General features: G+C 41.7%; 45 protein-coding genes and 1 riboswitch (1 of these 46 cut by a window edge). Of the genes, 40 read left to right on the forward strand and 5 right to left on the reverse strand.

Going from position 1 to position 57,671, the window contains the following annotated elements:
* Nucleotides 1-6 precede the first annotated feature (6 nt).
* The 12 genes from IE056_RS02550 to IE056_RS02605 all read left to right on the forward strand — a co-directional run bounded on the left by IE056_RS02550 (nt 7) and on the right by IE056_RS02605 (nt 13,650).
* Nucleotides 7-258: a DUF2061 domain-containing protein gene (locus tag IE056_RS02550; protein WP_189603042.1), complete on the forward strand. Its 252-nt coding sequence runs from the start codon at nt 7-9 to the stop codon at nt 256-258.
* 1 nt (nt 259) lies between these two features.
* Nucleotides 260-889: a phosphoadenosine phosphosulfate reductase domain-containing protein gene (locus IE056_RS02555; RefSeq protein ID WP_189603043.1), complete on the forward strand. Its 630-nt coding sequence runs from the start codon at nt 260-262 to the stop codon at nt 887-889.
* A gap of 192 nt (nt 890-1,081) precedes the next feature.
* Nucleotides 1,082-3,175: a ferredoxin-like domain-containing protein gene (locus IE056_RS02560; RefSeq protein ID WP_189603044.1), complete on the forward strand. Its 2,094-nt coding sequence runs from the start codon at nt 1,082-1,084 to the stop codon at nt 3,173-3,175.
* Nucleotides 3,141-3,947, forward strand: coding sequence for a uroporphyrinogen-III C-methyltransferase (gene cobA, locus IE056_RS02565; RefSeq protein ID WP_229793630.1), 807 nt, complete (start codon nt 3,141-3,143; stop codon nt 3,945-3,947). Before IE056_RS02560 ends, cobA begins: the two co-directional genes overlap by 35 nt.
* A 113-nt stretch (nt 3,948-4,060) precedes the next feature.
* A complete protein-coding gene (locus IE056_RS02570; protein WP_189603045.1) occupies nt 4,061-4,654 on the forward strand; it encodes a precorrin-2 dehydrogenase/sirohydrochlorin ferrochelatase family protein in 594 nt (197 codons plus the stop codon).
* Nucleotides 4,647-5,708 (forward strand): NAD(P)/FAD-dependent oxidoreductase, encoded by a 1,062-nt coding sequence (locus IE056_RS02575; RefSeq protein ID WP_189603046.1) that lies wholly within the window; start codon nt 4,647-4,649, stop codon nt 5,706-5,708. Before IE056_RS02570 ends, IE056_RS02575 begins: the two co-directional genes overlap by 8 nt.
* 190 nt (nt 5,709-5,898) lie before the next feature.
* Nucleotides 5,899-6,321 (forward strand): OsmC family protein, encoded by a 423-nt coding sequence (locus tag IE056_RS02580; protein WP_189603047.1) that lies wholly within the window; start codon nt 5,899-5,901, stop codon nt 6,319-6,321.
* Nucleotides 6,322-6,518: 197 nt separating this feature from the next.
* Nucleotides 6,519-6,621: riboswitch (SAM riboswitch) on the forward strand.
* 50 nt (nt 6,622-6,671) lie between these two features.
* Nucleotides 6,672-7,691, forward strand: coding sequence for a homocysteine S-methyltransferase family protein (locus tag IE056_RS02585; RefSeq protein WP_189603048.1), 1,020 nt, complete (start codon nt 6,672-6,674; stop codon nt 7,689-7,691).
* 2 nt (nt 7,692-7,693) lie between these two features.
* Nucleotides 7,694-10,426 (forward strand): methionine synthase, encoded by a 2,733-nt coding sequence (metH, locus tag IE056_RS02590; protein ID WP_189603049.1) that lies wholly within the window; start codon nt 7,694-7,696, stop codon nt 10,424-10,426.
* Nucleotides 10,427-10,564: 138 nt separating this feature from the next.
* Entirely contained in the window at nt 10,565-11,521 is a 957-nt protein-coding gene (gene metF / locus IE056_RS02595) for a methylenetetrahydrofolate reductase [NAD(P)H] (RefSeq protein WP_189603050.1), read from the forward strand.
* Between the two features lie 23 nt (nt 11,522-11,544).
* The gene (locus IE056_RS02600; protein WP_189603051.1) at nt 11,545-12,639 is read left to right on the forward strand and encodes an acyloxyacyl hydrolase; all 1,095 of its coding nucleotides are present in this window, start codon (nt 11,545-11,547) and stop codon (nt 12,637-12,639) included.
* A 252-nt stretch (nt 12,640-12,891) separates the two neighbouring features.
* Nucleotides 12,892-13,650 carry a head GIN domain-containing protein gene (locus tag IE056_RS02605; RefSeq protein WP_189603052.1) on the forward strand — a complete coding sequence of 253 codons (759 nt, stop codon included), beginning with the start codon at nt 12,892-12,894 and terminating at the stop codon, nt 13,648-13,650.
* A gap of 241 nt (nt 13,651-13,891) precedes the next feature.
* Here the strand turns inward: IE056_RS02605 and gldA are convergent, their stop codons facing one another.
* Nucleotides 13,892-14,809 carry a gliding motility-associated ABC transporter ATP-binding subunit GldA gene (gene gldA, locus IE056_RS02610; RefSeq protein WP_189603053.1) on the reverse strand — a complete coding sequence of 306 codons (918 nt, stop codon included), beginning with the start codon at nt 14,807-14,809 and terminating at the stop codon, nt 13,892-13,894.
* A gap of 342 nt (nt 14,810-15,151) precedes the next feature.
* Between gldA and IE056_RS02615 the strand changes: the two genes are divergently transcribed.
* From IE056_RS02615 to bglX, 23 genes are all read left to right on the forward strand, one after another.
* Nucleotides 15,152-15,979 carry a prephenate dehydratase gene (locus IE056_RS02615; RefSeq protein ID WP_189603054.1) on the forward strand — a complete coding sequence of 276 codons (828 nt, stop codon included), beginning with the start codon at nt 15,152-15,154 and terminating at the stop codon, nt 15,977-15,979.
* Nucleotides 15,976-17,124 (forward strand): pyridoxal phosphate-dependent aminotransferase, encoded by a 1,149-nt coding sequence (locus IE056_RS02620; protein ID WP_189603055.1) that lies wholly within the window; start codon nt 15,976-15,978, stop codon nt 17,122-17,124. Before IE056_RS02615 ends, IE056_RS02620 begins: the two co-directional genes overlap by 4 nt.
* On the forward strand, nt 17,121-17,969 hold the full coding sequence (locus IE056_RS02625) for a prephenate dehydrogenase (protein ID WP_189603056.1): 849 nt from the start codon (nt 17,121-17,123) through the stop codon (nt 17,967-17,969). Before IE056_RS02620 ends, IE056_RS02625 begins: the two co-directional genes overlap by 4 nt.
* 20 nt (nt 17,970-17,989) lie before the next feature.
* Nucleotides 17,990-19,072 (forward strand): bifunctional 3-deoxy-7-phosphoheptulonate synthase/chorismate mutase type II, encoded by a 1,083-nt coding sequence (locus IE056_RS02630; protein WP_189603057.1) that lies wholly within the window; start codon nt 17,990-17,992, stop codon nt 19,070-19,072.
* 153 nt (nt 19,073-19,225) lie between these two features.
* Nucleotides 19,226-20,179, forward strand: coding sequence for a ribosome small subunit-dependent GTPase A (rsgA, locus tag IE056_RS02635; RefSeq protein ID WP_189603407.1), 954 nt, complete (start codon nt 19,226-19,228; stop codon nt 20,177-20,179).
* Nucleotides 20,176-20,628, forward strand: a complete 453-nt coding sequence (gene dtd / locus IE056_RS02640) for a D-aminoacyl-tRNA deacylase (RefSeq protein ID WP_189603058.1) — start codon at nt 20,176-20,178, stop codon at nt 20,626-20,628. Before rsgA ends, dtd begins: the two co-directional genes overlap by 4 nt.
* Nucleotides 20,629-20,732: 104 nt before the next feature.
* The gene (locus IE056_RS02645; RefSeq protein WP_189603059.1) at nt 20,733-22,697 is read left to right on the forward strand and encodes a DUF3858 domain-containing protein; all 1,965 of its coding nucleotides are present in this window, start codon (nt 20,733-20,735) and stop codon (nt 22,695-22,697) included.
* A 10-nt stretch (nt 22,698-22,707) separates the two neighbouring features.
* Entirely contained in the window at nt 22,708-24,678 is a 1,971-nt protein-coding gene (locus tag IE056_RS02650; RefSeq protein WP_189603060.1) for a DUF3858 domain-containing protein, read from the forward strand.
* A gap of 6 nt (nt 24,679-24,684) precedes the next feature.
* Nucleotides 24,685-25,011, forward strand: a complete 327-nt coding sequence (locus tag IE056_RS02655) for a nucleotide pyrophosphohydrolase (RefSeq protein WP_189603061.1) — start codon at nt 24,685-24,687, stop codon at nt 25,009-25,011.
* Nucleotides 25,011-25,277, forward strand: coding sequence for a hypothetical protein (locus tag IE056_RS02660; RefSeq protein ID WP_189603062.1), 267 nt, complete (start codon nt 25,011-25,013; stop codon nt 25,275-25,277). The genes IE056_RS02655 and IE056_RS02660 overlap by 1 nt, the downstream gene beginning before the upstream one ends.
* A gap of 16 nt (nt 25,278-25,293) precedes the next feature.
* Entirely contained in the window at nt 25,294-26,517 is a 1,224-nt protein-coding gene (locus IE056_RS02665; protein WP_189603063.1) for a 3-phosphoshikimate 1-carboxyvinyltransferase, read from the forward strand.
* A gap of 89 nt (nt 26,518-26,606) precedes the next feature.
* Nucleotides 26,607-27,656 carry a tRNA preQ1(34) S-adenosylmethionine ribosyltransferase-isomerase QueA gene (queA, locus tag IE056_RS02670; protein WP_189603064.1) on the forward strand — a complete coding sequence of 350 codons (1,050 nt, stop codon included), beginning with the start codon at nt 26,607-26,609 and terminating at the stop codon, nt 27,654-27,656.
* A 316-nt stretch (nt 27,657-27,972) separates the two neighbouring features.
* The gene (gene rlmN, locus IE056_RS02675; protein WP_189603065.1) at nt 27,973-29,025 is read left to right on the forward strand and encodes a dual-specificity RNA methyltransferase RlmN; all 1,053 of its coding nucleotides are present in this window, start codon (nt 27,973-27,975) and stop codon (nt 29,023-29,025) included.
* A 98-nt stretch (nt 29,026-29,123) separates the two neighbouring features.
* Nucleotides 29,124-30,101 carry a polyprenyl synthetase family protein gene (locus IE056_RS02680; RefSeq protein WP_189603066.1) on the forward strand — a complete coding sequence of 326 codons (978 nt, stop codon included), beginning with the start codon at nt 29,124-29,126 and terminating at the stop codon, nt 30,099-30,101.
* A gap of 170 nt (nt 30,102-30,271) precedes the next feature.
* The gene (locus IE056_RS02685) at nt 30,272-33,016 is read left to right on the forward strand and encodes a helix-turn-helix and ligand-binding sensor domain-containing protein (protein ID WP_189603067.1); all 2,745 of its coding nucleotides are present in this window, start codon (nt 30,272-30,274) and stop codon (nt 33,014-33,016) included.
* A gap of 221 nt (nt 33,017-33,237) precedes the next feature.
* On the forward strand, nt 33,238-36,240 hold the full coding sequence (locus IE056_RS02690; protein WP_189603068.1) for a SusC/RagA family TonB-linked outer membrane protein: 3,003 nt from the start codon (nt 33,238-33,240) through the stop codon (nt 36,238-36,240).
* 13 nt (nt 36,241-36,253) lie between these two features.
* Nucleotides 36,254-37,834, forward strand: a complete 1,581-nt coding sequence (locus IE056_RS02695) for a RagB/SusD family nutrient uptake outer membrane protein (protein ID WP_189603069.1) — start codon at nt 36,254-36,256, stop codon at nt 37,832-37,834.
* Nucleotides 37,835-37,840: 6 nt separating this feature from the next.
* The gene (locus IE056_RS02700) at nt 37,841-39,547 is read left to right on the forward strand and encodes a LamG-like jellyroll fold domain-containing protein (RefSeq protein WP_189603070.1); all 1,707 of its coding nucleotides are present in this window, start codon (nt 37,841-37,843) and stop codon (nt 39,545-39,547) included.
* A 156-nt stretch (nt 39,548-39,703) separates the two neighbouring features.
* Entirely contained in the window at nt 39,704-41,056 is a 1,353-nt protein-coding gene (locus tag IE056_RS02705; RefSeq protein ID WP_189603071.1) for a glucoamylase family protein, read from the forward strand.
* 31 nt (nt 41,057-41,087) lie between these two features.
* Nucleotides 41,088-42,455, forward strand: coding sequence for a glucoamylase family protein (locus tag IE056_RS02710; RefSeq protein WP_189603072.1), 1,368 nt, complete (start codon nt 41,088-41,090; stop codon nt 42,453-42,455).
* A 67-nt stretch (nt 42,456-42,522) separates the two neighbouring features.
* A complete protein-coding gene (locus IE056_RS02715) occupies nt 42,523-43,317 on the forward strand; it encodes a carboxylesterase family protein (RefSeq protein ID WP_189603073.1) in 795 nt (264 codons plus the stop codon).
* Nucleotides 43,317-45,125, forward strand: a complete 1,809-nt coding sequence (locus tag IE056_RS02720) for a family 43 glycosylhydrolase (protein ID WP_189603074.1) — start codon at nt 43,317-43,319, stop codon at nt 45,123-45,125. The genes IE056_RS02715 and IE056_RS02720 overlap by 1 nt, the downstream gene beginning before the upstream one ends.
* Before the next feature lie 34 nt (nt 45,126-45,159).
* Complete coding sequence (bglX, locus tag IE056_RS02725) at nt 45,160-47,430, forward strand: beta-glucosidase BglX (RefSeq protein ID WP_189603075.1); 2,271 nt, start codon at nt 45,160-45,162, stop codon at nt 47,428-47,430.
* A 179-nt stretch (nt 47,431-47,609) separates the two neighbouring features.
* On the opposite strand, the gene IE056_RS02730 is transcribed toward bglX, so the two are convergent.
* Together IE056_RS02730 and IE056_RS02735 are read right to left on the reverse strand one after the other, a co-directional pair.
* Complete coding sequence (locus IE056_RS02730; RefSeq protein WP_189603076.1) at nt 47,610-50,201, reverse strand: glycoside hydrolase family 2 TIM barrel-domain containing protein; 2,592 nt, start codon at nt 50,199-50,201, stop codon at nt 47,610-47,612.
* 58 nt (nt 50,202-50,259) lie between these two features.
* Nucleotides 50,260-51,159, reverse strand: a complete 900-nt coding sequence (locus IE056_RS02735; protein ID WP_189603077.1) for an alpha/beta hydrolase — start codon at nt 51,157-51,159, stop codon at nt 50,260-50,262.
* Between the two features lie 268 nt (nt 51,160-51,427).
* Here IE056_RS02735 and IE056_RS02740 point away from each other — a divergent pair, with 268 nt between their 5' ends.
* The 4 genes from IE056_RS02740 (at nt 51,428) to dnaG (ending at nt 55,980) form a co-directional block, all read left to right on the forward strand.
* Nucleotides 51,428-51,985 carry an RNA polymerase sigma factor gene (locus IE056_RS02740; protein WP_189603078.1) on the forward strand — a complete coding sequence of 186 codons (558 nt, stop codon included), beginning with the start codon at nt 51,428-51,430 and terminating at the stop codon, nt 51,983-51,985.
* Entirely contained in the window at nt 51,972-52,724 is a 753-nt protein-coding gene (locus IE056_RS02745) for a hypothetical protein (RefSeq protein WP_189603082.1), read from the forward strand. The genes IE056_RS02740 and IE056_RS02745 overlap by 14 nt, the downstream gene beginning before the upstream one ends.
* 147 nt (nt 52,725-52,871) lie before the next feature.
* On the forward strand, nt 52,872-53,897 hold the full coding sequence (locus tag IE056_RS02750) for a porin family protein (protein ID WP_189603083.1): 1,026 nt from the start codon (nt 52,872-52,874) through the stop codon (nt 53,895-53,897).
* A 130-nt stretch (nt 53,898-54,027) separates the two neighbouring features.
* Entirely contained in the window at nt 54,028-55,980 is a 1,953-nt protein-coding gene (gene dnaG, locus IE056_RS02755; RefSeq protein WP_189603084.1) for a DNA primase, read from the forward strand.
* Here dnaG and IE056_RS02760 read toward each other — a convergent pair.
* Nucleotides 55,973-56,611, reverse strand: a complete 639-nt coding sequence (locus IE056_RS02760; protein ID WP_189603085.1) for a response regulator transcription factor — start codon at nt 56,609-56,611, stop codon at nt 55,973-55,975. The genes dnaG and IE056_RS02760 overlap by 8 nt on opposite strands.
* 142 nt (nt 56,612-56,753) lie before the next feature.
* Entirely contained in the window at nt 56,754-57,542 is a 789-nt protein-coding gene (gene nadE, locus IE056_RS02765) for an NAD(+) synthase (protein WP_189603086.1), read from the reverse strand.
* Nucleotides 57,543-57,647: 105 nt separating this feature from the next.
* Between nadE and gldB the strand changes: the two genes are divergently transcribed.
* Nucleotides 57,648-57,671 carry the start of a gliding motility lipoprotein GldB gene (gene gldB / locus IE056_RS02770; RefSeq protein ID WP_189603088.1) on the forward strand. It continues 936 nt past the right edge of the window, so only the first 24 of its 960 coding nucleotides appear in the window; it begins with the start codon at nt 57,648-57,650; the stop codon falls past the right edge of the window.

Raw genomic sequence — 57,671 nt, forward strand, 5'->3', positions numbered from 1 at the left:
TTGACTATGATATTAGACCAGGCCAAAACAAAAACAAATTATAATCAGGACAGTACTTCCGAGAAACCTCTTAGGAGTATAGCCAAGACAATAAGTTGGCGAATAGTGGGTACGTTGGATACAATAGGGATTTCCTGGTTGTTGACAGGAGAAGTAGAAACAGCTTTAGCCATAGGATCTGTTGAGCTGGTGACGAAGATGATCCTGTATTTTGGTCATGAACGTTTATGGAATAAAATAAAATTTGGGAGGAAATAATATGAAAAGGTACACAGAACAAGAATTACAGGTACTAAACCGGCAGCTACAGGGAATACCACCTGCAGAAATTATTCAGTGGTTGATCTACAAAAGTGAAAGTCCGGTGGTGACTACCAATTTCAGACCTTATGAAGCAGCAATTCTACATGCCTGTGCGAAAGTGGAGCCAAATATCAAGGTAATCTGGTGTGATACCGGTTATAATACGCCGCAAACATACCGCCACGCTAAAGAAGTGATAGAAAAGCTAAGCCTTAATGTGAAGCTTTATGTTCCCAAAGAAACGGCAGCATTTAGAGATGCTATTTTTGGCGGAATTCCGCAGGTTGATAATCCGCAGCACGAAGAATTCACCCGGCAGGTAAAACTGGAGCCATTCCAGAGAGCTATGAAACAGGAAAAACCCGATGTGTGGTTCACTAATCTAAGAAAAGGTCAAACCACTTTCAGGGATAGTATCGGGGTGCTGAGTTACAGTAAAGACGGCATTTTGAAGGTGAGTCCGTTTTATCACTGGAGTGATGAAAAACTGGATGAGTACCTGAAAAAAAATGAGCTCCCCAATGAATTTAAATATTTTGATCCCACAAAAGTCCTTGAAAACAGGGAATGTGGATTACACGCTTAATCAACAAGAATTCATCAAAAATGAGATTGTTTAAAAAGTCCTTTTTATGTTAATATGAATTTGTTTCAGGTTCCAATAAACACAGAGGAATAGGATTCTGAAATGAATTCAGAATGACGTTTAAAAAATTTCCATAAAAATATATTTCTGGCAAGGTGATAGCCTCAAGGAAACCAAATAACAAGAAGAAGTATGCAAAGTTTCAGAACCGAATTAGAAAATCCTGTTGTTGAAAAAGACATCATTGATTTAGAGAAAAAGATACGGTTGTTTCGTGAAGGAAAGGCCGATGAAGAAAAATTCCGAAGCTTAAGACTTGCCCGCGGGATTTACGGTCAGCGCCAGCCGGGCGTTCAGATGGTGCGAATAAAACTGCCTTTTGGAAAGGTAACGTCAGAGCAGCTGAAAAGGATTTCCGATGTTTCTGATGAATATTCTACCGGAAGATTACACATTACCACAAGACAGGACATCCAGATCCACCACGTGAGCCTGGACAGGACTCCTGAACTTTGGTCACAACTTGAAAAGGATGATATCACCCTTCGCGAAGCCTGTGGAAACACCGTGCGGAATGTCACAGCTTCCGAAACAGCGGGGATCGATGAGAATGAACCTTTTGATGTATCACCCTATGCGCATGCTACTTTTCAGTTTTTCCTTCGGAATCCTATCTGCCAGGAAATGGGTAGAAAATTTAAAATTTCATTCTCTTCTTCAGAGGAGGATACGGCACTGAGTTATATTCATGATTTAGGATTCATAGCTAAACTGAAGGAAGGGAAACGCGGATTCAAAGTGATGCTCGGCGGCGGACTTGGTTCCCAGCCCAGACATGCCGATGAATTGTATGACTTCATTGAAGCCGAAAAAATCATCCCTCTTATAGAAGGAGTTTTGAGGGTTTTTGACCGTCACGGCGAAAGAGCCAAAAGGATGAAAGCTAGAATGAAATACCTGATAAAAGATATCGGAAAAGATGCTTTTATGGACCTTGTTGCCGAGCAGCAAACCGCTCTTTCAAAGAAGGAACCCGATTTTGAGATCGAAAGATTCCAAGCCGCTCCTCCTTTGCAGGAGGTTGAAGTTCCTGCAGTACAAATTGAGGATGAGAAAGAGTATGAAATCTGGAAAAACACGAATGTAATTCCGCAGAAACAGGAAGGATTATATGCGATTGGAATAAGGGTAAAACTTGGGGATTTTTATACCCCCGAAGCACGAAAACTGGCAGACCTTATTAAAAAATATGCCGGAAACGAGCTGAGGTTTACCCTTAGGCAGGATATTTTGCTGCGTCACGTGCGAGAGGATTTGCTTCCGTTCTTTTACTCTGAATTGAAGAAAATCGGTTTTGCCGAAACAGGATATAACAAAACCGTAGATATCACTGCCTGCCCGGGAACAGATACCTGTAACCTTGGGATTGCCAGCAGCATGGGCGCTGCAGATGTATTAGAAGATGTTTTGAAAGCAGAATATCCGCAGTTTGTAAATGGGCGCGATATCACGATAAAAATCAGTGGGTGTATGAATGCCTGTGGACAGCACAATATGGCTGAAATTGGTTTCCAGGGAATGTCTATTAAAGTCGGGAAGACGGTGGCTCCTGCACTTCAGGTGTTGCTGGGCGGCGGAACTTTAGGCAACGGAGAAGGCCGATTTGCAGATAAAGTGGTGAAAGTGCCAAGTAAACGTGGGCCTGAAGCCTTGAGGTTTTTGCTGAACGATTTTGAAGCGAACGCTGCTTCCGAAGAAAAATTCATTCATTATTATGACCGGCAGGGAAAAACCTATTTCTACGATCTGCTGAAAGACCTTACAGATATTACAAATCTTTCAGAAAGTGATTTTATTGACTGGGGCCATGAGAAACCTTACATCAAAGCAGTTGGGGTGGGGGAATGCGCCGGAGTGGTGATAGACCTTATTGCGACCTTGCTTTTTGAAAGTGAAGAAAAAATTGATAATGCAAAAGATGCGCTGGAACAGGGAGCATGGGCAGATAGTATTTATCATTCCTATACGTCAATTGTAAATTCTGCCAAGGCGTTATTGCTGGCAGATGATGTGAAAACAAATACCCAGGCTGGAATCATAGCCCAGTTTGATGAACTTTTTGTAGACACTCATAAAATTGAACTTTCAACTTCCTTCAAAGATTTTGCATATCAGTTGAACGAGAATGAGCCTACAGAAGCTTTTGCAAAAAAATATTTAGAAGATGCGCAATTATTCCTGAAAAGGGTTGATGCATTTAGAACGAAGGAGGTACAACATGTATAATTCACCAAAATTAAGCGTAGTAGGAGCAGGGCCGGGCGATCCCGAGTTGATCACGATCAAAGCTGTGAATACGTTGAAGTCGGCCAATGTGGTGCTATACGATGCCCTTATCAACAGGGAATTACTGGATCATGCACCGCAGGCAGAGCATATCTATGTTGGAAAAAGGAAAGATAAACATCGGTATTCCCAGGATGAGATTAATGAGCTGATCGTGAAATATGCCAGTGAACGCGGACATGTTGTCCGTTTAAAAGGCGGCGACCCTTTTATCTTCGGGCGTGGTTCTGAAGAAATTGATTATGCCAGGAGCGAAGGATTGGAAACAGCAGTGGTATCAGGGATTACCTCGTCTATTGCAGTGCCGGCCAATGCTGGAATTCCATTGACAAAAAGAGGGATTTCTGAAAGTTTCTGGGTCATCACCGGAACTACGACAGAACGAAAACTTTCTGAAGACGTTCGGTTAGCAGCACAATCTACCGCAACAGTTGTGATCCTGATGGGAATGGGAAAACTGAATGAGATAGTGGATATTTTCAGTCACTTCGGAAAAGAAGATACACCGGTTGGTATCATCCAGAATGGTACTACAGTCAATGAAAAATCAGGTTTTGGAACTATCCGGAATATTGAAAATGTTGTTTCCGAACAAAAACTTACTTCTCCGGCAATTATCGTAATCGGGGAGGTGGTAAATGAAAGGAATAAATTCGAGGCGGTCTTTAGTGAAGTGCAGGCTCTTTCCCGGGTGGAAATTCCGAAGTTTTGAATTTTTATTCCGAAATTCGGTTAACGTCGAGCGGAGTCAGGACGTAATTTAGCACCAGAATCTCAATTTTAAAACCTTTAGGATTCCGCAGAAGGTAAGAGCAAATATTAAAAATGGAAGAAAGAAACGAATTATACCCTGTTTTTCTGAAGGTCAACAAACTTAACATCCTCGTGGTTGGTGGCGGTGCCGTAGGACATGAAAAACTACATTTCCTGTTCAAATCGAGTCCGAACGCCAATGTGGAGATAGTAGCAAAATGGTTTCTTCCGGAAACCGAGGAGCTGGCTAAAAAACACGGAGCAAAATTGATCAAAGGAAGGTACAGGAGGAAATATTTAAAGAAAAAGCATTTTGTAATTGCTGCCACCAATGATCCAAAACTGAATAAACGGGTACACAGAGATGCCAAAAAAAGGTATTTGCTGGCCAATATCGCCGACACGCCCGATTTGTGTGACTTCTATATGGGAGGCATTGTTAACAAAGGGCACGTGAAAATTGCCATTTCCACCAACGGAAAATCACCTACCGCCGCAAAAAGGCTCCGTCAGTTTTTTGAAGAAGTAATACCCGAAAATATCAACCAGATGGTTGAAAATCTCAATGAATACCGCTCCACCATAAAAGGGGATTTTGATGAGAAAGTGAACCAGATGAATAAAATAACCGAATCCTTAAAAGCAAAAAAAGAAAGTAATGATTAAGACAGACATCCTCATCATAGGAGCCGGGCCAACCGGGTTATTTACCGTATTCGAAGCCGGACTTTTAAAGCTGAAAACGCACTTAATAGATGCCTTGCCGCAGCCGGGTGGCCAGTGTTCGGAAATTTATCCTAAAAAACCTATTTATGATATTCCGGCTTTCCCCGAGATTCTTGCGGGAGACCTGGTAGGAAATCTAATGGAACAGATCAAGCCTTTCGAACCAGGATTCACTTTGGGGGAGCGGGCAGAAACGCTGGAAAGACTGGAGGACGGCACCTTCATCGTGACTACCAATAAAGGAACGCAGCACCATGCTCTGGTAGTAGCGATTGCCGGTGGATTAGGTTCTTTTGAGCCTAGAAAACCACCTATTGAAAATATTGCAGATTATGAGGATAAAGGAGTTTCCTATTTCATTAAAGATCCTGAAGTCTACCGCGACAGGAAAGTAGTGATCGCAGGAGGTGGGGATTCCGCCCTAGACTGGGCAATTTATCTTGCAGAGGTAGCTTCTGAAGTAGCACTTGTTCACAGAAGAAATGAATTCCGTGGAGCTTTGGATTCTGTGGAGCGCGTTTCTGAACTTGCCAAACTCGGAAAAATAGAAATGATCACCAATGCCGAAGTTGTAGGTCTTCGGGGAGAAGACACCCTGGAGCAGGTGGTCATCCGTCATAAGGATACCGCTCGTGGGGAAGAGTTTAAAGATGCGGATGATTTTATTCCATTATTCGGACTTTCACCTAAACTTGGACCCATCGGAAGCTGGGGACTTGAAATTGAGAAAAATGCCATTAAAGTAGACAACTCTTACGATTATCAGACCAATATTCCTGGTGTATACGCCATTGGAGATGTGAACACGTACAGGGGGAAATTGAAATTAATCCTTTCCGGATTCCACGAAGCTGCGATCATGTGCCAGAGTGCTTATCAAAGGATCTTCCCGGATAAGAAATATGTACTGAAATATACGACTGTTGGTGGAGTGCAGGGATTTGACGGAAGTAAAAAAGAAGCGAAGCGGGAAGTGGTGCAGAGTATTGGGTAACAATGCCTGACCACCCCGTCCTGCGGACACCCCTTGAAAAAAGGACGGGAGCTTAGGAGATTTATGAAATAAAACCTTAGAATCGAAATCAAAAGCACCTTCCCTTAAGAGGGAAGGTGGATCTGCCAAAGGCAGAGACGGAAGGGTTGAACCACTGGAATTTTCCTAACTTTGCTGAAAACACTTTCAAATGAAAATAAGATTAAAACGCCTGAACAACGACTATCATTTTGAAACAAAAAATAAGCGTGGGGATGTTGTTCATTTAGATAATAAATCGGTTGAGAATCCGCAGGGCGCGAGTCCGATGGAGTTGTTGTTAATGGGAATTGCAGGATGCAGCAGCATTGATATTGTAATGATCCTTAAAAAACAACATCTGGAACTGACAGATCTTCAGATGGAGGTGGAAGGTTTCAGGCAGGAAGGGGCGGTGCCAAATGTATTTACAGGAATTCATTTAAAAGTGATCCTGGAAGGAGAAGTTTCTCCGGCGAAAGCACAGCGTGCGGTTAGTCTTTCCATGGAAAAATATTGTTCTGTAGCAAAAATACTGGAAAAAACAGCAGAGATTACCTACGAGATCCGTTTAAACGGAGAGCTGGTAGAGTAGTTTATATATAAATTTTTTAGTATGAAAATTTTCTGGCACTAAAATCATGAGTGATTTTGATTATAAAAACTGATTAGTATAACAATTCCTGATCATTGTTTCAGGCATTGAAGAGATCTAAATTCTTTTTTAACAACTTCCTTGCATTTTAAAGGCTTAGCCTTATATTTGCTTTTCAAGTTCATTTATATAATGCGTCGTTATCAAGAAAGGTTGAGGGATTAGACCCGTTGAAACCTTGGCAACCCTCCTTTTGGAGAAGGTGCTACATTCTACCACTTTATTGTGGATAGATAACTGAAGAAAAGCTTTCCCTGCTTCTTTTTTTGATAATGGTTTAATTACAAATTATGTCAAAATTAGAAGAGATCCTCTCTAAAAAAATATTGATCCTCGATGGTGCCATGGGTACCATGCTGCAGGAATATAAATTTACTGAAAAAGATTTTCGCGGAGACCGCTTTGCCGATTGGCCGGTGCCGGTACAGGGAAACAATGACCTCCTGTCTATCACCCAGCCGCAGGCAATTGCCGATATTCACCGGAAATATTTCCAGGCAGGGGCAGATATTGTTGAAACCAACACTTTTTCTGGCACCACCATTGCCATGGCCGATTACCAGATGGAGGAGCTGGTGTATGAACTGAATTTCGAATCTGCCAGGATCGCTAAAAAAGTAGCAACAGAACTCACTGCAGAAAATCCGGAAAAGCCGAGGTTTGTGGCCGGTGCCATTGGGCCTACCAACAAAACCGCGAGCATGTCGCCCGATGTGAATGATCCAGGGTACAGGGCTATTTCTTTTTCCGATCTTCATAAAGCTTATAAGCAGCAGGCAGGTGCTCTCATCGATGGCGGAGTGGATATTTTACTGGTAGAAACCGTGTTTGATACCCTGAACGCAAAAGCAGCTTTGTTTGCGATAGATGAACTCAAGGAAGAACGAAATCTTGATATTCCGGTAATGATCAGCGGAACGATTACCGATGCTTCCGGAAGGACTTTATCGGGGCAAACCGCCGAGGCTTTTTTAATTTCAGTTTCACATATTCCACTTTTGAGTATCGGATTCAATTGTGCCCTGGGCGCAAAACAACTTACTCCACACCTGGAGGTGCTTTCCCAAAAATCAGATTTCGGAGTATCGGCGTATCCCAATGCGGGGCTGCCAAATGCTTTCGGAGAATACGATCAGTCACCGCGGGAAATGGCACAGCAAACCCGGGAATACCTTGAAAAAGGTCTGGTGAATATCCTAGGCGGTTGCTGCGGAACTACTCCGGAGCATATTAAAGCCATTGCAGAAGTGGCCAAAGATTATAAACCGAGAAAGTTAGGGTTGAAGCAATCTTCAAAAATTTCAGTTTAAAAATGAATAGTTCTACAACAAATCCAGATATAGACGATACCTCTTCAGAAGAGATAAAAAAAGAGATTCGTCCGTTACGATTATCCGGACTCGAACCTTTGGTGATCACACCCGACAGTCTATTTGTGAATGTGGGAGAACGAACCAATGTGGCGGGTTCTAAAAAATTCCTTCGTCTCATAAAGGATGAAAAATTTGAAGAAGCGCTTACAGTGGCTCGTGATCAGGTGGATGGCGGTGCCCAGATCATAGATATTAATATGGACGACGGCCTTATTGAGGGGAAGGAGGCCATGGTTAAATTCCTGAACCTTATTGTCGCCGAACCTGATATTGCACGTGTCCCGATTATGATCGATAGTTCGAAATGGGAAATTATCGAAGCAGGACTTCAGGTGGTGCAGGGAAAATGCGTGGTAAATTCCATCAGCTTAAAAGAAGGGGAGGAAGAATTCCTCGAACACGCCAAAAAGATCAAAAGATATGGTGCAGCTGTAATTGTAATGGCTTTTGATGAAGTGGGCCAGGCAGATAATTATGAACGGCGGATAGAAATAGCCAAGCGCTCCTATGAACTTCTGACTCAAAAAGCAGGTCTCCCACCTGAAGATATCATTTTTGACTTAAATATTTTCCCGGTAGGAACGGGAATGGAAGAACACCGCAGAAATGCCATAGATTTCATAGAAGCCACAAAATGGGTGAGGGCAAATCTGCCGCATGTTAGCCTTAGTGGAGGGGTGAGTAATGTTTCTTTTTCTTTCCGCGGAAATAATCCGGTGCGAGAGGCGATGCATTCGGTTTTCCTGTATCACGCCATCAAAGCAGGAATGAACATGGGAATTGTGAATCCGGCCCTATTGGACGTATATGACAATATTCCGAAGGACCTGCTGGAGCACGTGGAAGACGTGATCCTTGACCGCCGTGACGATGCCACCGAACGCCTGCTTTCCCTTGCAGATAATGTGGTGGGAACAACCCGGGAGAACAAAGTTGATCTTTCCTGGAGAGAAAAACCATTGCAGGATCGTATTACTCACGCCCTGGTCAAAGGAATTGACGCCTATATCATTGAAGATATTGCGCAGGCAAGGCAGGAAGCGCAAAAGCCGATTGAAGTGATAGAAGGACCATTGATGATAGGAATGAATGTGGTTGGAGATCTCTTCGGAAGCGGAAAAATGTTCCTGCCACAGGTAGTGAAATCTGCCCGGGTGATGAAAAAAGCTGTTGCCTATTTATTACCATTTATTGAAGCCGGGAAAACTGGTCCGCGTCAGCAGGCTGGCCGCATATTAATGGCCACCGTAAAAGGTGATGTGCACGATATTGGAAAAAACATCGTGAGCGTGGTTTTAGGCTGTAATAATTACGAGATCATAGATCTTGGGGTGATGGTGCCGCCGGAAAAGATCATTGAAACAGCTAAAGAGAAAAATGTAGATGCTATCGGGTTGAGTGGTTTAATCACGCCATCCCTCGATGAAATGGTGTATCTGGCAAAAGAAATGGAACGACAGAATTTCAGCGTTCCATTGTTGATTGGAGGTGCCACGACTTCAAAAGCCCATACTGCAGTAAAAATAGATCCGCAATACAAAAATGCGGTGGTCCATGTGAACGATGCCTCCAGGGCAGTGACCGTGGTGGGAGATCTTTTAAAAGAGAATACCCGAAGGAAGTACATGGACGACCTGAAAGTGGAATATGATACTTTCAGGAACAATTTTAAGAAGAGAAGTAAGGTGAAATCTTTTCTGCCTATTTCTGAAGCAAGGGAGAACAAGTTTAAAATTGACTGGGATACAACAAATATTACCAGACCGAACAAATTAGGAATTCAGGTGATAGAGGATTTTGATCTGAAAATATTAGAGGATTATATTGACTGGTCCCCGTTTTTCAGAAGCTGGGATCTGCATGGAAAATATCCGGCGATCCTGGAAGATGAGGTGGTTGGCGAGCAGGCAACGATCCTATTCAAAGACGCCCGGGCTCTTCTGAAAAGAATTCTTGAAGAAAAGCTTTTGAAAGCAAAAGCTGTTTTCGGATTATTTTCGGCAAATACAGTGAATGATGATGATATAGAAATCAAATTCGAAGAAGATTCCGAAGAAAAAACGATGCTTTTCAGGACCCTTCGTCAGCAATTGGATAAACATAAAGGAAAGCCAAATTTTGCGTTATCAGATTTTGTGGCACCGAAAAAAAGCGGAATTCAGGATTATATGGGTGCTTTTTGTGTATCCACCGGCTTCGGAACGGCAGAATTGGCGAAGAAATTTGAAGCAGATCACGACGACTATAATTCGATCATGATAAAAGCCCTGGCCGATCGATTAGCGGAAGCTTTTGCGGAATATTTGCATAAAAAGATCCGAAGGGAAGACTGGGGATATGCGCCGGAAGAAAACTTGAGCAACGAAGAATTAATTAAAGAAACTTATAAAGGGATTCGGCCCGCACCGGGTTATCCTGCCTGTCCCGATCACCTGGAAAAATTGAGTATCTGGGAAGTATTGAAAGTGAAAGAGCGGATAGGAGTGGAATTAACCGAAAGTCTGGCAATGTGGCCCGCAGCAAGCGTTAGCGGCTATTATTTTGCAAATCCAGAAGCTAAATACTTCGGACTCGGAAAAATAAAGGAAGACCAGGTGAAGGATTTCGCCGAACGCAAAGGAATTTCATTCAAAAAGGCCGAAAAGTGGCTGAACCCAAATATTGCTGATTAATAAAAGCTGAACCAAATGATCTTCATCCTGAATTTATTTCAGGATCTCATCATGAGAAGCTGAAATACGTTCTATTTGAAAAATTTAAACCTCACCGGTTTCAAAAAACTGTGAGGTCTCATTTAACTGACAGACCCAATGAAAATAACTAAACATATAGAAACCGCAAAAGACAAAACTTTATTTTCTTTTGAAATTTTACCACCTTTAAAAGGGCAGAATATAGATTCTATTTACAGCGGCATTGATCCCTTGATGGAATTTAATCCGCCTTTTATTGACGTTACCTATCATCGGGAAGAGTATGTTTATATTGAACAGGCCGGCGGACTTTTAGAGAAACGCATTGTAAGAAAACGTCCCGGTACTGTGGGAATTTGTGCTGCCATTCAGAGTAAATACGGGATTGACGCAGTACCTCATATTTTATGCGGCGGGTTTACCAAAGAAGACACCGAGAACTTTTTGATCGATCTTGATTTCCTCGGAATCAAAAATGTTATGGCACTGCGCGGAGATGCGGTAAAAAGCGAGATCTATTTTAAACCTGAACTGGGAGGAAACTGTTATGCGAATGATTTGGTGAAACAGATCATCAATATGAACGAAGGGAAGTTTCTGGATGAAGCCCTGGAAAACAGCCATAAAACCGACTTTTGTGTAGGGGTGGCCGGTTATCCCGAAAAACACATGGAGGCTCCCAGCCTTGACAATGATATAGAACGTTTAAAAATCAAACAGGCCGCGGGTGCCGAGTATGTGGTGACCCAGATGTTTTTTGACAATCAGAAATATTTCGAATTTGTGGAAAAGTGCAGGGAAAAAGGAATCACTATTCCTATTATCCCCGGTCTGAAACCAATTGCAACCAAAAAACAACTAACAATCATTCCGCACAGGTTCCATATCGATATGCCCGATGTTTTGACACGGGAAGTTGAAAAATGTAAGGATAATCAGGAAGTGCGCCAGGTGGGGATTGACTGGTGTATTCAGCAAAGCAAGGAGCTGGTGGCAGCAGGTGTACCTGTACTGCATTATTATTCAATGGGAAAAAGCTCAAATATTCAGAAAATTGCCTCGGCAGTTTTTTAAATTAATAGGTACATTTGCGGCCTATGAAGAAAATGGTCCCTTTTCTTTTGTTCTTTTGTGCATATATGCTCACAGCGCAGGAGGATAAGAATTATTCCATTGATGCCAGTTATTTCTACGGAAGTATTCTGGAGCATAATCCGCATATTTCCCATCTTATCACCGGCCATCCCGAAGGATTGATCCTGAGTTTTAATCAGAAAACTTACGGATTGGAGGCTTGGGAAAGCCGTTATAATTATCCCGATGTAGGTTTTTCCTTCACGTATCAGGATATGAAGAATACCTACCTGGGCGAAAACTACGGACTTTACGCGCACCTGGGATTCTATTTTCTGAACCGTCATTTGCAGTTAAAAGTAGGTCAGGGTTTGGCTGTGACAACTAATCCGTACCATCCCGATAATAATTATATCAATAATGCTTACGGATCCAGGATCATGAGCTCCACCTATTTCAGCGGAAATTTTTCTGCGGAAAACATCTACCACGGAATCGGATTTCAGGCTGGAATCTCCCTGATCCATTATTCGAATGCCGATTTTAAATCTCCGAATAACAGCACCAACACCATTGCTATAAGTGCAGGCCTGAATTATTTACTGGATCATGAGGAACCTGTGACGTATATTCCGAGGCAATCTGAAGGTAGATATACAGAGCCCATTCATTATAACTTTGTGCTGCGAAGCGGTGCCAATACCATTGGGATCATTGGATCAAAATCATATCCGTTTTTGACCCTGTCAGCCTATGCAGATAAAAGGGTCAGCAGAAAAAGCACCCTCCAGGCCGGCGCAGAATTCTTTATTTCCCGGGCTATGGAAGAATATATTCATTACCAGTCGGTGACCTTTCCGTATGGAGATACCAGCGGAGATGAAGACGCAAAACGCGCGGGAGTATTTCTAGGCCATCAGCTAACCTTCAGGAAACTTTCTCTAATCACTCAGGCAGGATATTACGTATATTATCCATACGAAAATTATGTGGACAGGCTCTATTTAAGAGCAGGGTTACAGCGTCCTATTTATAAAGACCTTTTTGGTTCTGTTACTGTCCGGGCACATGGTGCCAATGCCGAAGCGGTTGAATTTTCAATTGGATACACGTTGTGAAAGATTGTAGATCTGAGATGTTAGATTTGTAATATGAGAAGTTGGAGTTTAGAAATAGGAAGGTAGAAGTAGAAAGGAAACAAGAACAAAGAGCCAAGAAATAAGACAAAGGTTATTTCTCTTTGCGTTCTTTGCGAAAATTTCTGCGTTCTTGCGAGAAAAGAAGAGGATCAATTTTACTTTTACCTGTGAATGAAGAATTGTAGTGGAGAAAAATTCAAAATTGGAATTAAATTAAAGAAAGGGAAAAATTTGAAAAAGATCTTATACATATTCCTTACGCTATCTGTAATCACAGCTTGTAACAAAGAAGACGCACCAGATTGCTTCCAGACTGCCGGGGATATGGTTTTGCAGGAAATTCCTGTTTCTGAATTTGAAGAGCTTATTGTTCACGGCCGGATAAAGTTATTTATAAAGCAGGGAGAAGATCATAAAGTCACTATAGAATCGGGTGAAAATCTGATCAATGAAGTTAGCGCTGAGGTGGAAAACGGAAGGTTAAGCCTTAGGAATGAAAATGATTGCAATTTATTTCGGGATTATGAACTGACTACGGCTTATGTTACTGTTCCTAATCTCACCTGGCTACAGAATGCAGGGAACAGGACGATTGAGAGTGTAGGAGAACTGAATTTTCCGGGGATTTGGCTACGCTCTTTTAATCAGGAGAAAGATTCGGAGATCTATACAAACGGAGATTTCAGGATGAATTTGATTTCAGATAATATTCGTATCACTACAGACGGATATTCCAACTTCTTCCTGAGTGGGGAAGTCGGTTATTTTGATGTATATATCGCAGATGACGACAGCAGGGTAGAAGCAGCGGAACTTGTCGCACAAACAGTGGAAATTCAGCATCGGGGAACGAACAAGATCATTGTGAATCCGCAACAGGTTTTAAAAGGAGAGATAAGAAGTACAGGAGACGTGATTTCTGTGAATCGGCCAGTAACGGTAGATGTGGAAACTTTTTATACCGGAAATTTGATTTTTCAGAACCCTTAGTTCCCAATCACTGTCACGCTGAGCCACTTTTTTAAGCGATTAGTCGAAGCGCTTCTGAAAAACAATTTTTGCTAATACTTAATTCCGAAGAAAGCCAGCTGTTGCCAGAAGATTGAATGACGGAGAGGAATATAGATTGGGCTAAAGCCCTCCTTCTGCGAAATTTTCATCCCCGACTTAAAAGTCGGGGCAATTCATAAATTTAAATAGAATTTTATTGCCATCATACTACGCCCGGATGCTAAACTCCCCCTTCCGGTGCGGGGACTGCTGTCAATTCTGCAAACAAACTTTCCAGATTTTTGTTTTTCCGGTTGAGCTGCAGGGTTTTTAATCCGTTGTCGTGTGCGAAATCAAAAACGACAGGTCTCATGTCTTTTGGATTGTCGAAGCTTAGTTCATACACAAAATCATATACATTCCTAACCGAAACGATATAAGGCAACCGGTGTAGCGCCTCTTCTTCAATGCGGTAATCAAACTCTACTTCAATCACCTGCCTGTTCTCATCCCGCAGTTCAGATAATTTTTTATCGGCTACAATTTTTCCTTTGTTGATGATGATCACCCGCTCGCAAAGGGCTTCCACCTCTCTCATAATATGTGTGGACAGAAAAATGGTCTTTTCTTCTCCGGTTTTCTTGATCAGGTCCCTTATCTCCACGAGCTGATTAGGATCCAGCCCAGTGGTAGGTTCATCGAGGATCAACACTTCTGGATCGTGTAAAAGGGCATTTGCAAGCCCTACTCTTTGTCGGTATCCTTTAGATAATTGGTTAATTTTTTTATTTGCTTCGGGAGTGAGTCCGGTTTCCTGAATGACTTTTTCGATACGGCTTTTGTCAGTTTTATAAAGAGAGGCATTGAATGCAAGATATTCCCGCACGTACATTTCAGTATACAATGAATTATGCTCCGGAAGATATCCTACACTTCGCTGAGCTTTTATCAGGTTATCTTTAACAGAAAACCCATTTACGGAGGCTTCCCCTTCCGAAGGTTCCAGGTATCCCGTAAGGATCTTCATTAAAGTTGATTTTCCCGCACCGTTAGGTCCCAGAAATCCGACTATTTCTCCTTTTTTAATAGAAAAATTAACCTCGTCAAGAGCTTTTTGCTCCCCGTAGTATTTTGAAATTCCTGAAACTGAAATTGACATAGCTGCTTTTTTCCAAAAATAAGGATTCTCTCAAACTTCTTTCTAGCTTTTCCAAAGTTCCGGATCCTGAACAGGAAAGATTTTCAGAAAGGATGAATTTAATGTAAGGTTCCGTAGTTTTCGCAAACGTTTTAGCGAAAATATTTTAAAATCTTTGTTGGTTTTTCAAATTAAATACTACATTAGCTATTCAGAAACAGCAGAATGAAAAATTTGATTACCTGGAACGCTTTCTATTATTTTTATTTCTATACCAGAGATAGGATCGGGAGCGCCATGTAATTACTAAATAAATTATATCTCAAATCCCGATGTTTTCATCGGGATTTTTTGTTTTTAAAGATGGCAGATAAAATAGCAATACAGGGAATACGAGGCTCTTTTCACCACCAGGTGGCGCAGGAGTATTACGGGCAGGACGTTCAGGTAGATGAATGTATGTCTTTTCAGGCAGTGGTAGACAGCCTGCTAACAGAAACTTCAGATCGTGCGGTTATGGCGATTGAAAATTCTATTGCGGGTTCCATTCTTCCCAATTACGCGCTGATTGATGAAAATGAGTTGCGGATCATTGGTGAGCATTACATCCCCATCCATATGAACCTCATGGCGATGCATGGACAAAAGATTGAAGACATCAAAAAGGTTTATTCCCATCCAATGGCCTTGCTTCAGTGTAAAGATTTCTTTAAAAACTATCCGCATATCAAATTAATAGAGGATGCCGATACTGCCGAAGTAGCAAAAAGAATTTCTGAAAAAGGCTCTAAACATGTTGCAGCTGTGGCGAGTAAAGCAGCTGCTCAGATTTTTGATCTGGAGATCCTTGCAGAAGGTATACATACCATGAAAAGCAATTCTACCAGGTTTCTTGTGCTGAGTACGCAGACAAAATGCCCTAACGGACGTAAAATTGACAAAGCTTCCCTGAAGTTTGTGATGGAAAGTAAACAAGGGAGTTTGGTAAGTGTGCTGAACATTATCAGGGATTTTGATCTTGATATGACAAAGATCCAGAGTGTGCCGGTAATTGAAACGCCATGGAAATATGCATTTTTCATAGATGTCATTTTTGATGATTTAGAAAAATTCAAAAAAGCTATGGAAATTCTTGGAGTAATGACAGAGCAACTAAAGGTATTAGGAACTTATAAAAACAGCTTAGTATGATTGACCAGGCGACCAGATTGAATCACGTGGAAGAATACTATTTCTCCACAAAACTACAGGAAGTCCGTGCGCTAGAAGCTTCAGGCAAGCCTATTGTTAATCTTGGGATAGGAAGTCCAGATTTGCCGCCACCGCCACAGGTGCTGGCAGGTTTGAATCAGGCTATGGTGAACCCGGGAGCGCATCAATATCAGCCTTACCGCGGTACTGCTGACTTCAGGAAAGCGATTCAGGAATTTTATAAGAACTTCTACGGGGTGGACCTGAATTCAGATTCTGAGATCCTGCCGCTCATGGGGAGTAAGGAGGGAATTGCCCATATTTCAATGGCTTTTTTAAATGAAGGCGATGAGGTATTAATTCCCAATCCCGGATACCCGACTTATTCTTCGGTGACCAAACTTTTTGGTGCGAAACCGGTCTACTACAACCTGGAGGAAGAAAGAAGCTGGCAGCCCGATCTTGAAGAGCTCGAAAAAAGAGATTTGACCAACGTGAAATTGATGTGGGTGAATTACCCGCACATGCCAACGGGAGCTTCAGGAAGTGAAGATCTTTTCAGGAATTTGATCGCTTTTGCTAAAAAGCACAAGATCCTTATCGTCAATGATAATCCTTATAGTTTTATTCTGAATGAAAATCCGAAGAGTATTCTTAAGGAAGAAGGGGCAATGGATGTGGTGCTGGAATTGAATTCACTGAGCAAAAGTTTCAACATGGCCGGGTGGAGAATTGGAATGCTCTGCGGAAGTGAAAAAAATATAAATTCGGTTTTGAAGGTAAAATCCAATATGGACAGCGGAATGTTTTTCCCTATCCAGGCCGGGGCAGCAACAGCTCTTAGGTTGCCGGTTGGCTGGTTTAGTTCCCAGAATGAGATCTATGCCCGCCGGAAAGAAAACATGCTGAAATTATCGGCTGCGCTGGGATGTACTTCTTCCAAGGACCAAACCGGAATGTTTATCTGGGCAAAAGCTCCTGAAGGATTTACATCTGAAGGGTTTGTGGATTTTCTGCTGCACGAACACAGCATTTTTATAGCGCCGGGGTTTATTTTTGGTAGTCAGGGAGAGGGATATGTGCGGTTTTCTCTGTGCGCCACCGAAGAAAAAATCCAGACAGCCTTAAAAAGGATAAAGCCATGAAAATCCATATAATTGGGATTGGTTTGATTGGCGGGTCCTTTGCTTTAGGGATACGATCGGCTTTTCCAGATGTGGAAATAGTCGGGACCGATGCCAGTGAAACGAACCTTGAACAGGCGAAACAGCTTTCCCTTATTGTAAATTCAGCAGAAATAGAGGACGTGAAATCTGCCGATGTGGTGATTGTTGCAGTACCTGTGAATGTAGCCACCGAGGTGGTGAAAAAGGTGCTGGACCATATCTCTGACTACACCCTGGTTTTTGATGCCGGCTCCACTAAAGCCCAGCTGTGCGAAGAAATTGCAGATCATCCAAAACGCCGGAATTTCCTGGCAGCGCATCCCATTGCCGGAACCGAATTTTCCGGTCCCGGAGCTGCAATTCCCAATCTTTTCAGCAATAAAACGAATATTATTTGCGAAGTGGAAAAAACGGCTTTTAAGCTTCAGGAAAAAGGCCTGGAGATCTTTCAGAAGCTGGGAATGCGAATCAGGTATATGGATCCGCAGTCGCATGATCGTCACATAGCTTATGTTTCCCATCTGTCACACATCAGTTCCTTTATGCTGGGGAAAACAGTGCTTGAAAAAGAGAAAAATGAACGGGATATTTTTGACCTGGCGGGCAGCGGATTCGCCTCTACGGTGCGGCTAGCCAAAAGTTCCCCGGCCATGTGGTCTCCCATTTTTCAGCAGAACAAAAAAAATGTCCTGGAGACGCTAAATGAGTATATCCATAATCTTTCTGAATTTAAAAAACTGATCGAAAATGACGATTTTCAGGAGGTTTACAGGGAAATGGAAAGAACAAATCATATCACATCTATCTTAAACGGAATAAATTAACCACTAAAACTTACTTAAAAATGGAGAATAAAAAAGAACTTAGAAACTGGCTGGATGCTTTTGGATTAGATCATCCCCTGGTAATTGCCGGCCCCTGTAGCGCCGAAACTGAAGAGCAGGTGTTGAAAATAGCCCACCAGCTAAAGGATAGCGATGCCAACGTATTACGCGCCGGAATCTGGAAGCCCAGAACCCGCCCCGGAAATTTTGAAGGTGTGGGAGCTTTGGGATTAAAATGGCTGCAAAAAGCGAAGCAGGAAACAGGAATGCTAACCACAACTGAAGTTGCGAGTCCGCACCACGTGGACCTTGCTTTGGAACACGATATTGATATTTTATGGATTGGTGCCAGGACTACGGTGTCTCCATTTATCATTCAGGATATTGCAGACGCATTAAAAGGAACCGATAAAGTCGTGCTGGTTAAAAACCCTGTGAACCCCGATCTTTCTCTATGGCTAGGAGCAGTGGAAAGATTCTATTCCTGTGATATTAAAAACCTGGGAGTGATTCACCGCGGATTTTCAGCTTACGAAAAAACAAAATACCGTAACAACCCTGAATGGCAGATCGCCATTGAACTTCAGAATAAATTCCCGGATCTTCCGCTAATTCTGGATCCTTCGCATATCGCCGGACGACGTGATATCATCTTTGATCTTTGCCAGACAGCGCTGGATTTGAACTATGACGGATTAATGGTGGAAACCCATTACGATCCAGACAATGCCTGGAGTGACGCAAAACAACAAATTACCCCTGCAACTTTGATCCAGATCATGAAAGATCTTAAGATTAGAAAAGAAGTTTCAGAAAGTGAGGATTTTAAGAACAAGCTTAATAATCTACGGGCAAAAATTGATGTTGCAGATAATCAATTGATCGAATTGCTCGCCAAAAGGATGAAGGTTTCAGATGAGATAGGACAGGTGAAAAAGGCACAGAACGTTTCTGTTTTACAGACCAAGCGCTGGAACGAGATTTTGGGGAAAATGGTGTTGGAAGGAGAACAACATGGCTTGAGTGAAGAATTTATCCTGCGTTTGTTCAAGGCTGTTCACCAGGAATCTATCAACCACCAGGAAAAAATCATGAAACAATAACGAAATAAAAGCAACCTGTAATGATCGTTTGACAGACTAATCTGAAATTTTCTTGTTAATTTGTTCTGCGGTAGGAAAGCTGCCGGGAATGCTTGTTTTATATTTGAGAAATGAATGAATGAAAAGGAACAGGCAGAAATTGAAAAAGAGAACATGAAAGGAACTGTTTATAAATCTACCGGAAGCTGGTACCAGGTAAAAGCAGATGATGGCAAATTTTACGACTGCCGCATCAAAGGAAAATTTAGGATTAAAGGTATTAAAAGTACCAATCCTGTGGCTGTAGGCGACCGGGTGGAAATTTCCCTGGAAGAAAAATCGGAACAGGAAACAGGAGTGATCACAAAGATAGAGGAGCGGGAGAACTACATCATCCGTAAATCTGTAAACCTTTCAAAACAGACGCATATTATTGCTTCTAATATTGATCAGGTTTTTCTTTTGATCACTCTGAACAATCCGCCGACTTTTACCACTTTCATTGACCGGTTTTTGGTTACTGCCGAAGCTTACAGGATAGAGGCGATCCTTCTGTTCAATAAAATAGATACCTATAATGAAGATGAATTGGTGGAGATCAAATATCTGGCTGCCCTTTACAGGGAAATAGGTTATCAATGTATTGGGATCTCTGCCAAAACAGGTAAGAATGTAGAACAGGTAAAAGATTTGATGAAAGGTAAGACCAGTATGATCTCAGGACATAGTGGTACTGGAAAATCTACCCTCGTCAACGCTATTGAGCCAAGTCTTCACCTGAAAACTTCTAAAATTTCCGATCAGCACAAACAAGGGCAGCATACCACTACTTTTGCCGAAATGTTTGATCTGAGTTTTGATGCCAGGATCATTGATACTCCCGGAATTAAAGGTTTCGGGGTGGTGGATATGGAAAAAGAGGAGATCGGGAATTATTTTCCGGAATTTTTTGAACGAAAGCAGGATTGTAAGTTTCACAATTGTCTTCACCTGGATGAACCAAAATGTGCTGTGAAAGAGGCGCTGGAGGAGGAGGAAATTCCGTGGTCCAGGTACAAGAGCTATCTGCAGATCTTAAAAGGGGAAGAAGACCAGCATTACAGAATAGATAATTATCCCGAAGAATGAGAGTAGTATTACAACGGGTTTCCCGTGCTTCAGTTACTATAAATAATAAAGTTAACGCAGAAATAGGAGATGGCCTGCTCATTCTCCTTGGAATAGAAGAGGAAGATTCCGGAGAAGATATTAAGTGGCTGTGTTCTAAAATAGTCAAAATGCGCATCTTCAGTGATGAAAGCGGAATAATGAATAATTCTCTTCTGGACATTAACGGAGACGCTATTGTCGTGAGTCAGTTCACCCTGCATGCCAATACCAAAAAAGGCAACCGTCCCAGCTATATCAAGGCTGCAAAACCAGATGTTGCCATTCCTTTATATGAAGAATTTGTTCAGGTTCTGGAAAAAGAACTTGGCAAACCTGTTGGCACCGGAGAATTTGGGGCAGACATGAAAGTTGATTTATTGAATGACGGGCCGGTGACCATTATCATTGATTCAAAAAGGAGGGAATAACATTGAAACCCTTTCAGGATTATCTTATAATTTTTCTGAATATTTTGTGCTCTAACCAAACCTTTAAATTTTAAAGGTTTAAGGTGATAAAAAAGGTTAACAACATGTTAATTTTTTCTATATTGCCCCTGTTAAAGCAATTCTTCCTTTTGATCATGTACAAGTATTTCTTCTTTTTGTTTGTGGTTTTTACAACCACCTTATCCGCTCAGGATATTCACTACCAAAGCCTTCTAATTAAACCTGAACTTACTGCAGATGCTAACGCGGTGGTAAGAAATGAGGAAATTGAAATTGAAATAGAGGCGGTAGACAAACTTACTATTCGAACCAGGAGAGTGATCACTGTTCTCAACGAGCATGGAGAAAATCATATAGAGGCTTACGATTTTTATGATGATAACAGCAAGATCAAAAATCAGGAGGCAATTATTTATGATAAACTGGGCAATGAGATCAAGAAGTTTAAAAAGAAACATTTTGAGGATCGCAGTGCGGTTGGCTCTGGTACCTTAATTTCAGATGACCGGGTGAAGTACATGGAATATACGGCCAGGGAATATCCTTATACTGTGGTGTATGAGAGTGAGGTGCAAAAGAATTCCACAGTTTTTGTCCAAGCGTGGAAACCCATTGCCGGTTATTACCTAAGCGTAGAAAGATCTTCTTATATTCTTAAAAATCCCGCCGGAATTCCACTTCGATATGAAGAAAAGAATCTTTCGGGGATAGAGGTCGAAAAATCTACTTCAGATTTTGAATTGAGCTATTCTGTACAAAATTTGCCGGCTTATAATTATGAGAGATTGAGCCCTTCAATTAATAATTTTTCTCCGCATGTCCTGGTAGCATTAAATGAATTTTCACTGGTTGGTGTGCAGGGGCAGGCCACGAGCTGGTCAGAATTTGGAAAATGGCAATATGATCATCTTTTAAAAGGCAGGACTACTTTGTCTCCCGAAACCATTGCGAAAATCAGCACGCTCACTTCAGATGCCGAAGACAATATTGAAAAAGCCCGAAGAATCTATCAATACGTACAGGATAATACCAGATATATAAGTGTGCAGCTGGGTATTGGTGGCTGGCAGCCTATGGATGCGGTGGAGGTAGACCAGGTTAGGTACGGCGACTGCAAGGCACTTACCAATTATACAAAAGCCTTGCTGGAAAGTCAGCAGATCCAGTCTTACTACACGGTAGTTTATGGCGGAGAAGATAAAACAGATATTGATAAAGATTTTCCCTCTATGCAGGGAAATCATGTGATCCTTAATATTCCTTCGGAAGGGGAAGATATCTGGCTGGAATGTACCAGCCAAACCACTCCGTTTAATTACCTGGGGGATTTTACAGATAACCGAAATGTTTTGATCATAAAACCTGAAGGTGGTGAGATCGCCAGAACAAAAATCTACCAGGTGCACGAAAATCTGCAGGAAACTTTCAGTACCATCACACTAGATGAAAAAGGTGCTTTTAATGCTTCCCTTAAAAGGCGGAGTAAGGGAGTCGCTTACGGGGAGATTTACCACATCAACAGGCAGACCGAAAAAGATCAGACGTTGTATTACAAGAGAAACTGGGGACATTTTAAGAATATGAACCTTGAAGAAATGGCCTTTACCAATGACCGGGATGATCAGGAATTCACAGAAGATCTGAAATTTTCGGGAGACAGGTTTACTTCCAAAGCCGGAAACAGGCTATTGTTACCTCTTAATTTTTTGATCCCCGAAACCTACAATCTTCCCCGGAATGAAAAACGGAAACTTCCGCTTGAAATTTCCCGTGGGCGCACATTTGAAGATACTTTTGAATATCTGCTTCCGGCAGGTTTTGAGCCGGAATCAATTCCGGAATATACCTTTCTGGAAACCGATTTCGGAACTTTCGAACTTTCAGTAGTAATAAAAGCAAAAGAAGGAGCCAAGACCATACAAGTGAAGCGGAAATATGTAATTAATGAAGGATTGTGGCCGGCAGAGTCTTATGGAGATTTCAGAAATTTCATGTATACCATTAACTCATTAAGCAACCAAAAGGCTGTTATCGTAGCGACCCAATAATCCAACCATTATGCGAACTATTTATCTCTGCTGTGTTTTACTGCTTACCTGTACATTCCTACAGGCGCAGAACTTTAAATTCGGAAAAGTTTCTGAAGAAGAAGTACTCGAAAAAAGCCACCCAAAAGATCCTGAAGCCAATGCGGCCATCTTGTTCAGGGAACATAATACCTATTATGAACTCAACAGGATGACAGGTTTTGTCCTGGTCACCAAAATTCATGAAAGGGTGAAGATCTATAATAAAGACGGATTTGACTATGCTACCAAAGAAGTGACCTATTATAAAAACGGAAATGATCGGGAGAAGATGAGCGGGGCTAAGGGAGTGACCTACAATATAGTAAGCGGTGAATTAGTTGAAGAAAAATTGAATAAAGACGGCATTTTTGATGAAGAAGTGAGTGATTACCAGCTAAAAACCAAACTCACTATGCCTGCAGTTAAAGAAGGAAGCGTGATCGAATATGAATACAGCATTCGTTCCCCTTTTCTTACTTCTATAGACATAGTTCCTTTGCAAAGTATGATCCCCATTAACAAACTGGAGGCCCAGGTGACGATTCCGGAATTCTTTAATTTCAAAAAGCACATGAACCTTAAGTCGGGTCTCTATTTTCCAATTGAAGAAAGCAGGAAAAGTGATGTTTTCTGGGTGGACGGCTCTTCAAATGTAAATTTTACTCAGAACAAGTATGCTATTTCAGCCGTTGATATTCCGGCTTTAAAAGAGGAAGCTTATATTGATTATCTTCAGAATTATGCGGCTTTTTTAAAATGGGAACTTCAGTATACCAAATTCCCGAATTCAGTTATAGAGAATTACTCTCAAACCTGGGAAGGGGTCGCTAAAAGTATTTATGATGATGGCGGCTACAGTAAGGAATTCGGGCGTAGCAGCTATTATAAGAATGATGTAGATGCACTTTTATCGGGTGTTATAGATCCTTTGGAAAAAGCAGCGCTAATCTATAATCTGGTAAGGGAAAAGGTAAAGTGGAATGAATATTTAGGTTTCCTTACCGAAGACGGGTGTAGATCTGCATACAAGGATGGTGAAGGAAATGTGGGGGAAATAAACCTGATGCTTACTTCTATGCTGAAGTACGCCGGACTTAATGCAAGTCCTGTGCTGGTAAGTACACAAAGTAACGGAATTCCCGTATTTCCAACCCGCAGCGGATTCAACTACGTGATCTCAGGTATTGAAATGGCAGACCAGATCGTGCTGCTGGATGCTACCGACAAAACGACGGCTATGGGAGAATTACCACGGCGGGCCCGAAACTGGCAGGGCAGGATCATTAGGGAAAACGGAAGTTCTGCCTGGATCGACCTGATGCCGCACTACACTAGTGACAGAAATTCGACCTTAAATGTGATGCTGGGAGAAGATCTCATTTTAAAAGGAAAAGTACTTAATAAGTTTACCGGACTGGACGCAAAAGACTATAGAGATAATTTTGCTGGTATCAATCTGGACCAGCACCTGGAACAATTGGAACTGAATAAAGGAAACATTGCCATCTCAAATCTTGAAACGCTGAATGAAGATTTTCCGGGGAAAGAAATAGAAGAGAAGTATGAGTTTGAGTTGCAGGACGGGCTGGAATCTATCAACGGAAAAATGTATTTGAAGCCTTTATTGTTTCTGGCCTTAGAAGAAAATCCTTTTAAGGCCGATGAGCGGCAATATCCTGTTATCTTTGATTATCCATTGTCCCGGAATAATACAGTGAACATAATGGTCCCTGAAGGTTACCAGGTAGAATCGATTCCGGAAAGTATAATTTCAGATTTTAATAATGGCGCGGGAACCTTTAAATTTATAGCCAGCCAGAATGGTCAATTTTTAAGAGTGCAGGCTATTTTGGAAGTCAAGACTATCGCATACAGCAACAAAGAATACAAAGCACTAAAAGATTTTTACGCCCTCATGGTGGAAAAACAAACAGAACCAATAGTGTTTTCAAAAATGTAGAAAATTATGAATATAGAAAATGCTCAAAAAGCAGTAGATGAATGGATAAAGGAGCATGGTGTCCGGTATTTTAATGAGCTAACCAATATGGCCCAGCTAACCGAAGAAGTTGGAGAAGTAGCCAGGATCATTGCCAGGCGTTATGGAGAACAAAGTGAAAAGGAAAGCGACAAGAACAAAGATCTTGGCGAAGAACTGGCAGATGTTGTTTTTGTGGTACTGTGCCTGGCCAACCAAACGGGGGTAGACCTGCAAAAAGCTTTTGATAAAAAACTGGACTTGAAGACCAAAAGAGATCATGACAGGCACCATAATAATGAGAAATTGAAGTAATGGGATATTTAGATAACTTTAAAAGTAAGGACTTCTGGATAGATGTTTTAAAACTAAGCATCGTCTTTTTTATAATTTTTGTTGCACTTTCGCTGTTGATCTCTAATTTCTCAAGTATCATGTCAGGTAACTGGAATGCTGTTTATGAACAGGAGTGGTCTAACGGAAAGTGGAAGAAAGACCTTTCCATGAAAGCAGCGATTACCGTGGTGTACGCAGTGTATATGACCAGCAGAAAAAGAAGAATACAAGAAAAGAATTCCTGAAAATAAAAAATAAGCAATGAATCTTCAGTTATCCCGAAATGATGCACCGGTCGAAGGTGTAATAAATATTACCGGCTCTAAAAGCGAATCCAACAGATTATTGATCCTTCAGGCTTTATATCCCGAAATTGAAATAAAAAACCTTTCCAACAGTGATGATTCACAGGTGCTTCAAAAAGCCCTGGCTTCGGGAGATACAACAGTAGATATTCATCATGCGGGGACTGCGATGCGATTTCTTACCGCTTATTTTGCAGCAGGTAACCGGGAAGTGATCCTTACGGGGAGTGAGCGTATGCAGCAGCGACCAATCGAGATCCTGGTGAATGCGCTGCGGGATCTTGGTGCAGACATTGAATATGTTAAAAATGAAGGTTTTCCGCCACTTCGCATAAAAGGGAAAAAATTACTTCGGAGTAAAGTCTCCTTGCAGGCAAACGTGAGCAGCCAGTACATTTCTGCTTTGATGTTGATCGCTCCTTCCCTTTCTAACGGACTCGAAATTAATCTGGAAGGAAAAACCACTTCAGTGCCTTATATAAAAATGACACTTTCACTCCTGAAAAATGCCGGATTCTCGGGAACTTTTGACGGAAACAACATAAAGATCGATGCCAGGCAGCAGATAGAGCCAGTTACCTTAGCAGTGGAATCTGACTGGAGTTCGGCTTCTTATTTTTACAGCATTGCAGCTTTAAGTGAGAAGGCAGAAATATTATTGAGCAGCTATAAAAGATCAAGTAATCAGGGGGATGCCGTGGTGGAAGAAATCTACCAGAAGCTCGGAGTAATGACCGCTTACGCCGGAGATAAAGTTACTCTCCTAAAAAATGGAAATACAGAACCCGGATTCATTTCCCTGGATCTTGCCGATTCTCCCGATCTTGCTCAGACCATAGCCACCACCTGCTTCGGATTAGGGGTCGAGTGTGAACTAACTGGCCTGCACACACTTAAAATTAAAGAGACAGACCGGTTGGAAGCTCTCAAGACAGAGATAGAAAAAATGGGCGGAAAAGTTGATATTACCAATGATTCGTTAAAGCTGTACGCCACTAAAAATTTTAATCGAGATGTAAAAATTGCCACCTATAATGATCACCGAATGGCAATGGCTTTTGCACCACTGGCAATGAGAGTTCCGGTTAAAATTGAAGATGCGGGGGTTGTATCAAAATCTTTTCCCGGGTTTTGGGATGACATGGAAAAATTAGGTTTTTCCTGCAAAAAGGAGGTTTAGCAGCCTATTTTTCAAATAAACAGCTATTTACTTGACAACGCCTGTTTTGAGGTCGTATATTTGCAGACTTTAAAATATATTATATGGGAATGAAATTATCGCACTTCAATTTTGACCTTCCGCCAGAATTGTTAGCTGAATATCCTGCGGAAAACAGAGATGAAGCCCGCCTGATGGTGCTAAACCGGAAAGAGCAAACTATAGAGCATAAACAATTTAAGGACCTTATCAATTACTTTGAGCCTCAAGATGTGATGGTCCTGAACAATACCAAGGTTTTTCCGGCCCGTCTCTTCGGAAACAAAGAAAAAACCGGTGCTCGTATTGAAGTGTTCTTGTTAAGAGAATTAAATTCAGAAACCCGTTTGTGGGATGTTTTGGTAGATCCTGCCAGGAAAATCCGAATCGGAAATAAATTATACTTCGGTGAAGACGAAAGTCTGGTAGCGGAAGTTATTGACAATACTACCTCCAGAGGAAGAACACTACGGTTTTTATATGACGGTTCTTATGAGGAGTTTAGAAACAAATTAACTGAACTTGGGGAAACTCCGCTTCCAAAATACATCAAGAGAGAGGTACAGCCCGAAGATCAGGAGAGATATCAAACCATCTATGCAAAGACTGAAGGGGCTGTTGCAGCTCCTACTGCAGGATTACACTTCTCCAAGCATCTTTTAAAGAGACTTGAAATAAAAGGGATCGATTTTGCTGAGGTGACACTTCACGTAGGATTGGGAACTTTTAGTCCGGTGGAGGTTGAAGATCTGTCAAAGCATAAAATGGACAGCGAGGAAGCTTTTATTGAAAAGCCTGCAGTTGATACCATTAATCAGGCTATCCGTGAGAAAAGGAAAATTTGTGCAGTTGGAACCACGGTAATGAGATCTTTGGAAAGTTCTGTTTCTTCTAACAGAACGCTTAATGAATTTGGAGGATGGACCAACAAATTTATTTTTCCTCCTTACGATTTTAGCATTGCGAACTGTATGATCACCAACTTCCATACACCAAAATCTACTTTATTGATGATGGTTTCTGCTTTTGCAGGTCATGATTTTATGAAGAAAGCTTATGCGGAAGCGGTGAAGGAAAAGTATAAATTCTACACCTACGGAGATGCCATGTTGATCCTTTAAGATCTGAAGCAGCTTATAATTTATAGAGCCACGAATGCAAGAATGAAAATTCCTGTATGCGTGGCTTTCTTTTTGTAGTTCTTTCCTGAATTGAACCAGAAGAGCTTTTCAGAAGAAAGAAAGACGATTATACCAGGACATCGCGTTCTACTAAAAATAACCTGTAGGGTTTTGTACTTTATTCCGACTCCCTTCCAGAACTATTTGAAATTAACTTTCAGGTTTAAAACGGATATTGAGAAATATAACCAGTTGATATTTTAAGCCTTATCGGTTCATTTAATATAAATCATTTTATTCTTACTACTTTTGCAGCGTGAAAGAAAAGAAGAGAGACATACGGGCATTGACCAAACAGCAACTCCAGGAGTTTTTTGTCGCACAAGGTGATAAATCGTTCCGGGGCACGCAGGTGTACGAGTGGTTGTGGGGCAAGGGAGCCCATAGTTTTGAGGATATGACAAATGTCTCAAAGGAGACGCGTCAAATGCTGGATGAGAATTTTGTGATCAATCATATTCGGGTAGATCAAATGCAGCGCAGTAGTGACGGGACCATTAAAAATGCCGTTAAACTTCATGATAATTTAACGGTGGAATCGGTTTTGATTCCTACTGATAAAAGAACAACTGCGTGTGTTTCTTCTCAGGTTGGCTGCAGTCTGGATTGTAAATTTTGTGCTACGGCAAAGCTGAAAAGAATGCGAAACCTGAACCCCGATGAAATTTATGATCAGGTAGTAGCAATCGATAATGAAAGCAGGTTGTATTTTGATAAACCACTTTCAAATATAGTTTTCATGGGGATGGGAGAACCCCTCATGAATTATAAGAACGTCCTGAAGGCGATAGAAATGATCACTTCTCCTGAAGGCCTTGGAATGTCCCCGAAACGGATTACCGTTTCGACTTCTGGAGTGCCCAAGATGATAAAAAAGATGGCCGATGAAGAGGTGAAATTTAAACTGGCCGTGTCTTTACATTCTGCTATAGACGAGGTGAGGACCAGCATTATGCCTTTTAATGCGACTTTCCCGTTGAATGATCTTCGGGAGTCACTGGAATATTGGTATGCAAAGACCGGAAGCAGGATCACTTATGAATATGTGGTGTGGAAGGGAATTAATGATCGCAGGAAAGATGTAGAAGCGCTAGTGAAGTTTTGTAAGTATGTACCATGTAAGGTGAATCTAATCGAGTACAATGACATTGGGGACGAAACTTTTATGCAGGCGCCTTCGGAAACTACAGATATGTATATTAACGAGCTGGAACGGAACAGAATCAGCGTAACCGTTCGCCGTTCCCGTGGGAAAGATATTGACGCAGCCTGTGGCCAACTTGCAAACAAGTCGGAAGCCACACCTTAATTATTTCATATAAATAAGGCCTTACCGATTTAAAACCTGTGAGCTCTGATACATGTGGATAGTTAAAAACAGAATCTTTAACTATCTTAGCTGCCTTTATGAAGACAATTTCCAAAATAAAACTTCCCGTTGAAAAAGAGATGGAACTTTTTGAAAAAAAGTTCAGTAGTTCGATGTCTTCGCGGGTGGCTCTTCTAAATCGTATCACCCATTTTATCGTAAACCGCAAGGGAAAGCAAATGCGGCCTATGTTTGTTTTTCTTGTGGCAAAGATGTTTGCTGAAGGAAAAGTGAATGAGCGCACTTACAGGGGGGCTACAGTGATCGAATTGATCCATACCGCTACTCTGGTGCATGATGATGTGGTGGATGATTCTAACCGCCGTCGCGGGTTCTTCTCGATTAATGCGCTGTGGAAGAATAAAATTGCTGTTCTTGTTGGTGATTACCTCTTATCTAAAGGCCTTTTACTTTCCATCGACAATGATGATTTTGATTTGTTGAAGATCATTTCTGTAGCCGTGAGGGAAATGAGTGAAGGGGAATTACTTCAAATCGAAAAAGCCCGAAGACTGGATATCACAGAAGATGTTTATTACGAGATCATCCGTCAAAAAACAGCGACTTTGATTGCCGCCTGTTGCAGCCTGGGTGCGGCATCTGTAAAACCCGGATCAGAGGAGGTGGAGAAAATGAGATATTTCGGGGAACTTATAGGAATGGCTTTTCAGATAAAAGATGACCTGTTTGACTACGGACAGGAAAAAATAGGAAAACCCACCGGAATTGATATCAAAGAGCAGAAGATGACTTTGCCTCTTATTTATGTGCTTAACCATGTGTCGCCGAAAGAGAAAGCCTGGCTCATCAATTCGGTTAAGAACCACAATAAAGATAAAAAAAGGGTCAATGAAGTGATTGCTTTTGTAAAAGACAATGGCGGCCTACAGTATGCCGTTACCCGAATGAAAAAGTTTCAGGAGGAAGCCCTTCAGATTCTCAATGAATATCCCGATTCTCCTTATAAAGATTCCCTCGTCCTGATGGTGGACTATGTGATTGATCGCAAAAAATAAACTATTAGATTTATAGTTCCTGATTTTTAGCTTTTCAATTCTTCTTTCTCTGTTTTGTAGAACTATCCTTTCTCAGCTGTTTTGAGCCTGCTATACTTTACAAGCTTAAAAGAATTATCTTTGTGTACATAAAATGAGTTACTCATTACCTGCTCAAAAACTTTTTCAAGATGAGAAAAGTAGAATATTACATCCTGATAATGTGTGTGTTGCTGTTTTTTAATGCTACTTCACAGCAACTTACACCACCTATACAAAATTATTCTTCTTTACAATACAATGCGGCTAGCCAGAACTGGGATATCAAAGTGGATGAACAGGGAATAGTTTATGCTGCCAATAATAAAGGTTTACTTTCTTTTGATGGTCAAAGATGGGAATTGTACCCGCTTAAAAGTGGATCTATAATAAGATCTGTGCTTCCTCACCAGGGGAAAATTTATACAGGTTCTTATAAAGAGTTTGGGTATTGGGAGAAAGATATCAAAGGAGTAATGCAATACCAATCTCTTATCTCTCTACTGGGTGAGTATGAGTTGCAGAGCGAAGAGTTCTGGCAGATCCTTGCTTATAATGATGCCATATATTTCCGGTCTTTTGGGGCTATTTATAGATACGACGGAAAAACCATATATCCCGTCCAACAAGTTGTAAGCAGAGGGATGACCGTGTTTAATGATAGGCTGGTAATAGCTTTGGAAGAAAAAGGTTTGTTTTACCTGGAAGAGAACGGAAACCTTGAGCCTTTGCAAAATCAGGATGTGTTGTTGGACAGATCCATTGTTGATATTCTGGAATACAAAGAATCCCTGTTAATCTGTACCAGGGATGGTCTTTTCTTGTATGATGAAAAAGGGAGCAGAGCATTTCCTGACAGAAAACTGAATGCTGTACTGGCGGGGCTGGAATTAAACCATTTGATAAAGAACTCAGATAATGAACTGGTATTTGGGACAGTGAAAAGTGGTATTCTCCACTATAATGGAGGTACAGGAGAGATTGCCTCGTATAGTCGCAACGAGGGGCTGCAGAACAATACGGTGCTTGCCATGACACAAAAGAACGGAAAGGTGTGGCTGGGTTTGGATAATGGTATAGATGCCATACACCTTGATTCCCCAATAAAATTCTATACAGATGACAGCGGAGAGTTGGGTTCGGTATATGATCTGGCCTTTCATTGTGATGAAGTATATCTTGCCAGTAACACAGGAGTTTATAAACTTGAAAAAGAGGACTTCAAACTACTTCCTGATGCAGAAGGTCATTCCTGGAATCTTGAAGCTCATAACAATGTATTGTACAGCAATCACAATTCCGGTACCTATAAAATTATCAATGATGACTTTGTTCCCATTGATGTGCGTACCGGAAGTTTCGAAATCGTGCCTATAGACAGAGAACAGTATCTTATTGCCAATTATACAGGTATTGACTTTTATGATGATGAGCTTAAACAGATTAAACGCTTAAACGGGATCAATTTTCCGGTAAAACAGCTGCTCTTTGAAAATCCCGGTACTTTATGGGCAGCAGATGCTTATGAAGGAATTTATCGAATAGGAATTAACCAACGTGGAGACAGCACCACTTTTGTTAAAAAAGTTTCCGCAGACCGTCAGATGGGGAATTATAGTGCCAGAATATTCAAGATCAACGGTCAGATTGCTGTACTTACCAATGAAAAATGGTACAGGTATAATGTTTTTACTGACGGTCTTGAGCTTTTAAGGGAGTGGCATGAGTTTAACGGAAATCGCCTGCTGGCAGTAGACAACGGACTTTTCTGGTTTATCAATTCTGCCGGGAATACGTTGAAAATTACTGATTTTAAAGAAACTGAACTGGTGGTCTCTTCCAAAATGCTGAATAACCGAACGGTAAAGGATCACGAGAGGCTGGTGAAGAGAAATGATTCCATTTATTATATCACATTACATGATGGTTTTGCAAGATTGAACCTGCATGAATTGTACTCGATGAGAGATAATGAATATTTAAGTACTCCCGTAATTCAGGAATTGTATGATGTAGAACAGAATTATGATCTAACGGCTACACCACATATTTCAAGTAAGAATGCCCGGGAAGTGACGGTTTTGGCAGGACTTCCGGTTTCAGATGCTATCGCGCTCAAGTATGAGCTAATAGGCAGCGACTCAGAGCCAGTGGTGGGAGAGGTAGTGGATGGAATCATTCGGTTTCAAAATCTGCCGCATGATGAATATAAGCTGCAATTATCGGCAGTCAGCTCTCAGAATGCCGATCCTGTTTTGACTTCGTTTCAATTTGTGGTTGATCCTCCCTGGTACTTGCAGAATTATATGAAATTTATGTATTTTCTCTTGCTGTTGGGAGTTCTGGGTTTAATTTTCTGGATCAACAGGATCAAACTTCAAAAACACAGACGGCTGTTAAGGCTGAAATATCAGCAAGAGCATGAAGAGCGAATGAATAATCTGGAAAAGGAACGGCTTATTCATGAAATTACTATGAAACGTAAGGAATTGGCAAATTCTACGATGATGGCTGCTAAGAAAAATGAAGTACTAATGGAGATCCAGGGAGAATTAAATAAAGACAGAAATAAGTTCTCCAATGAATATCGCTTAAAGCATATTATGAGTAAAATTAATCGTGCAATTAAAGATAAGGATGAGTGGAAAGTCTTTGAAACCAATTTCAATGAATTGCATGAGGATTTCTTTAAAGACTTACTGGAGAAATATCCCAAATTGAGCAATAAAGATCTCAAACTTTGCTCTTACCTGAAAATGAATCTTACTTCAAAAGAAATTGCTCCTTTAATGGGGATCAGTGTTCGGGGGGTAGAAGTTCACCGGTATAGACTCCGAAAGAAAATGAATCTGGACAGCACAGAAAATCTGACAAATTTCCTTATTGCTAACTTTTAAATTTCGGAAAGCAGGTGAATTTCAGCTGAAATCTACTACATCATTACTACATCATTGAAATTTTGGAGCCTGTAAATTTTACTTCAACAACTCTGAAATGTCCCGTGAAATAAGGATTCTTTAGTGAATAAACATTTGATGTAGCAGTTGTGTACTACAACGTTTTCGAAGAATAGGAAAAGAGCTGTACTTTCATAGAATATTTAGCAAAAAATATCTTTATGAAATTGAAACTACTAGCGATTGTTGCAATCCTGTTTAGCAGTATAGGATATGCACAAGAATCCAGGACAATTACGGGTACTATTATGGATCCGCAGGAAATGCCTTTGCCCGGTGCAGAGGTAAAGGTCATAGATAAAAATATCTTTGACGTTACAGATTTTGATGGGAATTTCACATTGGAGGGTGTAGTAACCGGAGACAAATTCCGGGTCACTTTTTTAGGATTTCAGGCACAGGAATTTACTGTAGGAGAGACGAATGACTATATAATTACACTTCAGGAAGATGCAGCCACCCTTGATGAAGTTGTGGTGGTAGGTTATGGTACCCAGAAGAAAGCAGATTTAACCGGATCTATTGTTACTGTGAATTCCGAAGAGATCGAGAGAACACCTACTACTAATGTAATGCAGTCTTTACAGGGAAAAGTTTCCGGAGTACAGATTACGTCTGTGGGATCTCCCGGCGATTCTCCCAATGTAAGAGTAAGGGGGCTTGGAACTTATACCGATGCTACCAACGTACTTTATGTAGTGGATGGAGCGCTTTATAATAATATTGACTTCCTGAATACAAAGGACATTAAGTCCTTAAACGTGCTAAAGGATGCTTCTTCTTCTGCCATATATGGGGTTAGGGCTGCAAACGGAGTAATTATTATTGAAACAAAGTCTGGCCGCCTGAATCAAAAGCCTCAATTTGAATATGATGGCTATACAGGAATCCAGCGGGCACAGGATGTCGTAAAAATGGCCAATGCTGAACAATTTACTACCATGGCATATGAATCGGGTTCTGAAGCCGATGTACAGTATATTTTAAATGCTATGCAAAGGTTTGGTCGCAGCAGGGTCAATCCGAATGTTCCGGCAGTGAATACAGACTGGTATGAAGAAATCCTGCGGGATGCATTAATACAAAGTCACAGTATTGGAGTTTCAGGCGGGGGAGAGAATGTGGCTTACTCAGTAGGGGCCAATTTCATTTCCCAGGAAGGTATTCTGGATATGAAGAATGAATATGAACGTTTTAACATTCGTTCTAAGATAGATATTGATGTTTCGGACAGGTTTACGATTGGGGTGAATAATGTATTTAGTAATGCTACAAAATATGATCCTGAAAATGCAGCCTGGTTTAATGCTTATTTTGCAGTTCCTATTTTACCTGTAATGGATGAGCAGAATACTGCCGCATCACCGGTTAGGTATGCAAATGCACAACTTCTGGGGTATAGACATACTCAGAATCCGTTTCCTGTAATGCGATATAATGAGAACCGGTTGAAGATCAGGAAATTGCTTTCCACCATTGATCTTCAGTTTGATATTATTGAGGATAAGCTGGATATCAAAACCACATACAGCCATAATTTTTCGGCTCTGGAAGAACGTTATCTTGATCTTCCCTATACTTTAGGAAATAATCAGCAAACCATTTCAGGGATTACAAGAGAAAACAATACGTTCTCCAATCAATACTGGGATAATGTATTAACCTATGAAGATACCTTTGGGGATCACGATCTAACGCTAATGGCAGGTACTTCTTTCCGGGATGAAGCATCAAACGAATTTGAGGCAACGGGAAGAGATATTGCAGGAATAAGACTTGAATCCAGCAGGTATCTGAATTTTGCTGATCCTGATTCGTTTAATAATAATGTAGGGGAAATAGGCCGCAGATACTACGGAATGTCCTATTTTGGGCGGTTATCGTATAACTACAAAGACAGGTATTTACTTTATGGAACCTTCAGGGCAGATGGTTCTTCTAAATTCACCCGCGATCCATGGGGCTACTTCCCATCTGTAGGTTTAGGTTGGGTACTTTCAGAAGAAAACTTCTTGTCTGACAGTAATTTCGTCGACTTTTTGAAGTTAAGGGCGAGCTGGGGTAAACTAGGTAATGATAATGTGGCTGCAAGTGCAGGATCCAACACGATTGAAGTAATCACTACCACCATTGGAGACCAACCAAGAACGGGTATTACCTCCACGAGTGTATTTTCAAACAATACATGGGAAGTCATTGAGGAAAGAAACTTTGGGATTGATGTGGAAACCTTCGATAATAGATTATCTCTTACAGCTGATTATTACATAAGGGAAACACAGGATGCTATTTTACCTGTGTATATTCCAATTGTTAACAGAAGTGTTGACAGAAACTCCGGAACTATAAGAAACCAGGGACTTGAACTTAGTGCCAACTGGAATGGAACTATTGGGGATGATTTTAATTTCTCTATTGGAGCCAATTTCACCACCTTGAAGAATGAAGCTACTCAAATAGATGATGAGAGTGGTTACATCGATTCAGGATCTGCTGAATTCAGACAAAGAACCATGGAAGGTGGCCCACTTTTCGGATTCTACGGCTATGAAAGAGTAGGGGTGTATCAAAATCAGGCTCAGATAGATGCCGATCCTGTTGCAGTGGAAAATAACCTGGTTCCCGGGGATCTTATTTACAGAGATCAGAACGGTGATAATGTCATTGACGATCAGGACCGGGTAATTCTTGGATCATTCCTTCCCGATTTTACTTATGGTGGAAATATAGCCATGAATTATAAAGCTTTTGATTTCTCACTAAGCTTTTATGGACAGGGTGGTAACCAGATCCTTAACAGAAGAAGAGGTGAAATTATTTATACCCAGGATACCAATATGGATGCCGATTTAGCGATCAACAGATGGCACGGGGAAGGTACTAGTAATAAATATCCTTCATCTGCAGGGATGAGAAAAGCATGGAACCAGCGATTAAGTAATTTCTGGGTAGAAGATGGTGACTTCTTCAGAATTCAGAATATTCAGTTAGGATACACTATTGAGCAGGAAAGTTTACCACTTATAAGAGTTTATATGACTGCAGAGCGTCCATTCTCGTTCTTTGACTATAACGGCTTCACAGCTGAAGTTCCTGACGGGGTTGACAGACAAACATATCCTATCCCTTCAGTATATACAGTGGGATTAAATGTAAAATTCTAAAAAGACACACAACATGAAAAATAAAAATATAATACTCTCCCGCCTGGTTGCACTGTTTTTGATGATTAGCCTTAGCTCGTGTCATGATAAGCTGGATGAACAGGAAGGTCAGCTTAATACCGGGGACCTGGATTATACCGATACTGAAGAGATGATCAATCCTTTGATTGGTGCCTATCACGAATTTGCCACCCGTGGTTGGGAAGAGCCTTTGTTGCTTGGAGTTCGCGGAGATGATGTAAATGCCGGGGGTCTTGGGGATCAACAGCAATTTGCAGATACAGATCGTTATAACTATTCCAGGGATTACTGGATGTATAATTCCTTATGGAATGTTCATTATAACGATATTATCAATATGAACACAGCCATCCTTCAAATTGAAAACTTCCAGGAATTTGCGGAAGGAAATGATATTGAAAGGGGTGATCAATATATCGCCGAGATCATGGTACTACGTGCCTGGTTCCATTTTAACCTTGCCAGGGTCTGGGAGGATGTATTTATTATAACTTCCAATCAACCTGAAGCCGAGATTGAAGAAGGGCCTTCTTCTAAAGCCGAGGTGATGCAGTTTATTTCAGAACAAATGGATCTTGCCATACCAAATTTACCAGATGCAAGACCAAATGAGCGAACAGATGTTCCAGGAGGTGTCACCCAATATACCGCTTATGCCATTAAAGCTTTAGCAGAACAGGAACTTGAAAATTATCAGGCTGTTGCCGATGCTACCGGAGAGATCATTAATTCCGGTAAGTTTTCTCTTTATCCAGATTTTTATCAGTTGTTTAAAAAGCCAGGGGAATTGAGTGATGAAAGTTTACTGGAAATGCAGTATTCAGATTACGGGTCAGGAACGGGAGATGATGCTTTTTACGGAGAGTTTGATGTGTTTGGTCCGGAAAACTGGACTCCTGTTCGCGAAAATGCTTCTCCAGGATGGGGGTTTTATGAGCCAAGTATAAAATTTATAGAATTCATGCTTGACAGGGATGAAACAGTGCGCCTGGAAACCAGTGTTTTATTTACAGACAGAGGTATAAATGAACTGCGAGAGGCGGGAAATACAGATTTGCCGGCTTTTGTTTCTAATGTAACCCCTTCAGGAGATATCATTAATGATTTTTCACGGGCACTTTTCTCGAGTGGGAAACATTATTTACCGTCTGTACAATTAACCGATCAAAGAAACAGGTACAGTGCCGGTAAGAACATGATCGTAATTAGATATGCTGAAATATTACTGATGTACGCAGAAGCTGTGACCCGTGGGGCAAGTGCAACGGCCATACCTGCCGATGAGGCTGTGAATATGGTAAGGGAAAGAGCAGATCTGCAACCGGTTTCCGGAGTGACTTCTGAAGATGTGATGGATGAAAAATTTGCAGAACTGGCCATGGAATGGGGAATCAGGTACTATGATATGATTCGTCTGGATAATTATGGTGAACTCAGTTATGGCGGAAGAACCTTTAGTGCCGAGGATGAATATTTACCATATCCACAAGCTCAGGTAGATGCTTTGCCCCTGGAAGCAACAGCGGTAGACAGAAACACTGTAATGAACAAGGTATTGTTTGAATTAAACTAATAGGAAATGAAAAAATTAAAACTAACATATATAGGATTTCTTGCCTGTTTTGTCTTCCTGGCAGGATGTGAGCGGGACGGAATAGATCCCATTACTGAAGTGGCACCAGGCGAAGACCAGGGAGGTCCTGAAGTAACGATCAACAATCCCCGGGAAGGAACTACCATAAATGTATTGGAAGAAGTTTCTACTATAGATATAGAGTTTGGAGTAACAGACGATATTGAAGTTGAGCAGATCGAAGTTCTGGTAGATGGGAATGTCATAGCCACCTTTACCGAATTTACAGATTACAGGATCGTGGAAGAAGAAGTGACATTTGAAAACGTTACCACGGGAGAGCATACAGTAACTGTGCGAGCTACAGATCTTGAGGGAAATCAAACCAGTGAAACGGTGAATTTTAGTAAAGAACCTCCTTATTCTCCCATATTTGCCAATGAGGTATTATACATGCCTTTCGATGGAAGTTTTATGGATCTTGTGACACTTACTACTCCGGAAGAGGTAGGAGACCCGGGATTTTCGGAAGATGCCTTTCTGGGAAGCGGTGCATACCTTGGTGCTCCGGATTCTTATTTGACCATACCTTTGGAACCACTGGGTAATGAATTTAGTGCCTCTTTCTGGTACAATGTTTCAGGAGAACCCGGTCGTGCAGGAATACTGGTTGCCGGGGCAGATGAAAACCGTACCCAGGGATTCCGTTTGTTCAGGGAAGGAGATACAGATTCGCAAACTATTAAGCTTAACGTAGGTACCGGTGCCGGGGAAAGCTGGAATGACGGGGGTGCTATAGATGTAAACCCAGATGAATGGGTGCATATAACATTCACAGTATCTGCAGACGAAACCGTAATATACGTGAACGGAATGCCATTAAATACCGGAACCATGGCTTCTCCTATAGATTGGACGGGAGTGGAAGAATTGACCATTGGAGCCGGAGGTGAAACCTTCAGCTACTGGGATCATTTATCAGATAGTAGTCCAATGGACGAACTCAGGTTATTTGATGCTGCTTTGACTCAGGAAGATATTCAGAATATGATCAATGCCTCCAGCCAGACACTTTATATGCCTTTTGATGGCGATTACAGAGACCTGGCTTCCAACCGGGATGTAACAGTAGTGGGTTCGCCCGATTTTGCAGGAGAGAGTGCAGAAGGAAGCGATGCTTATGCGGGAGCCGAAGGCTCTTACCTTACCATGCCTTCAGAAGGTCTTTTAAGCGAAGAATTTAGTGCAACTTTCTGGTACAATGTAAATCCAGACCCAGACCGGGCGGCAATAATCACTATTAGTGCAGAAGATTCAAATAATCCAGATGCTCAGAATGACCGTACCAAAGGTTTAAGGCTCTTTAGAGAAGGAAATGCCGATGAACAAACTATTAAACTGAATGTTGGAACAGGATCTTCAGATAGCTGGAATGATGGAGGCACTATAGATGCGACCTCAAACGAGTGGGTTCATATAGCTTTTACCATTTCGGCTACCGAAACTATAATATATATCGATGGCGAACCTGTTAATACCGGAACGCTTTCTGCTCCAATAGACTGGACAGGAGCCGATATGGTTTCAATCATGTCTGGCGCCCCAAGATTTACAGAATGGGGCCATCTGGCAGATCAGAGTTACATCGATGAACTGAAATTCTACAATAAAACACTTTCTACGGAAGATGTAGAAGCTGCAATGGCAGAATAATTAGGAAAATGGGCTCCTGAGATTTTTTTCTGGAGTCTGTTTATTTATTCAGCTCGTAAATTATCGGTGTCTATAAAGACATTTTTATTAATCCCTGATTCCCATTTGAATTTCCGGGATATTGAGAAAATGCATTGAATCCAAAAAATTAAATATATGTCCAGATACTTCTATTTTATAGGATTGGTATTCCTGCTGGTTTCCTGTAGTGACGATAATGGGCCTGGCTATCAGGAACCCTATATCCCGGGAGATACAGATGATGACGGGATCGAAACCCCGGCGCTTTCAGATGAAGAGCTGCTGGACCTTGTTCAGGAGCAAACCTTCAAGTATTTCTGGGATTTTGCCGAACCCAACAGCGGAATGGCAAGGGAAAGGTCTCAGGATGATGCCTATGGAGGCGAGGCTCCCAATATAGTAACCTCAGGCGGAACAGGCTTTGGTCTGGCGTCCTTCCCTGCGGCTGTAGAGCGTGGTTGGATTAGCAAGGAACAAGCCCTGGAAAGACTGGACAGGATTCTGGATTTTCTGGAAACTGTTCCTACTTATCACGGAGCTTTTTCTCACTGGTATCTGGGAAATTCGGGAGAGACAAGGGCTTTTAGTGAATATGATAATGGAGGGGACCTGGTGGAAACTGCTTTTTTAATCCAGGGACTGCTCATCAACCGTCAATATTTTTCCGGAGATAATGAGTCCGAAGAATCGGTGAGAGAACGAATAACCAGTATATGGGAAGCTGTGGAATGGGATTGGTATACAAAGGGTGAAAATGTGCTTTTCTGGCACTGGTCACCAGATTTTGATTTTCAGATTAATTTGCCAATCAAAGGCTGGAATGAATCCCTCATTGTTTACGTTCTGGCAGCTGCCTCCCCTACGCATTCTATTACCGAAGAGGTGTATACGAACGGGTGGGCTTCCAACGGAAATATGATTACCAACAGGAGCCATTACGGAATGAATTTACCACTGGGACCTTTCTACGGCGGACCTCTGTTTTTCAGCCACTATTCATTTATTGGACTTGATCCCCGAAATCTGGAAGATCAATATGCAAATTACTGGAATCAAAACACCTCTCATACACTCATTCATCACGAATATGCTGTACGTAATCCTAAAGATTATGAAGGTTACGGGGAGAAATCCTGGGGCCTGACTGCTTCAGACAGTTACGCAGGTTATGCGGCTCATAGCCCAACCAATGATCTGGGTGTGATAACTCCCACTGCTGCCTTATCTTCTTTTCCTTATACTCCGGAAAAATCAATGACTGCCTTAAGGTATTTCTACGAAGAGCTGGGGGATGAATTATGGGGGGAATATGGGTTCTATGATGCCTTTTCGGAAGAACATGACTGGGTTTCTGATGGTTATCTTGCTATAGACCAGGGGCCTATTGTTGCCATGATCGAAAATCACAGAACAAATTTATTGTGGAACCTTTTTATGGCCGATGAAGATGTTCAGGATGGGTTGGAGAAACTAAATTTTAATTATTAAGCTCAAATCTACTATTACCTAATAAATCAGAATGAAAAAATACTCCTATTTATTACTATTTCTTATAAGTGTATTGACATCTTCCTGTGCAGATGAGAAGAACAAAGAACAGGCAGTCCTCGAGGAGCAACCTCAAAACAGCCTTTCTGAAGATGCCCTTCTGGATACCATTCAGAAACAAACGCTCAAATACTTCTGGGATTATTCCGAACCAAATTCAGGGATGGCCCGTGAACGTTTTCATCCCGATGGGCAGTACCCTAAGGATGACGCCCATGTGGTAACAACCGGAGGATCGGGCTTTGGACTCATGGCTATTGTGGCGGGAATGGAACGGGAATTTATTCCCCGTGACTCTGCCGTTGCCCGTCTGGATAAAATAGCAGACTTTTTAGAAAATACCACCCGCTTCCACGGCGTATGGCCACATTGGATCAACGGCGAAACCGGCGAGACTCAGGCTTTCAGCGCAAAAGACAACGGTGGGGACATCGTGGAAACCTCTTTTTTGGCACAGGGTTTCATCGTAGTGCGGGAATATTTAAAGGAAGGTACTGAAGAGGAGCAGGCAGTCGCCCAAAAATATGATGAACTATGGAAAAGTATTGAATGGGACTGGTATACGAATAATCAGAACGGAATCTTCTGGCACTGGTCTCCCGATTATGAATGGGAAATGGATTTTATGATAGAAGGATATAATGAATGTCTTATAACTTATGTATTGGCCGCTTCTTCTCCTGAATATACCATAGATGCTGCTGCCTACCATGAAGGCTGGGCTCGTGGAGGTGACATTATTACAGATAAAGAAGCTTATGGATTGCCGCTTATTCTGAAGCATAATACCGGCGGTGATAAAGGCGGACCTTTGTTCTGGGCACATTATTCTTACCTGGGTCTAAACCCCAAAGAATTAACAGATCGATATGCCAATTACTGGGATTTAAATGTAAATCACAGTAAGATTAACTATAACTACTGCGTGGAGAATCCAGAAGCTTATGAAACATACAGCAAGGACTCCTGGGGATTAACAGCAAGTTATACGCGCACAGAAAATGATGGAATAGGATATGCAGCACACTCTCCCGATGATGACCGCGGGGTAGTGTCCCCAACCGCTGCAGTGAGTTCAATCCCTTACACTCCGGAAGAATCACTTAGAGCAATCCGATATTTTTACGAAGATCAGCATGAGTTACTCTGGGGCCCGGCAGGGTTTTATGATGCTTTCAGTCTTGAAGGAGAAGGTTGGGTGGCACCATATTATCTGGCAATCGACCAGGGGCCACAAATAGTGATGATTGAGAATTATAGATCTGGTCTTATCTGGGATTTGTTCATGGGAGCTCCCGAAGTTAAAGAGGGGCTTGAAAGACTTGATTTTAATTATTGATCCAGCATTAGACCTCACAGGTTTCCAAAAACCTGTGAGGTCTCAAGAAACTATATATCCGAAATAGATGAAAAACACAACCTACTTTCTTATTCTATTTTTCCTTCTCATTTCAATTCCGGCTTCAGAGGCACAGGAATTAAATGAGTTTGAAAAAGAACATTTCCTTCAGGGGAAGGATACCCTTAACTACAGGATTCTTTATCCCAAGGATTTTTCAGAAGAAAAACAGTATCCGATTGTACTTTTTCTTCATGGGGCGGGAGAACGCGGAAATGATAATGAATCACAACTTACTCATGGGGCAGATCTTTTTCTGAAGAGTGAAAACAGGAAAGATTTTCCTGCCATTGTAATTTTTCCGCAGGCGCCAAAGGAAGATTATTGGGCCAATGTGGAGGTAAATCGTGAGGTTGTTCCTTACGAATTCAATTTTCGGAATGAAGAGGAGCCTACCAAAGCCCTACATTTGGTGATGGCTCTTCTGAATTCTGTTACTTCGGAAAAATATACAGATAAAAACAGGATCTATGTTGGCGGACTTTCCATGGGAGGAATGGGGACTTACGAAATTCTCTCCAGAATGCCGGAAACTTTTGCAGCTGCTTTTGCCATTTGTGGTGGGGCAGATCCTGTGATAACTGAAAAATATCCGAAAAATTTTAATATCTGGATCTTCCACGGAGAACAGGATAATGTAGTTCCTCCGGAACTTTCTAAAACCATGGCTAGGCAGATCAATACTCATGGCGGTAATGCGAAATTATCCCTTTATCCAGATGACAATCATAACAGCTGGGATTCAGCTTTTTCTGAACCTTATCTGCTGTCATGGCTGTTTTCTCATCAAAAGACTAATTAATGAACCGATTAAATTATATACTCACCTCAATAGCTTTACTTTTTTGCGTAAGCCTGCAATCACAGGAGGAAGTAGTGCCGGAAACCTATATCAATCCGCTGGATATAGATTACACCTACATGGTCTATAATTCCAGCAATAATATTTCCTATCGGTCCGGGGCAGATCCTGCGGTAATTGAGTTCCGCGGAGAATATTACATGTTTGTCACCCGTTCCTTTGGGTACTGGCATTCTAAAGATCTTGTCCACTGGGAATTCATCCAGCCTAAACAATGGTTCTTTGAAGGCTCCAATGCACCAACTGCTTTTAATTATAAAGATTCGCTGGTATATTTTGCCGGAGATCCCGCGGGTTACGGAAGTATTTTATATACCGATGATCCCAAAAAAGGAGAATGGACCCCTACTGCTTCCATATCCACAAATATCCAGGATTCGGAGTTGTTTATCGATGATGATGGGCAAACCTATCTTTATTGGGGTTCTTCCAACGTACATCCCCTTCGTGTGAAGATGCTGGATAAAACCGACCGATTTCTTGAGACAGGGGTGGAAAAAGAACTTTTCAACCTGGTGGAAGAAGAACACGGTTGGGAACGTTTTGGTGAAAATAATTTTCATCCTACTTTAAAAGAAGGGTATATGGAAGGGGCTTCCATGACCAAGCATAATGGTAAATATTATCTGCAATATGCGGCGCCGGGCACGCAGTTCAATGTGTATGCCGATGGGGCTTACATTGGGGAAACGCCACTTGGCCCTTTTGAATACATGAAGAACAATCCCTATAGCTTCAAACCGGGTGGTTTTGCCACCGGTGCCGGCCACGGAATTACGGTAAAACAAACGAACGGGCAGTACTGGCACTTTGCCACAGTGGCCTTAGCCTCAAATTCTCATTGGGAACGTCGCCTGGCGATGTTTCCCACCTATTTTGATGACGAAGGTTTGATGTACTCTATTACCAGCTATGGAGATTATCCGCTGTATGGTCCCGATCATCCCACTAAAGCTGGTCTACACAATGGCTGGATGTTGTTGTCCTATAAAGGAGAAGTAACGGTTTCCTCTTCCCAAAAGCAGGTAAGAAAAAGCACTTCTACAGATGGGGATTTTGATATTACCGAAATGCCCCCGGAAAAGAACAACCGCGGAGAGATAACTTCAAAAGTATTAACCGATGAAAGTCCCAAATCCTTTTGGGTTGCTGAAGCTAATGACGATGAACAATGGGTGGAGATCGAAATGCAGGCTCCCGGAAATATTTATGCTTTTCAACTGAATTTCCACGACGAAGAAGCAGGCATTTATACACGAGTTGAAGATTTGCGACATCGCTTTACCCTAGAGGTTTCAGAAGATGGAAAAGATTGGAAAACAGTGGTGGACAGAAGTAATAGTTTCGAAGATACACCGAATGCTTATATCCCTCTTAACCGGCCTGTAAAGGGGAAATACGTTCGCTATAATAATGTGGAAGTTCCGGGAAATAATTTGGCATTATCAGAGATCAGAGTCTTTGGAAAAGGTCTGGGGCAGAAACCCGTAAGGGTGAAAAACTTTACAGTAGATCGACAGGAAGATCGCAGAGATGCTGCCTTGAAATGGGATCTGGTAAAGGGAGCTCAGGGATATAACATCCATTGGGGTATCGCACCAGATAAGTTGTACCAGTCATGGTTAATTTACGATAAAAACGAGCATTTTATGCGTAACCTCGATCGGGATACAAAATATTACTTCAGTATAGAAGCATTTAATGAAAATGGGATCTCAGAAAAAACTGAGGTTCTGGAAGTGAATTAAATTAAACAGATTGTTAAAATTAAATATCAGTAGAATGAAAAAAATCAATATATCACTCACCGTCTTGTTTTTTATGGGCTTTTCATGGCTTCAGGCACAGGAGCGCATTCCACAGGTAGAAGAATTGCTTGGAAAAATGACCCTGGAAGAAAAAATTGGTCAGCTTAATTTACTTACTCCGGGTGGTGGCGTAGCCACAGGGTCTGTAGTAAGTGAGGATGTAGAAGCAAAGATCAGAGCCGGAAATGTGGGCGGGATTTTTGGAGTAAGCAGTCCGGAAAAAGTGCGGCAGGCACAGGAACTGGCTGTGAAGAATTCGAGATTGGGAATTCCGCTACTTATTGGAAGTGATGTGATCCACGGTTATAAAACCACTTTTCCAATTCCGTTAGGCCTTTCTTCCAGCTGGGATATGGATCTGATCGAAGAAACTGCAAAGGTCGCTGCCAGGGAGGCAACAGCCGACGGGATTAACTGGAACTTTTCACCCATGGTAGATATTTCCCGTGATCCTCGCTGGGGGAGAGTTGCCGAAGGAGCGGGTGAAGATGCTTATCTGGGATCTCAGGTTGCCCGTGCGATGGTGCGAGGATATCAGCAGGACGATCTCACCAGGCCCGAAACCATGATTGCTACGGTAAAGCACCTGGCATTATATGGTGCTTCTGAAGGTGGTCGTGATTACAATCGCGTGGATATGAGCCGCACAAAAATGTTCAATGAATATCTGCCGCCATACAAGGCTGCGATTGACGAAGGGGCTGCGAGTGTAATGACTTCTTTTAATGATATTGACGGGGTGCCTGCTTCCGGAAATAAATGGCTGCTGACAGATTTGCTCAGAGAACGTTGGGGTTTTGAGGGATTTGTGGTTTCAGATTACACGTCGGTAAACGAAATGATCGCCCACGGAATGGGTGACCTGCAGGATGTTTCTGCATTGGCCATAAAAGCCGGACTCGATATGGATATGGTAGGGGAAGGTTTTCTTACTACGCTTCAAAAATCTGTTGAGGAAGGAAGGGTTTCCGAAGAAGAAATAACTATTGCGGCACGAAGAATTTTAGAGGCCAAGCACAAGCTTGGATTACTTGATGATCCTTACAAATACTCTGATGAGAGCCGCCCGGAGCGGGATATCCTAACCGATGAGCACCGGAAAACAGCCAGGAAAGCAGCGGCAAGTTCTTTCGTTTTGCTGAAGAAACATAACAATACCCTTCCGCTTTCAAAAAATGCGAAAATTGCCCTTGTTGGTCCGTTGGCCAATGATAAAAACAACATGTTGGGCACCTGGGCTCCTACAGGAGATCCTTCCCTGTCCATTCCGATTTTGGAAGGCTTCAGAAATGTTGCACCAAATGCCACAGTAACCTATGCAAAAGGAGCAAATATTAGTGATGATCCTGAATATGCTAAAAAGGTAAATGTATTCGGACCACGAATAGAAATTTCTGAAGAGTCTCCTGAAGAATTACTGAAAGAAGCAATGGACGTAGTGGAAAATGCAGATGTTGTGGTTGCTGTGGTTGGAGAAGCAACCGAAATGAGTGGGGAAGCAGCCAGCCGGACCGAAATCAGCATTCCTGAAAGTCAGAAAAAACTAATCAGGGAACTTTCGCAAAGCGGAAAACCTGTCGTGCTGGTGCTAATGAGCGGTAGGCCATTGACGATTCCGGAGGAAATGCAGTTGCCTGTAAGTATCCTTCAGGTATGGCATCCCGGTGTGGAAGCCGGAAATGCGATTGCCGATGTGGTTTTCGGAGATATTAATCCTTCAGGAAAACTTACCGCTACCTGGCCACATAACGTGGGGCAGATCCCCATCTATTACGGAATGAGAACGACCGGAAGACCTGCAGCTTCAGAAGAATTTGAAAAATTTAAATCAAATTACCTGGATTCTCCTATTGCGCCTTTATTGCCGTTTGGATACGGACTCAGTTATACCAATTTTGAATATTCAGATGTAAAAGTGAGTGACAATACATTAAATTCAAACGGAGAAATTATTGTTAGTGCCACAGTGGCCAATACGGGTGAATATGACGGGGAAGAGGTAGTGCAGCTTTATATCCACGATAAGGTGCGGAGTATTACTCCGCCCATGAAAGAACTCAAAGGTTTCCAAAAAATAAATTTGAAAGCAGGGGAATCACAAACGGTGGAATTCAACATTTCGGTGGAAGATCTTAAATTCTACAACGGAAATCTTGAATATGTTTTTGAACCAGGAGAGTTTGAATTCTTTGTAGCCGGTAGTTCAGACGGGGAGTTCCAGGGAACTTTTAATCTGGAAGAGTGATAGAAAAAGCAAAATCAAGAGCCCGATGAAAAACTTTTTTTGTTGATCATTTTTTCCTCGGCTACCGTTATGGTGGCCCGGAAAAACTACTTTAGGCATTGGGCGCTTAATTTACAGTGCTCTATAATAATAAGTCGGACCCGGAAGAAACATTTATTGGAGCCTTCCGGGTCTTTTTATTATAATTTCTCCAGCTTAATTCCCGATACAATGGATTTACCTGAATTTGCTTCAAATTCTACCGTTATGCCTCCATCTGAATTCACTATATATGAAATTTCCGCAGCCCTTATCCTGCCATAATCCCGCGCCAGATTGAGATCTTCGGAAACTACTTTGCCGTTGATCTTTATGTCAAAACTTCGCAAGCCCGTGATTTCCTGCTTTTCGGATGTAGAAAGATTATAGATGTTCTCTTCGGATGCATTGAATTCAGGTTCGGCAAACAGGAGCGTGACACGATATTTTCCGCTTTCCGCATCAAATTTATAAGCTTCGATTCCTTCCCGCATGGTTTGAAAAAGCGGATCATTTTCCGTTCCCTGAATGTCTGAAGCCGTTCCCAGGAATTTATTTAGAACTTTTTGATACCTCTCACCGCCAATATACCCGAAGCTCCCTTCCCGGTACTCCTGATCTGCGATCCACACTTGTGAAGTGACTGGATCTTTGTATTGTATATGAGTGCCAACGTTCACTAAAAGTTGTTTTTTTTCAATGGAAGAGAGAAGATTTTCTCTACGAAAAACTGTAATTTCCCGGGAGTGTGAAAGTGAATCTGCCGTTGCAGTCAGCAGTGTTTCTCCTTCCGGTAACGAAAGCCGGAAAATTGCTATTCCCTCTGTTACTTCTGAAGTAATTTTTCCTCCTGCCGCTTTTAGCACAACTTCCGGAGCGTTGGAAAAAACAGTGATTTCTACTTTTTCCCCATCCTGAACATACCTTTCCTGATAATTTTTTCCGGCGATATAAACCATTGGTTCTTCCAGCAGTCTCGCCTGATAATAATGGTAGATATCTTTTGTGTTACGGTCGAAATTTATCAGCCCTTTCTGATTAATGTACGGCATGGCATCCTGCCGGAAAGAGGATCCGAAATCTGCAAAATTCCAGGCTGCCATTCCCATGATAAAATCCCTTTCCTGTACCTGGTTGAGGTAGCTGCGATGCAGTTTTAACTGATAGGCCTCGCTGTAATCCCAGGGTTTTGGATCAATAGTTTGGTTGCGAACATCGGCTCCCGGACCGTATTCAGAAATAATGAGTGGCCGATTTGGGTATTTTTGATGCTGTTCATCGAGGAATTTTCCGAAGCTTTCGAGTCCCGGGGAATACCAGCCAAAATATAAATTCCATCCTATCACGTCTGGAAGATTGGCGATTCCTGAAGTATTGTAAAGCTCATTTTCATGCAGGGCCATCACACTTAACCTGTCCGGATCCATCTTCTTGGTTTCCCTTTCCAGTTTTTCAGCAAGTTCGACCGAGGTTTTGATCTTTGCTTCTTTTTCCGCTTCGGTCACCTCATTATTAAAAACCAACCGAATGAAAATTTCATTCATGTACCCCCATAAAATTACAGATGGGTGATTGAAAAACTGCAGGATCTGCTCCCGTTGCATTTGCAGGGATACCTCATGATAAGCCGCAGAATCTGTCACATCATTGATCACCGGGATCTCGCTCCATACCACTAAGCCTAATTCATCGCAGATCCTGTACACTTCGGGATCCTGGGGATAATGAGCAGTACGAATAAAGTTAGCACCCATTTCTTTGATCATTTTATAATCCCGATAATGCAATTCATTAGGCAGGGCATTGCCCAGACCTTCAAAATCCTGATGCCGGTTGGCACCAATGAGTTTGAGTGGCTTTCCGTTTAAGGTAAATCCTGTTTCAGGATCGGCTTCAAACCAGCGGAGCCCGAATTTTGAGTTTTGAACATCGAGCTGTTGCTCATTTGCCATTATCCTGATTTCCACCTCATATAAATCCGGGGAGGAAGGGGACCATAGCTGCGGATTTTTTAAGTCTTCTTCAAAATTCACCTCTGCGGTTTCTTCAGAATTTACCCCGATATTTCTCCGGAGGGTTTGAACAGAATTTCCCTGTGGATCAAATATTTCAGCTTCCACAGTGAGCCTTTTCCTTTCCCCCGACTGATTTACCACGCGGGTTTCAATTTCTATCCGCGCATTTTCTGCAGAAACTTCCGGAGTTTTTATCAGGAAGTTACCAGCGGCCTCGTTGGCCATTTCGAAATGAACTTCGTTTGTGGTAATCAACCAGAGATCCCGGTAAATTCCGCCGTAAAAGTTGAAATCGGCATCAAGAGGAGGAATGTCTGGGTTATGACTGTTGTCGACTTCAATCCTAATCTTGTTTTCTGTTCCGGGAAGAAGGGCAGAAGTGATATCAAAAACAAATCCAGTATAGCCTCCGCGATGTTCACCAATAAGGGTGTTATTGACAAAAAGAGTTGTTACCTGGTTACTCCCTTCAAACTTCAAAAAAACCTGCTGTTCCTGCCATTCTTCCGGCGCAAAGATCGTTTTTCGGTAAATGCCTTTTTCACGGAAGTATTCTTTGCCATCCCGGAAAGGATCTTCGGCATTCCACGTATGGGGAATATTGACCTTGTGGGTTTTTTCAGAATCTTCAGCGGTAGTGAATTCCCATGCAGAATTTATGGTCTTTTCAGTTCGTTGGGAAAAAGTCTGTGTAACTGAAATAAGCAATACGAGAAAAACAAAACCCGGCATCTTCATAATACATCTTTTTTTTGTCTGAAAACAGGAAGTATGTTGCAAATTGCCTTCTTCATGTTTATTTAGTGAGCGTGATTTGCTGCTTTTGATCTTCTAAAACCACTTTTTTGATAAACCGGAACAGCAGTGGAAGATCTTCAAAGGGCACTCCGGAAATTTCATGTCCGGCACCTTCGACACTTACCAGCATATAGGAGCTGTTGAGATCTTTTAGTTTTTCTGCTATAGTTTTGGATCCGTCGAGCATGAGATAACCCGGCAGGTTGGGTTCACAAAAATGGTGTGGGGCAGTGGCATAAGGCACCAGATTATCATTCGTGCCGTGAAAGAAAATTCCCGGAACGGTATTTTTTTCGCCAATGAGCCTGGCATCCAAAATGGCTCCAGCAAGAGAGATTACCGCTGCAAAGTTCAGGTTTCTATAAGCCTCATGATCTCCAAACATCAGCCCTGGATTGTAAACGGCACTTAATACTGCCTCGGCACCGGCGCTGCTTCCGCCAACGATGATATTTTCGGGATCTAAACGAAGTTCAGATTTTTTGTCCACGAGGTAGCTAACGGCATCCATGAAATCTTCAGCAGCATTTTTAAAGGTTTCTATTTTACCGGAAGCTTCAAAATCACATCCAAAAGACTCACCTTTTCTGGTAAGCCTGTAAGCGATCTGTACCACTACATAACCTTTTGTTGCTGCAATTTCTGAAAACCGTACCAGATCAGGGTGTTTCGGGCTTCCACCAGAGAAACCGCCGCCATGCATAAAGACAACCAACGGGCGCTGATTTTCTGAATCATTTTCCGGCTGGTATATATCCAGAATCAGTTCTTCGCCGTCTTTTACGGCATAAACTTCAGTTTTTGGAGGAGTAACCTTAAAAATACTGTCAAGAAATCTTTCTTGAGCTTGAAGCGTGGAAGAACAAAAGAAAACCAGAAGGAGTGAGAGGATACGCATTTTGAGTAGGAGTTTTAAAATCGAAAAGATACTTATTTTTCGTTGTTTCCAGTGAACTTCAGGTGTAGAAAATAACCTTGAAAAGCCATTTTTAAAGTAGCGCAAGAAAATTTTTTTCAAAAGAATTTATTTTTTAATTACCTGATATTAATTTGTTAGGTGTTTTAATCTCATTTTTTTCAGAAAAAAATCAGAAAAAAATGAGAGGTCGGGCAACCTTTTGTAATTTTCCAGCGTCTATGTTAATAGAAGGCTTTAATAAGAACTTGTGAAAGTAATTCCTCTTTATAAAAACGAACGGCAACTAATTGCCCGGGTAGCCAAAAACAACAGGGAAGCGCAACAGCAGCTTTACAAAAAGTTTTCGGGAAAGATGCTTAGCGTTTGCAGGATGTACACCAAAGATGTGCAGCATGCTGAAGAGGTCATGCTCAACGGATTTCTAAAAGTCTTCACCCATATTTCAGATTTTAAAAGCGACGGGAGTTTTGAAGGATGGGTACGCCGCATCATGATTCGCGAAGCGATCTCCTTTTTGAGAAGGCAGAAGAAACTGGAGTTTCAGGAAGAAGTGATTCTTAATGAAAGTTTCAACAATATCCAGTCAGACATTGATGTGGAGCACATTCAGCGTCTTATTGACGGTTTGCCCGAAGGTTACAGGGTGGTTTTTGTAATGTATGCGATAGAAGGTTACAAGCACCAGGAAATTGCAGAACTGCTTAATATCACACCGGGAACTTCCAAATCTCAGCTCTTCAAGGCGAGAAAGATGCTGCAAGAGAAATTACAAATGAAAAATACATCGGGTTATGGCACGACATAATTTTGAAAAGGAATTTAGCAGAAAGCTCCAGGACCGGGAAATAGAACCCTCTGCACAAAGCTGGGAGAAATTACAGGAAAAGCTTGATGCTGCTGAAGAAAGCAGAAAATCTGGATTTAATCTTAAATGGATGGGAATTGCCGCTTCCCTTGTAGGCGGGCTGCTAATTCTTGGATTGATGTTTAATGACGATAGAATTTCGCATACTCCCCAGGTAGTGGACACTCCTTCTGAAGAGGTGGAAATGGAGGGAAAAAATCAGGTTTTTGAACCGGTGGAACTGGTTACAGAAGAAGTTGCGGAACCGATAGAAGAAAAACCTGCTGAAGTAGTGAAAAAAGCGATCAAAGAAAAAACATCTTTGCCTGAAGTAACCGCTGTAACTGCTGTGGAAGCTTCAGAAGAAAGTAAACAAAAGGAACAACTTGTAGATGATTCCGGCCTTCAGATAGCAGATGAAAAAATCGCCGGGAAGCTGGAACAGGTAGTTTCAGAAATTTCTTCAGAAGAAAACAGGAACGGAGAGATCACAGATGCCGAAATTGAAGAGCTGCTACGAAATGCCGCAGCCGAGATTAGTTTGCAAAAATCTCTTGCCAATACCGAAAATATTGATCCCGGTTCCCTTTTGTGGGAGGTTGAAATGGAACTGGAAAGAAGTTTTAGGGAGAAGGTTTTTGATGTACTCAAAGAAAGTTATTTAAAGACCAAAACCGCTGTTGCCAACCGTAGCTTTTAAAAAAAACATCAAAGAGGCATTTTTTAATAATCAATTTATCACACGCCTTTACCTGAAGGCCTTACAAAATTTCATCAATCAAAATCCGGGGAATAAGCCTCTCTGAAAAGGGAGGCAAAAAACCGGGAAACTAAAAATCAAACTATTATGAAAACTATTACCATTTTATTGACATTAATGTTCCTGAACCTTGCACTGCCTGCCGTCCAGGCGCAGGAAGAAACTGTTTGGGACAAAATTGAACGCCTGGAACAGGAAAGAGAACAAATTAAGACCGAAGAAAAAGCTTCTTTAAAGAAAAAAGTAGAAAGGATCAACCAGCGCAGGGAAAACGGAGAGCTTTCCAGGGAGGAAGCAAGAAACCTGAAAGAAGAAGCGGCTAAAGAACATGCCATGAACATAGAAAACAGGGTGGCGATCATTGATAATAAAATTGCGCTGCTTTCAAGGGGAGATGACGAGGACGGATTTGATGACGAGGACGATGAGGATAGTTTCTGGAGCTGGGAATTTGATTCCGATAAAAGAAAATATAACCGCACTACCACTCATCTTGTTTTGGCTGCCGGGTTTAATAATGCTTTGCAGGAAGGACAATCCATCAACGATTCTGATTTTGAGATTGCGGGAAGCCGTTTCTTTGAAATAGGGATAGACTGGAAAACCCGGGTTTTTGAAAACTCCAACTGGCTTCGGTTTAGATACGGATTTTCATTTCAGTTCAACGGATTAAAACCTACAGATAACCGATACTTCGTCGAAGATGAAAATCTTACGCAACTTGTAGAACACCCTATGGATCTGGATAAATCGAAATTCAGGATGGATAACCTGGTGATTCCGGTGCATTTTGAATTTGGACCTTCGGTAAGGCAGGAAACAGATTCTGATGTGTATTTTTCTGATTATAAAAAGTTCAAGGTTGGACTTGGGGGATACGCCGGATTGAATATTGGGGAACGCCAAAAACTGAAATATTCAAGAGACGGGGACAATGTGAAGGAAAAGAATAAAAATGATTTCAACACCAATGATTTCGTGTATGGACTCAGTGCCTATGTAGGTTGGAGTGGTACTTATCTTTATGCAAAATATGATTTGAACCCCATTTTTGATGATCCTAACGTCGAGCTGAATAATGTATCTGTAGGCTTACGACTTGATTTGAATTAAGAAAACAGACAGGCTCAGGCTTATAATTATTTGTGAGCCACAAAAAAAAGAGATGAGAGGAAAGAGTTATCCTCTCATCTCTTTTTTTGTACATTTGATCCCATTTTCAGAATCAAAATTCCGCTAAAGATTGATCTCAAAAAGTACCATCGACAAAGTATTCGAAACCGCCCGGGTAGAGGAGGTGTTGGGGGATTTTGTTCAGTTGAAAAAGTCGGGTAGCAACTTCAAAGGGCTTAGTCCGTTTAGTGATGAACGTACGCCATCTTTCATGGTATCTCCGGTAAAACAAATTTGGAAAGATTTCTCGAGTGGCAAGGGTGGAAACGTAGTTGCTTTCCTCATGGAGCATGAGCATTTCACCTATCCCGAAGCCATAAAATACCTTGCAAAGAAGTACAATATTGAAGTTGAGGAAACAGAGCAGAGTGATGAGCAGAAGCAGGAGGCCGATGAGCGCGAAAGTATGTACCTGGTTTCTGAATTTGCCAGCGAATATTTTCAAAAAGTTTTACTGAATACTGAGAGAGGAAAAGCCATTGGGCTCAGTTATTTTAAAGAAAGAGGGTTTACAGAAGAAACCATCAAAAAATTTAATCTCGGTTATTCACCCGATGAGTGGAGTGCTTTCACGACCGAAGCCATCAAAAAAGGCTATCAACTGGAATATCTGGAAAAAACGGGACTCAGCATTGTAAAAGAGGAAAAACAATTCGACCGGTTCAGAGGTCGGGTGATGTTTCCAATCCAATCCATGTCAGGAAGGGTTTTGGGTTTTGGTGGACGTATTCTGGGGAATGACAAGAAAGCTGCAAAATATCTCAACAGTCCCGAGAGCGAGATCTACCATAAAAGCAAGGTGCTGTACGGGATCTACCATGCCAAACAGGCTATTGCAAAAGAGGATAACTGTTACCTCGTAGAAGGATATACAGATGTCATCCAGTTCAATCAAACCGGAATTGAGAATGTGGTTTCGTCTTCCGGAACTGCTTTGAGTCCGGAACAGATTCGGCTTATCAACCGGCTCACTAAAAACATTACGGTGCTTTTTGACAGTGATGCCGCCGGAATAAGAGCTTCTTTGCGTGGGATTGACCTTATCCTTGAGCAGGGAATGAATGTAAAGGTCTGCACTTTTCCGGAAGGAGAAGATCCCGACAGCTATGCTAAAAAACATAGTGAGGAGGAATTAAAGCTTTATTTAATAGATAATTCTAAAGATTTTATCAATTATAAGGCTTCGCTTCTTATGGAGGAAGCAAAGAATGATCCCGTTAAAAAGGCTTCTTTGATTAGGGATATGGTTACCAGTATTTCAAAGATCCCCGATTCCATTCAGCAGGAGATTTATGTTCAGGAAACTTCCAGGATCATGGATATTTCTGAAGAAGTCATTTTCACCACTCTGGCACAGCTGTGGGCAAGAGATCAAAAACCGGCAGAAAAAAAGAAGGAATCTTCCTTTAAGGTAGTTCGGGATGAACCTGTTACCCGGCGTAAAGTTGATGAGCTATATGAGCTCGAAAGAACCATCATTGGGTTACTGCTGCTATACGGAACAATAGAAGAGGAATTTGAAGATCTTGTGTTGAAGGAGAATGAAAAGGGGGAACTGGTACTGGAACCTGAAGTTCAGAAATCAAAAGTATTTGAAAAGGTGTTCCTGGATCTCCAGGAGGATGAAGTTGCCTTTGCAAATGAGCTGTTTCAGAAAATTTATCAGCAGGTGATCACTAAATTAAATGAAGGGGAAAATTTTGCCATTGAAAATCTCCTGAACGATATGCCGCCCGAGAATGCTTCCGAAGTAACCAGTATTTTAATGGAGGAGGAGCAATATGTGTTGCACGACTGGGAGCGAATGGAAATATTTGTTACAAGTAAAAAGAAAAGGGTGGGAAGACTGGTAAATGAAACAATTTTATCCCTTCGCCGCTATTTGGTCTCTCAAAAAATAGATGAGCTGAATAAGGAAATAAAAGAAGCTTCTGCTGAAAGATCGGCCGATCTTTTGCAGGATATCATGGATTATCTGTCTCTTAAAAAAGTTCTTTCCAACAAACTTAACCGGGTCATGTAGTTTTTAACTGCAGTAATCTTGACTGATTGATAAGATCTGCAAGGTTATCCACTCTCAGTTTTTTAAGCAACCTGGTTTTATAGGTGCTTACCGTTTTTTCATTAATGTGCAGCGCTTCTGCAATATCCTTGTTTCTTTTACCGGTTGAAAGCAGGTTTAAAACCTCAATTTCACGGGTGGAAAGCTTTTTGTAACGGGAGATCAGATTGTTGGACCGAATGGTGCCGGAGTTTAACCTCTCGCTAATTTCTTTGTTAAGATAAATCCCTCCACGCGCTACTTGGTGGATTGCTTCCTTTAAAACTTCTGTAGACGCAGTTTTAGAAAGGTACGCTGCCGCACCGGCTTTAATCGCATTTAAGGCATACATTTCTTCGGGATGACAACTCAGGATAAGGATCTTGGTTCCCGGATGTTCGCTTTTTATAGTTCTTAAGGCGGTGATGCCGTTAATTTCTGGAAGGTCTATTTCCATTACTAATACATCGGGAATTCTATTTCGAAGGAACCGGAATAGATCCTTCCCATTTGTCACCTTTCCTATAACTTCGTAGATCCCCTCCCGTTCCAGCAATGCTGAAATCCCCATTCGGGTAATTGGATGGTGGTCTGCAATGAGAATTGAATTCATCGGATTTTTGTTTAAAATATGGATATTGAGTGATTGATGTCAGTTGTCTGAAAATAAGACATTTATAACATCAAGTATCGGGGGAGTTAAGGAAAGGTACTCCATATTTTAAATAATCCAGAAACTTTTCGACGAAGGGCAGCTATTTCAGATGAACGGGAATTTCACACACAGGGATCGGAACCATTTTATGTTTATTGGCATTGTGCCTTGATTTGTAGATTTTAAATACTTCTTTTTGTCTTCCGGAGAAATCTTCGGCAGATTTTCCTTCTTCCTCTTTTATCATTGCCCATTCGAGTTCATCATAGGTAGCACCTATTTGTTCCTCGTCACTGCGGCTGTCACCAAAGAGTCCGTCTGTGGGTGCTGCGTTTATAATTTCATCGGCAACATCAAGATGCCTGGCAAGTTCATAGACCTCACTCTTCATAAGATCGGCGATAGGACTCAGATCGACTCCGCCGTCACCATATTTAGTGAAAAATCCTACACCAAAATCTTCTACTTTGTTCCCGGTTCCTGCCACCAGGTAACCATGAAGTCCGGCGAAATAATATAAGGTGGTCATTCTTAAACGTGCCCTGGTATTGGCAAGGCTAAGGTCCAGTGCAGGATTCACCTCAACGTGTGGCACAGCGCCTTTAAACTGTTCGAAAACCTGTGTAAGGTCTACGCGTATATCTGTGACATTGGCAAACTTCTTCTTTAAGTTTAGAATGTGATTTTCGGCTCTTGTTACCTGACTGGGATGCTGGTGAATGGGCATTTCGACGCATAGGGTACGGAGGCCTGTTTTGGCACAAAGGGCAGAAACCACGGCCGAATCTATACCGCCACTAATACCCAATACAAAACCGTTCATTTTCGAATTCGTCGCGTAATCTTTTAACCAGTTTACAATATGATCAATCACTTTTTCGCTTTCCATATAATTGGGCTTTTAGAGAAGTAAACAATATCTTTGCAAACAAAAATAACTTAATGCTTACTATTTTATAAAAGTATTAAAGTTAAAGCCTTCTTAATTCTCGCTATGATTAGAAGATTAACCTGCTTA

It is taken from the genome of Salinimicrobium marinum, from assembly GCF_014651535.1.
Lineage (GTDB): Bacteria > Bacteroidota > Bacteroidia > Flavobacteriales > Flavobacteriaceae > Salinimicrobium > Salinimicrobium marinum.

What these genes read in the sequence shown, in the direction of transcription:
- IE056_RS02720 (WP_189603074.1), top strand. Translation starts at nt 43,317, where the DNA reads ATGAACCGATTAAATTATATACTCACCTCAATAGCTTTACTTTTTTGC.
- IE056_RS02665 (WP_189603063.1), top strand. Translation starts at nt 25,294, where the DNA reads ATGAATCTTCAGTTATCCCGAAATGATGCACCGGTCGAAGGTGTAATA.
- IE056_RS02685 (WP_189603067.1), top strand. Translation starts at nt 30,272, where the DNA reads ATGAGAAAAGTAGAATATTACATCCTGATAATGTGTGTGTTGCTGTTT.
- rsgA (WP_189603407.1), top strand. Translation starts at nt 19,226, where the DNA reads ATGAAAGGAACTGTTTATAAATCTACCGGAAGCTGGTACCAGGTAAAA.
- IE056_RS02715 (WP_189603073.1), top strand. Translation starts at nt 42,523, where the DNA reads ATGAAAAACACAACCTACTTTCTTATTCTATTTTTCCTTCTCATTTCA.
- IE056_RS02695 (WP_189603069.1), top strand. Translation starts at nt 36,254, where the DNA reads ATGAAAAATAAAAATATAATACTCTCCCGCCTGGTTGCACTGTTTTTG.
- nadE (WP_189603086.1), bottom strand. Translation starts at nt 57,542, where the DNA reads ATGGAAAGCGAAAAAGTGATTGATCATATTGTAAACTGGTTAAAAGAT.
- IE056_RS02580 (WP_189603047.1), top strand. Translation starts at nt 5,899, where the DNA reads ATGAAAATAAGATTAAAACGCCTGAACAACGACTATCATTTTGAAACA.
- IE056_RS02750 (WP_189603083.1), top strand. Translation starts at nt 52,872, where the DNA reads ATGAAAACTATTACCATTTTATTGACATTAATGTTCCTGAACCTTGCA.
- IE056_RS02730 (WP_189603076.1), bottom strand. Translation starts at nt 50,201, where the DNA reads ATGAAGATGCCGGGTTTTGTTTTTCTCGTATTGCTTATTTCAGTTACA.
- IE056_RS02650 (WP_189603060.1), top strand. Translation starts at nt 22,708, where the DNA reads ATGCGAACTATTTATCTCTGCTGTGTTTTACTGCTTACCTGTACATTC.
- IE056_RS02645 (WP_189603059.1), top strand. Translation starts at nt 20,733, where the DNA reads ATGTTAATTTTTTCTATATTGCCCCTGTTAAAGCAATTCTTCCTTTTG.
- IE056_RS02560 (WP_189603044.1), top strand. Translation starts at nt 1,082, where the DNA reads ATGCAAAGTTTCAGAACCGAATTAGAAAATCCTGTTGTTGAAAAAGAC.
- IE056_RS02585 (WP_189603048.1), top strand. Translation starts at nt 6,672, where the DNA reads ATGTCAAAATTAGAAGAGATCCTCTCTAAAAAAATATTGATCCTCGAT.
- IE056_RS02570 (WP_189603045.1), top strand. Translation starts at nt 4,061, where the DNA reads ATGGAAGAAAGAAACGAATTATACCCTGTTTTTCTGAAGGTCAACAAA.
- IE056_RS02575 (WP_189603046.1), top strand. Translation starts at nt 4,647, where the DNA reads ATGATTAAGACAGACATCCTCATCATAGGAGCCGGGCCAACCGGGTTA.
- IE056_RS02655 (WP_189603061.1), top strand. Translation starts at nt 24,685, where the DNA reads ATGAATATAGAAAATGCTCAAAAAGCAGTAGATGAATGGATAAAGGAG.
- IE056_RS02600 (WP_189603051.1), top strand. Translation starts at nt 11,545, where the DNA reads ATGAAGAAAATGGTCCCTTTTCTTTTGTTCTTTTGTGCATATATGCTC.
- IE056_RS02680 (WP_189603066.1), top strand. Translation starts at nt 29,124, where the DNA reads ATGAAGACAATTTCCAAAATAAAACTTCCCGTTGAAAAAGAGATGGAA.
- gldA (WP_189603053.1), bottom strand. Translation starts at nt 14,809, where the DNA reads ATGTCAATTTCAGTTTCAGGAATTTCAAAATACTACGGGGAGCAAAAA.
- IE056_RS02760 (WP_189603085.1), bottom strand. Translation starts at nt 56,611, where the DNA reads ATGAATTCAATTCTCATTGCAGACCACCATCCAATTACCCGAATGGGG.
- bglX (WP_189603075.1), top strand. Translation starts at nt 45,160, where the DNA reads ATGAAAAAAATCAATATATCACTCACCGTCTTGTTTTTTATGGGCTTT.
- IE056_RS02735 (WP_189603077.1), bottom strand. Translation starts at nt 51,159, where the DNA reads ATGCGTATCCTCTCACTCCTTCTGGTTTTCTTTTGTTCTTCCACGCTT.
- IE056_RS02620 (WP_189603055.1), top strand. Translation starts at nt 15,976, where the DNA reads ATGATTGACCAGGCGACCAGATTGAATCACGTGGAAGAATACTATTTC.
- IE056_RS02555 (WP_189603043.1), top strand. Translation starts at nt 260, where the DNA reads ATGAAAAGGTACACAGAACAAGAATTACAGGTACTAAACCGGCAGCTA.
- cobA (WP_229793630.1), top strand. Translation starts at nt 3,141, where the DNA reads ATGCATTTAGAACGAAGGAGGTACAACATGTATAATTCACCAAAATTA.
- dtd (WP_189603058.1), top strand. Translation starts at nt 20,176, where the DNA reads ATGAGAGTAGTATTACAACGGGTTTCCCGTGCTTCAGTTACTATAAAT.
- IE056_RS02705 (WP_189603071.1), top strand. Translation starts at nt 39,704, where the DNA reads ATGTCCAGATACTTCTATTTTATAGGATTGGTATTCCTGCTGGTTTCC.
- IE056_RS02550 (WP_189603042.1), top strand. Translation starts at nt 7, where the DNA reads ATGATATTAGACCAGGCCAAAACAAAAACAAATTATAATCAGGACAGT.
- IE056_RS02625 (WP_189603056.1), top strand. Translation starts at nt 17,121, where the DNA reads ATGAAAATCCATATAATTGGGATTGGTTTGATTGGCGGGTCCTTTGCT.
- IE056_RS02615 (WP_189603054.1), top strand. Translation starts at nt 15,152, where the DNA reads ATGGCAGATAAAATAGCAATACAGGGAATACGAGGCTCTTTTCACCAC.
- IE056_RS02745 (WP_189603082.1), top strand. Translation starts at nt 51,972, where the DNA reads ATGGCACGACATAATTTTGAAAAGGAATTTAGCAGAAAGCTCCAGGAC.
- metH (WP_189603049.1), top strand. Translation starts at nt 7,694, where the DNA reads ATGAATAGTTCTACAACAAATCCAGATATAGACGATACCTCTTCAGAA.
- metF (WP_189603050.1), top strand. Translation starts at nt 10,565, where the DNA reads ATGAAAATAACTAAACATATAGAAACCGCAAAAGACAAAACTTTATTT.
- IE056_RS02630 (WP_189603057.1), top strand. Translation starts at nt 17,990, where the DNA reads ATGGAGAATAAAAAAGAACTTAGAAACTGGCTGGATGCTTTTGGATTA.
- IE056_RS02700 (WP_189603070.1), top strand. Translation starts at nt 37,841, where the DNA reads ATGAAAAAATTAAAACTAACATATATAGGATTTCTTGCCTGTTTTGTC.
- queA (WP_189603064.1), top strand. Translation starts at nt 26,607, where the DNA reads ATGAAATTATCGCACTTCAATTTTGACCTTCCGCCAGAATTGTTAGCT.
- IE056_RS02660 (WP_189603062.1), top strand. Translation starts at nt 25,011, where the DNA reads ATGGGATATTTAGATAACTTTAAAAGTAAGGACTTCTGGATAGATGTT.
- IE056_RS02690 (WP_189603068.1), top strand. Translation starts at nt 33,238, where the DNA reads ATGAAATTGAAACTACTAGCGATTGTTGCAATCCTGTTTAGCAGTATA.
- IE056_RS02710 (WP_189603072.1), top strand. Translation starts at nt 41,088, where the DNA reads ATGAAAAAATACTCCTATTTATTACTATTTCTTATAAGTGTATTGACA.